51 protein-coding genes and 1 riboswitch (2 of these 52 cut by a window edge) are annotated in these 57,671 nt (G+C 40.3%); of the genes, 18 read left to right on the top strand and 33 right to left on the bottom strand.

The window, feature by feature from the left end; genetic code table 11:
* On the top strand, positions 1-1,330 hold the 3' portion of the coding sequence (ettA, locus tag I6E78_RS13320) for an energy-dependent translational throttle protein EttA (protein ID WP_011328882.1). 344 nt of this gene lie to the left of the window's left edge; the window shows 1,330 of its 1,674 coding nt (coding positions 345-1,674); its start codon lies off the left edge, out of view; its stop codon occupies positions 1,328-1,330.
* 85 nt (positions 1,331-1,415) lie between these two features.
* The gene (locus tag I6E78_RS13315) at positions 1,416-2,324 is read left to right on the top strand and encodes a histone deacetylase family protein (protein WP_197182682.1); all 909 of its coding nucleotides are present in this window, start codon (positions 1,416-1,418) and stop codon (positions 2,322-2,324) included.
* A gap of 154 nt (positions 2,325-2,478) precedes the next feature.
* Here the strand turns inward: I6E78_RS13315 and cyoE are convergent, their stop codons facing one another.
* The 17 genes from cyoE to I6E78_RS13230 form a co-directional block, all read right to left on the bottom strand.
* Positions 2,479-3,363 carry a heme o synthase gene (gene cyoE, locus I6E78_RS13310; protein WP_089368635.1) on the bottom strand — a complete coding sequence of 295 codons (885 nt, stop codon included), beginning with the start codon at positions 3,361-3,363 and terminating at the stop codon, positions 2,479-2,481.
* Between the two features lie 9 nt (positions 3,364-3,372).
* Positions 3,373-3,732, bottom strand: a complete 360-nt coding sequence (cyoD, locus tag I6E78_RS13305) for a cytochrome o ubiquinol oxidase subunit IV (protein WP_011328885.1) — start codon at positions 3,730-3,732, stop codon at positions 3,373-3,375.
* The gene (cyoC, locus tag I6E78_RS13300) at positions 3,732-4,379 is read right to left on the bottom strand and encodes a cytochrome o ubiquinol oxidase subunit III (protein WP_011328886.1); all 648 of its coding nucleotides are present in this window, start codon (positions 4,377-4,379) and stop codon (positions 3,732-3,734) included. The genes cyoD and cyoC overlap by 1 nt, the downstream gene beginning before the upstream one ends.
* Positions 4,376-6,379, bottom strand: coding sequence for a cytochrome o ubiquinol oxidase subunit I (cyoB, locus tag I6E78_RS13295; protein WP_197182681.1), 2,004 nt, complete (start codon positions 6,377-6,379; stop codon positions 4,376-4,378). Before cyoB ends, cyoC begins: the two co-directional genes overlap by 4 nt.
* 2 nt (positions 6,380-6,381) lie before the next feature.
* The gene (gene cyoA / locus I6E78_RS13290) at positions 6,382-7,296 is read right to left on the bottom strand and encodes a ubiquinol oxidase subunit II (protein ID WP_086993897.1); all 915 of its coding nucleotides are present in this window, start codon (positions 7,294-7,296) and stop codon (positions 6,382-6,384) included.
* Positions 7,297-7,611: 315 nt separating this feature from the next.
* Positions 7,612-8,031 (bottom strand): hypothetical protein, encoded by a 420-nt coding sequence (locus tag I6E78_RS13285; protein WP_041454755.1) that lies wholly within the window; start codon positions 8,029-8,031, stop codon positions 7,612-7,614.
* Between the two features lie 453 nt (positions 8,032-8,484).
* Positions 8,485-8,697 (bottom strand): (Na+)-NQR maturation NqrM, encoded by a 213-nt coding sequence (nqrM, locus tag I6E78_RS13280; RefSeq protein WP_011328891.1) that lies wholly within the window; start codon positions 8,695-8,697, stop codon positions 8,485-8,487.
* A gap of 94 nt (positions 8,698-8,791) precedes the next feature.
* Positions 8,792-9,823 carry an FAD:protein FMN transferase gene (locus tag I6E78_RS13275; RefSeq protein ID WP_193039045.1) on the bottom strand — a complete coding sequence of 344 codons (1,032 nt, stop codon included), beginning with the start codon at positions 9,821-9,823 and terminating at the stop codon, positions 8,792-8,794.
* A 159-nt stretch (positions 9,824-9,982) separates the two neighbouring features.
* Positions 9,983-11,215, bottom strand: a complete 1,233-nt coding sequence (gene nqrF / locus I6E78_RS13270; RefSeq protein WP_011328893.1) for an NADH:ubiquinone reductase (Na(+)-transporting) subunit F — start codon at positions 11,213-11,215, stop codon at positions 9,983-9,985.
* 18 nt (positions 11,216-11,233) lie between these two features.
* A complete protein-coding gene (gene nqrE / locus I6E78_RS13265) occupies positions 11,234-11,842 on the bottom strand; it encodes an NADH:ubiquinone reductase (Na(+)-transporting) subunit E (RefSeq protein ID WP_011328894.1) in 609 nt (202 codons plus the stop codon).
* Between the two features lie 10 nt (positions 11,843-11,852).
* Positions 11,853-12,485, bottom strand: a complete 633-nt coding sequence (locus I6E78_RS13260; protein ID WP_011328895.1) for an NADH:ubiquinone reductase (Na(+)-transporting) subunit D — start codon at positions 12,483-12,485, stop codon at positions 11,853-11,855.
* Entirely contained in the window at positions 12,485-13,258 is a 774-nt protein-coding gene (locus I6E78_RS13255; RefSeq protein WP_011328896.1) for a Na(+)-translocating NADH-quinone reductase subunit C, read from the bottom strand. Before I6E78_RS13255 ends, I6E78_RS13260 begins: the two co-directional genes overlap by 1 nt.
* Entirely contained in the window at positions 13,251-14,453 is a 1,203-nt protein-coding gene (locus tag I6E78_RS13250) for an NADH:ubiquinone reductase (Na(+)-transporting) subunit B (RefSeq protein WP_011328897.1), read from the bottom strand. Before I6E78_RS13250 ends, I6E78_RS13255 begins: the two co-directional genes overlap by 8 nt.
* A gap of 4 nt (positions 14,454-14,457) precedes the next feature.
* The gene (locus I6E78_RS13245) at positions 14,458-15,801 is read right to left on the bottom strand and encodes a Na(+)-translocating NADH-quinone reductase subunit A (RefSeq protein ID WP_011328898.1); all 1,344 of its coding nucleotides are present in this window, start codon (positions 15,799-15,801) and stop codon (positions 14,458-14,460) included.
* A 345-nt stretch (positions 15,802-16,146) separates the two neighbouring features.
* The gene (fabV, locus tag I6E78_RS13240) at positions 16,147-17,340 is read right to left on the bottom strand and encodes an enoyl-ACP reductase FabV (protein ID WP_197182680.1); all 1,194 of its coding nucleotides are present in this window, start codon (positions 17,338-17,340) and stop codon (positions 16,147-16,149) included.
* 116 nt (positions 17,341-17,456) lie between these two features.
* On the bottom strand, positions 17,457-17,762 hold the full coding sequence (locus tag I6E78_RS13235; RefSeq protein WP_197182679.1) for a BolA family protein: 306 nt from the start codon (positions 17,760-17,762) through the stop codon (positions 17,457-17,459).
* Between the two features lie 62 nt (positions 17,763-17,824).
* On the bottom strand, positions 17,825-18,415 hold the full coding sequence (locus I6E78_RS13230; RefSeq protein WP_011328901.1) for an alpha-ketoglutarate-dependent dioxygenase AlkB family protein: 591 nt from the start codon (positions 18,413-18,415) through the stop codon (positions 17,825-17,827).
* Positions 18,416-18,458: 43 nt separating this feature from the next.
* Between I6E78_RS13230 and I6E78_RS13225 the strand changes: the two genes are divergently transcribed.
* The 4 genes from I6E78_RS13225 to I6E78_RS13210 are packed head-to-tail and all read left to right on the top strand — an operon-like array spanning position 18,459 to position 22,221.
* Positions 18,459-19,607 carry a methyltransferase gene (locus tag I6E78_RS13225; protein ID WP_011328902.1) on the top strand — a complete coding sequence of 383 codons (1,149 nt, stop codon included), beginning with the start codon at positions 18,459-18,461 and terminating at the stop codon, positions 19,605-19,607.
* The gene (locus I6E78_RS13220; RefSeq protein WP_011328903.1) at positions 19,608-20,168 is read left to right on the top strand and encodes a YajG family lipoprotein; all 561 of its coding nucleotides are present in this window, start codon (positions 19,608-19,610) and stop codon (positions 20,166-20,168) included.
* A 2-nt stretch (positions 20,169-20,170) separates the two neighbouring features.
* Positions 20,171-20,791, top strand: a complete 621-nt coding sequence (locus tag I6E78_RS13215; protein ID WP_011328904.1) for a peptidylprolyl isomerase — start codon at positions 20,171-20,173, stop codon at positions 20,789-20,791.
* Positions 20,792-20,841: 50 nt separating this feature from the next.
* On the top strand, positions 20,842-22,221 hold the full coding sequence (locus I6E78_RS13210) for an AmpG family muropeptide MFS transporter (protein WP_011328905.1): 1,380 nt from the start codon (positions 20,842-20,844) through the stop codon (positions 22,219-22,221).
* Between the two features lie 75 nt (positions 22,222-22,296).
* On the opposite strand, the gene I6E78_RS13205 is transcribed toward I6E78_RS13210, so the two are convergent.
* Entirely contained in the window at positions 22,297-22,536 is a 240-nt protein-coding gene (locus tag I6E78_RS13205) for a helix-turn-helix domain-containing protein (RefSeq protein ID WP_011328906.1), read from the bottom strand.
* Positions 22,537-22,930: 394 nt separating this feature from the next.
* Here I6E78_RS13205 and I6E78_RS13200 point away from each other — a divergent pair, with 394 nt between their 5' ends.
* The gene (locus I6E78_RS13200; protein ID WP_011328907.1) at positions 22,931-23,119 is read left to right on the top strand and encodes a hypothetical protein; all 189 of its coding nucleotides are present in this window, start codon (positions 22,931-22,933) and stop codon (positions 23,117-23,119) included.
* Positions 23,120-23,434: 315 nt separating this feature from the next.
* On the opposite strand, the gene erpA is transcribed toward I6E78_RS13200, so the two are convergent.
* Positions 23,435-23,773 carry an iron-sulfur cluster insertion protein ErpA gene (erpA, locus tag I6E78_RS13195; RefSeq protein WP_011328908.1) on the bottom strand — a complete coding sequence of 113 codons (339 nt, stop codon included), beginning with the start codon at positions 23,771-23,773 and terminating at the stop codon, positions 23,435-23,437.
* A gap of 253 nt (positions 23,774-24,026) precedes the next feature.
* On the opposite strand from erpA, the gene I6E78_RS13190 reads away from it, so the two are divergent.
* From I6E78_RS13190 to hemL, 4 genes are all read left to right on the top strand, one after another.
* Positions 24,027-25,709 carry a chloride channel protein gene (locus I6E78_RS13190; RefSeq protein ID WP_089368639.1) on the top strand — a complete coding sequence of 561 codons (1,683 nt, stop codon included), beginning with the start codon at positions 24,027-24,029 and terminating at the stop codon, positions 25,707-25,709.
* Between the two features lie 16 nt (positions 25,710-25,725).
* Positions 25,726-26,160 (top strand): CopD family protein, encoded by a 435-nt coding sequence (locus I6E78_RS13185; protein ID WP_011328910.1) that lies wholly within the window; start codon positions 25,726-25,728, stop codon positions 26,158-26,160.
* A gap of 117 nt (positions 26,161-26,277) precedes the next feature.
* Positions 26,278-27,294: an aspartate carbamoyltransferase gene (locus I6E78_RS13180; RefSeq protein ID WP_197182678.1), complete on the top strand. Its 1,017-nt coding sequence runs from the start codon at positions 26,278-26,280 to the stop codon at positions 27,292-27,294.
* 36 nt (positions 27,295-27,330) lie between these two features.
* On the top strand, positions 27,331-28,611 hold the full coding sequence (hemL, locus tag I6E78_RS13175; protein ID WP_011328912.1) for a glutamate-1-semialdehyde 2,1-aminomutase: 1,281 nt from the start codon (positions 27,331-27,333) through the stop codon (positions 28,609-28,611).
* 74 nt (positions 28,612-28,685) lie between these two features.
* Here the strand turns inward: hemL and mrcB are convergent, their stop codons facing one another.
* The 4 genes from mrcB to I6E78_RS13155 form a co-directional block, all read right to left on the bottom strand.
* A complete protein-coding gene (gene mrcB / locus I6E78_RS13170; protein ID WP_197182677.1) occupies positions 28,686-31,028 on the bottom strand; it encodes a penicillin-binding protein 1B in 2,343 nt (780 codons plus the stop codon).
* A 176-nt stretch (positions 31,029-31,204) separates the two neighbouring features.
* The gene (locus I6E78_RS13165) at positions 31,205-32,434 is read right to left on the bottom strand and encodes an ammonium transporter (RefSeq protein ID WP_089368641.1); all 1,230 of its coding nucleotides are present in this window, start codon (positions 32,432-32,434) and stop codon (positions 31,205-31,207) included.
* Positions 32,435-32,443: 9 nt separating this feature from the next.
* The gene (locus I6E78_RS13160) at positions 32,444-32,782 is read right to left on the bottom strand and encodes a P-II family nitrogen regulator (RefSeq protein ID WP_011328915.1); all 339 of its coding nucleotides are present in this window, start codon (positions 32,780-32,782) and stop codon (positions 32,444-32,446) included.
* Between the two features lie 181 nt (positions 32,783-32,963).
* Complete coding sequence (locus I6E78_RS13155; RefSeq protein WP_193038607.1) at positions 32,964-34,229, bottom strand: GGDEF domain-containing response regulator; 1,266 nt, start codon at positions 34,227-34,229, stop codon at positions 32,964-32,966.
* A gap of 352 nt (positions 34,230-34,581) precedes the next feature.
* Between I6E78_RS13155 and I6E78_RS13150 the strand changes: the two genes are divergently transcribed.
* Entirely contained in the window at positions 34,582-36,102 is a 1,521-nt protein-coding gene (locus I6E78_RS13150; protein WP_197182676.1) for a S10 family peptidase, read from the top strand.
* 59 nt (positions 36,103-36,161) lie between these two features.
* Here the strand turns inward: I6E78_RS13150 and I6E78_RS13145 are convergent, their stop codons facing one another.
* On the bottom strand, positions 36,162-37,682 hold the full coding sequence (locus tag I6E78_RS13145) for a CYTH and CHAD domain-containing protein (RefSeq protein WP_197182675.1): 1,521 nt from the start codon (positions 37,680-37,682) through the stop codon (positions 36,162-36,164).
* Positions 37,683-37,898: 216 nt separating this feature from the next.
* Here I6E78_RS13145 and I6E78_RS13140 point away from each other — a divergent pair, with 216 nt between their 5' ends.
* Entirely contained in the window at positions 37,899-38,504 is a 606-nt protein-coding gene (locus I6E78_RS13140) for a TIGR04211 family SH3 domain-containing protein (protein WP_011328919.1), read from the top strand.
* A gap of 67 nt (positions 38,505-38,571) precedes the next feature.
* Here the strand turns inward: I6E78_RS13140 and I6E78_RS13135 are convergent, their stop codons facing one another.
* Positions 38,572-39,054: a winged helix-turn-helix transcriptional regulator gene (locus tag I6E78_RS13135; RefSeq protein ID WP_011328920.1), complete on the bottom strand. Its 483-nt coding sequence runs from the start codon at positions 39,052-39,054 to the stop codon at positions 38,572-38,574.
* 169 nt (positions 39,055-39,223) lie between these two features.
* Here I6E78_RS13135 and putA point away from each other — a divergent pair, with 169 nt between their 5' ends.
* Together putA and I6E78_RS13125 are read left to right on the top strand one after the other, a co-directional pair.
* Positions 39,224-43,027, top strand: coding sequence for a bifunctional proline dehydrogenase/L-glutamate gamma-semialdehyde dehydrogenase PutA (putA, locus tag I6E78_RS13130; protein ID WP_179808038.1), 3,804 nt, complete (start codon positions 39,224-39,226; stop codon positions 43,025-43,027).
* Between the two features lie 120 nt (positions 43,028-43,147).
* Complete coding sequence (locus I6E78_RS13125) at positions 43,148-44,341, top strand: HD-GYP domain-containing protein (protein WP_197182674.1); 1,194 nt, start codon at positions 43,148-43,150, stop codon at positions 44,339-44,341.
* 7 nt (positions 44,342-44,348) lie between these two features.
* Here the strand turns inward: I6E78_RS13125 and I6E78_RS13120 are convergent, their stop codons facing one another.
* The 6 genes from I6E78_RS13120 to I6E78_RS13095 form a co-directional block, all read right to left on the bottom strand.
* A complete protein-coding gene (locus tag I6E78_RS13120) occupies positions 44,349-45,464 on the bottom strand; it encodes a general secretion pathway protein GspB (RefSeq protein WP_197182673.1) in 1,116 nt (371 codons plus the stop codon).
* 11 nt (positions 45,465-45,475) lie between these two features.
* Positions 45,476-46,393, bottom strand: coding sequence for an ExeA family protein (locus I6E78_RS13115; RefSeq protein ID WP_089368647.1), 918 nt, complete (start codon positions 46,391-46,393; stop codon positions 45,476-45,478).
* A gap of 147 nt (positions 46,394-46,540) precedes the next feature.
* Positions 46,541-47,056, bottom strand: a complete 516-nt coding sequence (locus I6E78_RS13110) for an Lcl C-terminal domain-containing protein (protein ID WP_011328925.1) — start codon at positions 47,054-47,056, stop codon at positions 46,541-46,543.
* A gap of 9 nt (positions 47,057-47,065) precedes the next feature.
* Entirely contained in the window at positions 47,066-48,727 is a 1,662-nt protein-coding gene (locus tag I6E78_RS13105; protein WP_197182672.1) for an Lcl C-terminal domain-containing protein, read from the bottom strand.
* A 67-nt stretch (positions 48,728-48,794) separates the two neighbouring features.
* The gene (locus I6E78_RS13100; protein WP_011328927.1) at positions 48,795-49,127 is read right to left on the bottom strand and encodes a hypothetical protein; all 333 of its coding nucleotides are present in this window, start codon (positions 49,125-49,127) and stop codon (positions 48,795-48,797) included.
* Between the two features lie 21 nt (positions 49,128-49,148).
* The gene (locus I6E78_RS13095; protein WP_193038612.1) at positions 49,149-49,856 is read right to left on the bottom strand and encodes a DUF2982 domain-containing protein; all 708 of its coding nucleotides are present in this window, start codon (positions 49,854-49,856) and stop codon (positions 49,149-49,151) included.
* Positions 49,857-50,100: 244 nt separating this feature from the next.
* On the opposite strand from I6E78_RS13095, the gene I6E78_RS13090 reads away from it, so the two are divergent.
* The 3 genes from I6E78_RS13090 (at position 50,101) to msrA (ending at position 54,879) form a co-directional block, all read left to right on the top strand.
* Positions 50,101-51,153: an efflux RND transporter periplasmic adaptor subunit gene (locus I6E78_RS13090; protein ID WP_011328929.1), complete on the top strand. Its 1,053-nt coding sequence runs from the start codon at positions 50,101-50,103 to the stop codon at positions 51,151-51,153.
* A 3-nt stretch (positions 51,154-51,156) separates the two neighbouring features.
* Positions 51,157-54,255 carry an efflux RND transporter permease subunit gene (locus I6E78_RS13085; RefSeq protein ID WP_182684343.1) on the top strand — a complete coding sequence of 1,033 codons (3,099 nt, stop codon included), beginning with the start codon at positions 51,157-51,159 and terminating at the stop codon, positions 54,253-54,255.
* Positions 54,256-54,342: 87 nt separating this feature from the next.
* Positions 54,343-54,879, top strand: coding sequence for a peptide-methionine (S)-S-oxide reductase MsrA (gene msrA / locus I6E78_RS13080; RefSeq protein ID WP_197182671.1), 537 nt, complete (start codon positions 54,343-54,345; stop codon positions 54,877-54,879).
* A gap of 70 nt (positions 54,880-54,949) precedes the next feature.
* Here msrA and I6E78_RS13075 read toward each other — a convergent pair whose 3' ends face one another.
* Positions 54,950-56,788 carry a TonB-dependent receptor domain-containing protein gene (locus tag I6E78_RS13075; protein ID WP_193038613.1) on the bottom strand — a complete coding sequence of 613 codons (1,839 nt, stop codon included), beginning with the start codon at positions 56,786-56,788 and terminating at the stop codon, positions 54,950-54,952.
* Between the two features lie 37 nt (positions 56,789-56,825).
* Positions 56,826-56,990, bottom strand: a riboswitch (cobalamin riboswitch).
* A 250-nt stretch (positions 56,991-57,240) separates the two neighbouring features.
* A protein-coding gene (locus I6E78_RS13070; protein WP_011328934.1) for a YajQ family cyclic di-GMP-binding protein crosses the window boundary here: on the bottom strand, positions 57,241-57,671 show its 3' portion. The gene runs 52 nt beyond the window's last position; 431 of the gene's 483 nt are visible here — the last part of the coding sequence; its start codon lies beyond the right edge, outside the window — the gene reads right to left on this strand; its stop codon occupies positions 57,241-57,243.

Below are 57,671 nucleotides of genomic sequence, written 5' to 3'. Positions count from 1 at the left end.
CATGGAAGACGCTGACTTTGACGCACTTGCAAAAGAGCAAGGCGAGCTTGAAGCGGTTATTCAAGCGCACGATGGTCACAACATAGACAATGTTTTAGAGCGCGCTGCCGATGCACTACGTTTACCAGAGTGGGATGCTAAAATTGAGCACCTTTCGGGTGGTGAGCGCCGCCGTGTTGCTATATGCCGACTGTTACTTGAAAAACCAGACATGCTTATTCTCGATGAGCCAACTAACCACTTAGACGCTGAGTCGGTTGCCTGGTTAGAGCGCTTCTTACACGATTACGAAGGCACAGTTGTGGCGGTAACGCATGACCGTTACTTCCTAGATAATGTAGCAGGTTGGATTTTAGAGCTTGACCGTGGTGAAGGTATTCCATGGGAAGGTAACTACTCTTCGTGGTTAGAGCAAAAAGATGCGCGCCTACAACAAGAGCAAAAATCTGAAAAAGCACGTCAAAAGTCAATTGCGCAAGAGCTTGAATGGGTTCGTTCAAACCCTAAAGGCCGCCAAGCTAAGTCAAAAGCACGTATGGCGCAGTTTACCGAAATGCAGCAGTCTGATTATCAAAAACGTAACGAAACCAACGAAATGTTTATTCCGCCTGGCCCACGTTTAGGGGATCAAGTGCTTGAAATAACTAACTTACGTAAAAGCTTTGGCGACCGTGTATTAATCGACGATTTAAGCTTTAGCATGCCAAAAGGTGCCATTGTGGGCATTATTGGTGCTAACGGCGCGGGTAAATCAACACTGTTTAAAATGATCAGCGGCGAGCAACAGCAAGACAGCGGCAACATCACCATAGGTGAAAGCGTACACATTGCAACGGTTGATCAGTTCCGTGACGGTATGGACGAAAGCAAAACTGTTTTCCAAGAAATATCTGACGGGCAAGACGTACTTAAAATTGGTAATTTTGAGTTCCCAAGCCGTGCTTACGTTAGCCGTTTTAACTTTAAAGGTAACGATCAGCAAAAATTTGTTAAAGACCTATCGGGTGGTGAACGTAACCGTTTACACCTTGCTAAGTTATTAAAAGCTGGCGGTAACGTGTTACTACTCGATGAGCCAACTAACGACTTGGACGTTGAAACACTACGTGCACTAGAAAACGCTATTTTAGAGTTTCCTGGTTGTGTAATGTGTATATCGCATGACCGTTGGTTCCTTGATCGTATTGCTACACATATTTTAGATTACCGCGACGAAGGCCAAATTAACTTCTTTGATGGTAACTACACTGAGTACGAAGAGTGGCTTAAAAAGACGTTAGGTGCTGAGGCAACTCAACCTAAGCGTATTAAGTACAAAAAGATTGGTTAATAGCTAATTTAAGCTCTAGGCAATAATTAAGCCCTGCATTTATGTAGGGCTTTTGTTTTATAACTATAACTACAAATAGAATTTTATGACCCTAAATCCTCACTTGCCGTTAGTTTATCATCCTAATTACTCGTTTAGCTTTGATCCTAAACATCGCTTTGTAATGAGTAAATTTGCACATTTATACCAGCACGTTAAGCAGTTAGGATTAGTTGGCGATAACTTAGTACAGCCGTTATTAGGTACGCCAGAGGCACTAGAATTAGTACACTGCGAAAACTATATTCACGACCTATATCATAATCAATTAGACGAAAAAGCCATGCGCCGTATTGGTCTACCTTGGTCAAAAGAGCTAATGGCGCGTACCTTTACAGCCCCACAAGGTACACTACAAACCGCTCGCTTAGCCCTTAAACACGGTATGGCATGCCATTTAGCAGGCGGTACACACCACGCGCATACTGATTTTGGCTCAGGCTATTGCATGGTTAACGACTTGGCTTTTACTACGCAAACACTAATTGAGTCGGCTGAGGTTACTAATGTACTTATTTTTGATTTAGACGTACATCAAGGCGATGGCACCGCAGCCATGCTGCAACATCAGCCTTATGCGTATACCTGCTCGATTCATTGCGAAAAAAACTTTCCGTTTCGTAAATCCCCTAGCGATTTAGATATTGGTTTAACTAACAATATGCAAGACGCTGAGTATTTAGGCATAGTTGACGACACCCTACAATTTTTGCTCAAAGAGCTAAACCCCGATTTAGTGTTGTACGATGCGGGAGTTGATGTGTGGCAACAAGACGGTTTAGGCAAACTCGATATTAGCTGGCAAGGTATAGAGCAGCGCGACCATCTCGTACTTAAACGCTGCCTTGAGCACAACACTCCGGTAGCTACGGTTATTGGCGGCGGTTACGACAGAGATCACCAGCGTTTAGCTCAGCGTCATGGCATTGTAGTTGAGCAAGCAGCACGTTTTTAATAGTTTTAGAGTTTTGGTATAAATACATATTGCAGCGGGCGTTAAAACGAAAAAAGGCTCCTCGAATATCTCAGAGCCTTTGTTAACTTTGGAATTAACTCGGTACTATTAACTCGGTACTATTAACTAGGTGTATTAATTAGGTATGATTAAATTAACTAAGTACGAGTAACTGCGGCGCTATGCTTTGATAATCTACCGCCATAGCAATACTAAGTGCGGTAATATTAATAATTGAAAACGCGAATACTTGACGCGCCCAGCCGCTTATATCTATATTACGACGATAGCCCCGCAGCGCCATTAACAGCCACCAAAAACTAGTAATACAGGCAACCGCCATAAAAGCAGCACCGGTATAACCACTAATAGGTAGCAGCATTACAACCAAGGCATATATGGCAATATAAAGCACAATATGGCGTTTTGCTTTATCAATACCTTGCGCTACAGGTAATACAGGAATACCCGCTGCTTGGTAATCTTTAAAGCGAAAAATAGCAATGGCGTATGAGTGCGGCATTTGCCACAGGCTAAACATTACCAGTAAAATTAATGCCCCCATATCAAACTCCCCTGATACTGCGCAGTAACCAACAACCGGTGGCACAGCCCCCGATAAACTGCCAATAAAAGTGCCATAAACTGAGTTACGCTTCATGTAAAGGCTATAAACCCCTACATAAATAAAGTAACCAAAGGCGGCAAAAAATACTGCTGCAGGAGTGGTATAAGCTATTAATAAACCAAAGCCTATAATCCCCAATACCACCCCATGACATAAAGCAGCCATTGCAGACATTTCGCCCGTTACTGTTACCCGGGTGCGAGTACGCGCCATGGCAATATCTATATCTCGGTCAATCACATTATTAATAGCACAACCTGATGCAACCACTAGCGATAAGCCAATTAAGGTAGCAACCATTAGCCATGGGTTTATATCACCGCGGGAGGCTAGTAAAAACCCGCCCGCTACGCTGATTAAGTTACCCATAATAATACCTGGCTTAGTTACTGATAAATAACGACGAAACATCTTTAGCTCCTAATACATCATCATTGCGTTAGATTCGTAAATAATCCAAACAGATAGCCCAACCACCATAACAATAATTAGGGCACTGAATAAAAACGAGAAGGTACTTGCACGGCCATCTTCGGTAATAAAATTAAGGTGTAAAAAGTATTTTAAATGTACCCAAATTTGTACTACGGCTAGAGTAATAATGCTGTAAAGCGTGGTTGCTTTTGAAAAGTCGCCACTCATTACCATATAAAATGGTATAGCGGTTAAAATTACCGACAATACAAAACCAATTAAATAACTTTTAACACTGCCGTGAGATTCATCGTGGTGATGCTCATTTTGCATTTGCTTTAAAGCATGTGTTTCGCTGTGGCTCATTACATTGCTCCCATTAAATAAACTAGGGTGAATACACAAATCCACACAATATCTAAAAAGTGCCAAAACAAGCTTAAGCAGCTTAAACGCGTTACGGTTGCTTTACCTAAGCCACGTTTAGCAACTTCAATCATCATTACACTCATCCAAATTAAACCTGCGGTTACGTGTAAACCATGCAAGCCAACTAATGCAAAAAACGAGGTTAAAAAAGCACTTTTTTGTGGACCATTGCCATGCACAATTAGGTGATTAAATTCGTAAACTTCCATACTAATAAACACCACACCTAAACAAAAAGTAACCGCTAACCATATTAAGGTCAGCGCCTTTTTTTGCCCTTGCGCGGCTATCATCGCAAAACCAAAGGTAATACTACTAATAAGCAGTGCGGCAGTTTCTACTGCTACAAAGTCGAGTTCAAAAATATCTTTACCCGATACGCCGCCTGCCGTGTTCATAAACAACACCGCGTAGGTAGCAAAAAACGAGGCAAACAATAGGCAATCGGTCATTAAGTAAAGCCAAAAACCAAAAGTAGTATTACTAGAGGTATCATGATGCGCGTGAGCATCATGATCCTGTTTGGTATTTACAATTGCAGAGTTTAAAGTTACTGACTCTTGACTAACAGACAAGGTACTCATGCGTTTAGCTCCTTATCAGTGGCTAAAATAGTGGCACTTAAGTTATGTGCTTGTTCAATACGTGCTACTTCGTCGGGCTGCACATAGTAGTCAACATCGCTTGCATAACAACGTTTGATAAATATAGCTATGCCTCCTACTAAACCTGCCGCAGCTAACCACCAAATATGCCAGATCATGGCAAAACAAAATGCGGTTAAACTAGCAGCCATAAGTACCCCTGCCGAAGTGTTTTTAGGCATATGAATTGGGCTATAGCTTATTTTACCTTGATAAGCTTGGCCTTTTTCTTTCATGTCGGTCCAGGCATCAATATCGTCAACATGCGGTATTTGGGCAAAGTTATAAGCCTGTGGTGGTGACGATGTTGACCATTCAAGCGTGTGACCGTTCCATGGATCGCCGGTAGCATCGTCAAGTGCTTCGCGGTCTCTAAAGCTCACATACAATTGAATTACTTGGCAAATAATACCAAACATAATAATGACTGCGCCTACTGCAGCTATGTATAACCAAATATTCCAATCTGGGTTATTGGTGTGATTTAAACGACGGGTCATACCTAAAAAGCCTAATACGTACAGCGGCATAAACGCGACAAAAAAGCCAATAATCCAACACCAAAATGCGCCTTTACCCCAGCCTTCATTTAGCTTAAATCCCATTGCTTTAGGGAACCAAAATGCAAAGCCCGCAAGGTAGCCAAATACCGCGCCACCAATAATAGTATTATGAAAATGCGCGATTAAAAACAAACTGTTATGCAGTACGTAGTCAGCACCGGGTATTGCTAATAGCACTCCGGTCATGCCACCTACGGTAAAGGTAACCATAAAGCCAAGCGTCCATAATACGGGTACGGTTATACGTAAACGGCCACGGTAAATAGTAAATAACCAGTTAAACAACTTAACCCCGGTTGGTACGGCAATAACCATAGTCATTACCCCAAAAAACGCATTAACGTTGGCGCTCGAACCCATGGTAAAAAAGTGATGTAACCACACAATAAAGCCTAAAATAGAGATAGCACCACTGGCGTAAATCATCGACTTATAACCAAATAGACGTTTGCTGGTAAAGGTAGAAATTATTTCAGAGAACACACCAAATGCTGGCAGCACTAAAATATAAACCTCTGGATGACCCCACGCCCAAAATAGGTTGATGTACATCATGGCGTTTCCGCCCAGATCATTGGTAAAGAAGTGAAAATCGAGATAACGGTCAAGCGTTAGCATGGCCAATACGGCTGTTAAAATAGGGAATGATGCGGCAATTAAAATATTAGCCCATGTACAGGTCCAAGTAAAAACCGGCATTTTCATTAAGCTCATACCTGGTGCACGCATTTTAAACACGGTAACTAAAAAGTTCACTGCGGTTAATAGTGTGCCAAGCCCTGATATTTGCAGCGCCCATATATAATAGTCGACCCCCACCCCGGCACTAAAAGTTAGCTCCGAGAGCGGTGGATAAGCCACCCAACCTGTTTTTGCAAACTCACCAAAAATAAGTGACATATTAATTAAAATAGCGCCACTGGCAGTAAGCCAAAAGCTTAAGTTATTTAAAAATGGAAAAGCGACATCACGTGCGCCAATTTGCAATGGCACTATAATATTCATTAAACCTATCATAAATGGCATGGCCATAAAGATGATCATAATAACGCCGTGTGCGGTAAATATTTGGTCGTAATGTTCTGGTGGCAAATATCCAGGAGCGCCACTGGTAGCAAGTGCTAACTGAGCACGCATCATAATGGCATCAGAAAACCCACGAAATAGCATAATTAACGCTAATAAAATGTACATTACGCCTAAGCGTTTATGATCAACCGAGGTGATCCAGTCGCGCCACAGCACGCCCCATTTTTTATATTTTGTAATAAGCCCGGCAATAATAAGCCCAGCTAATGCAATAACGGCCATGGTTACCATAATAATGGGTTCATGAAACGGAATTGCATCCATTGAAAGTTTACCTAAAAACAACATGGCTATTCCTCGCCTTGGCTGTGAGATGAGTGCGTTGAATGCTCGCCCATTGCAGGGTGCTTTTTATTCATATCGCCGTGTGCGCCCATATATTTCATCACTATGGTATGAAATAAGCCTGCTTCAACGTCGCCGTAATAGGCCACCTGGTTGTTTTCGCTCGCTTTAGCCAGCTCAACATAATTTGCATGAGTAAGGTTATTACCTTGTGCTTTAATATCGCTTACCCATTTGTCAAAACCGGCTTGGGTAGGAGTAGCAATGGCATTAAACTTCATACCGGTAAAACCTGCACCACTGTAATTGGCCGAAAAACCTTTAAAAGTACCCGGTTCATTGGCGATTAAATGCAGTTTGGTTTCCATGCCAGCCATTGAGTATATTTGACTCCCCAATTGCGGAATAAAAAATGAATTCATGGTGCTCTCTGAAGTGATTTTATATTCAACAGGCACGTTTGCCGGAAACACTAATTCGTTAACCGTAGCAATGCCTTGCTCAGGGTAAATAAATAACCACTTCCAGTTTAGCGATACCACTTCTACAGTGAGGTGCTTGCCTTTGCCTTCAATTGGTTTATAAGGGTCTAGCGCTTGCGTAGACTGCCAAGTAATAACACCTAAAATAACAACAATAACAATAGGAACAGCCCACACAACAGCTTCAATCTTATTAGAATGAGCCCATTTGGGAGCGTAAATTTCATGAGTTTGTGTGTCTCTATATTTCCAAGCGAAATATAAAGTCATCACAATAACGGGGATCACTACCAGTAACATAAGCACAGTAGCTATGATGATTAAGTTTTTCTCATCAATGCCTATCTGCCCTTTTGGATCGAGTATCCCGCCTTTACAGCCTGACAACGCCAGTACTGTACTAGCTAAAGCAATATTACAGAGGTTACGAATTATCAAGGGACTATCCTACAAACCTAAAAGTTCTAAGGTGCTGCTTTAAAATAGCGCTAAGCAACGGTTTATCGGTAAACCCAAGTTAACTAATATCAAATTATAAAAAATAAGGGGGCTATTCAAAATCTAAAGCTCATGCCAATAAAGACCTAGCAACAAACCCAGCTTTCTAAACGCATTTATATAACGTAATAAAAGTTAACTTGGGTGAGTGGTGGTTGGCTGAAATGTGTTTAAAAAACACTGAGCTACTTTGTTTACAACAGGCTAATTATTTACAGCAAGACAAAATAATTAAACCAATAACAAGGGGTAACCTTACAGACAACCTGTAAAGCTAGGTGGAGCACGACAACCATGTGCGGCTTGCACTGGTTGGCTAACTTTAGCCTCGCTAAAAGCAAAGGCTGCTTTACGGAGGATTATTCCAGCACGACGTGCTGAAAATGTATGAAACAATAACCAACAAAGGCCAATAAGTAACTGGCTAGAAATAATCGGATAAGCTAAAAATTCAGCAATTGTTAGTAATAACGGCTCTACAAAAGTGTTATCGCTTAACAAAGCTTCAAGGCTAAATGCATCCTCTGCAGCTCCGCTTAGCAGCATTAGGGTATTAAATACGACTAATGTTATAGCCACGCACACGCCTTTTCCAGCCTTATTCAAGCGCCCACACAATGCACTCTCGCCAAAGGCAAGCTGAACATTAGTATGATTACAAGATAGTGCGTTCAAAGACATTAACCTACTTAAATGACTAATAACAAAAATAACTCAATACGCAAATAATGAAAAATAACAAATCACACCTGCTGCAAGCCTAAAATCAGCTGCTAAATACAATTAGATCCGACTAGCACAAACTTGCTAAGTGGAAATTGATTTGCATCAATCAAACTTTCAAAACTTACTGAAAGTTCGAACATGAGTATAACAAAGCGAGTGGGCTGCACAAGAAAAAATAATAAATATTTAGCATTTTTACTTCATTAATTTTTATACCTAATCAAATTTTGCTTATTTATATTGATAAAACAACGTCCAGTTCAATAACAATTTAATTAGCCTTAAGTTAGTTTTCGTTTTATATGCGTTATTACTCTGCTATTAATAACGCATATAAAAAAGCCCCCAATAATTAAATATTGGGGGGCTTTTTTTACACGTATGTTTTAAATAAAAAATACGTTACATAATTTGATTTTCTTTCCAAACTTGCTCTTTTGCCATGCGCTGTTTACGTTTATCACATGGATCATCGCAATCGCAGGCTTTATCAATACCTACGGCACCTAGGCCACCACAACTACCAGCCATAGATTTTTTTTGTACAATCATGCCCACAGCCATCGCTGCCACAATCAAAATAAGTAAAGTAAAAGTAAGAAGAAAAAGTGACATTGCTTAGCCCCTATTGTTCAGCAATAAATTAGGCTCAAACATATTTGAGCAACTGTTATTATATACCTTAGTGATTAAAATATAAACCTAAGCGTTATAAATATGGCTTAAATGCAGGGCTTGAATATGTTACTAAACCCTCATCTGACTTTCCTATTAAATACACTGGTAAATCATGTTTTTGTGCATAAGCTTGGGCTTTTTTCATACCCATTACGGTTAATGCCGTTGCAAGCCCGTCTGCTGTCATAGCACTTGGGTGCAATACTGTTACCGATACTAAATCGTGACGGCTAGGCATACCTGTTACTGGATCGATTAAATGGCTGTATGTTTCACCTTCCATTTCATAAAAAATACGGTAATCGCCCGATGTAGCAATACCATTGGTACCGGGCGCTAAAACTCGATGCACTTCACGCTCACCTGGCTGTGCATCAGGTTGTTCAATGGCTATTTTCCAGTCTTGATTATTGGGTTTAACACCGCTTATACGCAGCTCGCCACCAATTTCTACCATATAGTTACTAATGTTATGGCTTTCTAAAAGTTGCGCTACTTTATCTATGCCATAACCTTTAGCGGTTGCCGAAAACGTCAGCTCTAAGCCATCAACGGTTTTAGCCAAACCTTGCTCGGTTAAGGTAAGTTTATCAACGCCAATATTTGCCAACATTTTTGCTAGGGCTGCATCACTTGGGCGCTTAGTTGGTTTTTTATTAGGGCCAAAACCCCATAAATCAATGAGCGGCCCCATAGTAACATCGAGAGTTTTAGTTGATTCGCCTAATCGAATTGACTCAGTAACAACCGCTCTAAAGTCTGCACTTATTGGCATTACTTCATTGGCTGGTAAACGGTTAAAAGTGTTTATTTCAGAGTCAGGTATGTACGTTGACATAGACTGATTTATATCGTGTAAAACAGCATCAACTTCCTCTTTAAGCACTACTACGTCGCGCTGAGGCTGCTCATCGTAAAATTTAATATGGTAAGTAGTACCCATTGTTTTACCTTCTAGGTAAAAGCTCTCTGGCTGTGGTTTTTCATTACATCCACTAAGTAAAAAAATCAGCGATATTAAAAACAAGGCCATTATGCCTTGGGGAATACTTACACGATTCATCACAACCCTACTTCCATTAATTTAAGAATAAAACTTTATGAATAAAAAAGCCTCGTAGCATAATATGCTACGAGGCTGATATTTTAACCAAAACTAAGTTGTTTTGATATAGATCTTGTTGACCTTTAAGGATTGAAATAGGTTCAACCCATTTAGCTATTAGCCACCGAAATCATCTAGTAAGATATTCTCGTCTTCAACACCTAAATCTTTAAGCATAGTAATAACTGCCGCGTTCATCATTGGAGGACCACACATGTAGTACTCACAATCTTCAGGGGCTTCGTGATCTTTAAGATAGTTCTCAAATAACACGTTATGGATAAAGCCTGTGTAGCCTTCCCAGTTATCTTCTGCTTGCGGATCTGAAAGCGCGGTGTGCCAAACGAAGTTATCGTTTTCAGCAGCTAGGCCGTCAAAATCTTCAACATAGAACATTTCGCGTCTAGAACGTGCACCATACCAAAAGCTCATCTTACGCTTAGAGTTCAAACGTTTAAGTTGATCAAAGATATGAGAACGCATTGGCGCCATACCAGCACCACCACCAACGAAGATCATTTCTGCGTCAGTATTTTTAGCGAAGAACTCACCAAATGGACCAGAAATAGTTACTTTATCGCCTTTAGTTAGTGACCAAATGTACGAAGACATTTTACCACATGGCAGGCTTAGGTTTCTTGGCGGTGGAGCAGCAATACGCACGTTAAGCATAATGATGCCTTCTTCTTCTGGGTAGTTAGCCATTGAGTAAGCACGAATTGTTTCTTCGTCTACTTTTGACTCCAGGTCGAAGAAACCAAAATGGTTCCAATCACCACGATACTCTTCTGGAACATCGAAATCAGCATATTTAACATGATGAGCTGGCGCTTCAATTTGGATGTAACCACCCGCACGGAACGGCACTGACTCGCCATCTGGAATTTGTAGTACAAGTTCTTTAATGAACGTTGCTTTGTTATCGTTAGAGATAACTTCACAATCCCATTTTTTAACACCGAAAATTGACTCTTCAAGCTCAATTTCCATGTCATTTTTAACATTTACCTGACACGCTAAACGACAGCCTTCACGGGCTTCACCTTTAGAAATGTGATCAAGTTCAGTTGGCAGAATATCGCCGCCACCTTCTTTAATGTGTACACGACACTGACCACAAGAGCCACCGCCACCACATGCAGAAGATACGAAAATACCTGACTCAGATAGCGCGCCTAATAGCTTGCTACCTGCTGATGTTTTAATGGCTTTGTCTGGGTCGCCATTAATCCCAATGATGATATCGCCACTTGCAACTAACTGAGATTTAGCACCAATGATCACTAAAACTAGTAGTACAACGATAGCGATGAAAACACCAACTCCTAAGAAAATATCAGTATAACCCATGATTTATCCTCGCTACCTTTACAGTGAAATACCAGAGAATGACATAAAGCCAAGAGCCATTAAGCCAACAGTAATAAAGGTAATACCTAAACCACGTAAGCCATCTGGAACGTCTGAATATTTCATTTTCTCACGGATACCTGCAAGTAATGTAATTGCAAGTGCCCAACCAACACCAGCGCCAATACCATAAACCACAGACTCGCCGAAGTTATAGTTACGCTCAACCATGAAAGATACCGCACCAAAAATTGCACAGTTAACTGTGATTAGTGGTAAGAAGATACCTAACGCGTTGTAAAGTGCTGGGAAGAACTTATCTAATGCCATTTCCAAAATTTGCACAAGTGCTGCAATAACACCAATGAAAGTTAAGAAACGTAAAAAGCTAAGATCTGCATCTGGGTAACCAAGCCACGTAAGTGAACCCGGTGCTAACACTGCATGGTAAACTAAGTTGTTAACTGGTACCGAAATACCTAATACAACAATAACCGCTACACCTAGGCCAATTGATGTGGTTACTTTTTTAGATACTGCTAAAAAAGTACACATGCCTAAGAAGAATGATAACGCTAAGTTTTCAATAAAAACGGCTTTTACAAATAAACTAATATAATGTTCCACTGTGTGCCCCTTACGCTTTAGCTTCTACTTGGTCTTTCTTATAAGTACGTAGTACCCATATGAATAAACCAATGATGAAGAATGCACTCGGTGGTAATATCAATAGACCCATAGGTTGATACCAACCACCATTTTGTACTAATGGGATAATATCAACACCGAATAGTGAACCCTTACCAAATAGTTCACGAATGAAACCAACGGTAAGTAGTACTACTGAATAACCTAAACCGTTACCAATACCGTCAAGAAACGACATAAGTGGCGGTGACTTCATTGCGTATGCTTCAGCACGACCCATTACAATACAGTTAGTAATAATTAGACCGATAAATACCGAAAGCTCTTTTGCCGTAGCGTAAGAAAATGCTTGTAGTACTTGGTCAACAACAATTACCAAAGATGCAATAATCGTCATTTGTACAATAATACGTACTGACGATGGAATCTGGTTACGAATAGTCGAGATAAAGAAGCTAGAAAACGCGGTTACCAAGGTCAAAGCAATTGACATGATTAATGCGTTTTTTAAGCTAGATGTTACCGCTAGCGCAGAACAAATACCAAGTACTTGTAGTGCGATTGGGTTGTTAGCTAAAACCGGGCCAAATAGGACCGCTTTCATTTCTTTAGTATCAGCCATTATTTCAATGCTCCTTTACGTACTTCCGCAAGGAATGGACCAAAGCCATTATCACCAGTCCAAAAGTCAACTGTATTATCAACACCGTTAGACGTTAAAGTTGCACCCGATAGACCATCAATTTGATGCTCATTGCTAGCGCCACTTTTTACAACATCGATAGGTAATTCTTTACCTTCCCATTTTGCAGTCCACTGTGGATTTTGGATTTCGCCACCTAAACCAGGTGTTTCACCATGCTTATAAAAGATAATGTTTTTGATTGTTTCGCCATCATTTTCAAGCGAAAGGAAACCATACATTAAGCCCCATAAACCGTAACCTTGAATAGGAACAATAATAGTGTCAACTGACCCATTATCTGCTCTAGAGATGTATACAGGTGCCTCTGTCGTTACGCGCTGAATGCCCGCAATGTCAGTAATGCCTTTTTCAGCAAGCGCAAAGCTTAGCTTAGGGTCAAATTTGCTTTTTTCAAAGTCAAATGCATTAACCTTAGCCTGAACTTCTTCACTTGAGTCGCTTGCAAAAGACTCACCCGTTTTCATATTAACTAAGCGTACTTCGATTTTGTTGTTGAATGTTTCAGAAACATTTTCAACTTTTCCGATTCCCGCTGCAACTAAGATATTACTTTGAATATCTTTTGCTTTATTAGCTTGCTGTAAAGGACGAAGCTGTACAGCAGCAAACGATACGATAATTGCACACACTAAACATAGCGCAACAACTACTGCTAACGTTTTACCGATTGATTCGTTATTACTAGACATTACGTGCCAACCTCCGTTTGATATTAGCTTGCACTACAAAGTGATCGAACAGTGGAGCAAATAAGTTAGCAAATAAGATTGCTAGCATCATACCTTCTGGGAAAGCAGGGTTCACAACACGGATCATAACAACCATAAAACCAATAAGCGCGCCATAAGCTAACTTACCTTTATCGGTAAATGCTGCAGACACAGGGTCGGTAGCCATAAAGAACATACCAAACGCAAAACCACCTAGTACAAAGTGCCAATGCCAAGGCATAGCAAATACGGGGTTAGTCTCAGAGCCAACTGTATTTAGCAGTAATGCAGTGATTACCATACCGAAAAATACACCTAGCACTATGCGCCAAGAAGCGATACGCACGTAAATAAGGAACAAGCCACCCACTAATAATGCAAGTGTTGATGTTTCGCCTACAGAACCTTGAATGAAACCGTAAAACGCATTCCACCATAGCTCCATGTTTGAAAAATCAAGTGTGCCAACAAACGCTTGACCAAGCATAGTCGCACCAGAGAACGAATCTACTGCTGTCCATACTGTGTCACCTGAAATTTGTGCCGGGTATGCGAAGAATAAAAACGCACGACCAGCTAACGCAGGGTTTAAGAAGTTACGACCTGTACCACCAAAGATTTCTTTAGCAATTACAACACCAAATGTAATACCAAGCGCAACTTGCCATAAAGGAATAGTTGCTGGCAAAATAAGTGCAAATAACACTGATGTTACGAAGAAACCTTCGTTAATTTCGTGTTTACGCACTGAAGCAAATATAACTTCCCAAAAACCACCTACAGCAAAAGTAACTGCATAAATTGGTAGGAAGAAACACGCTCCATAGAACATTTTAGCGCCCCAGCCTGCATCAGCGGTTAATTGACCGCCTAACAGTTGAAACAAATCAACTTGCCATATATTAGCTAGTTCAAAACCTTGTGCTAAAGCACCAGCGGCCTGATGACCAATATTGAACATACCAAAAAACATAGCAGGGAACGTTGCCATCCACACTAAAATCATCATGCGTTTTAGGTCGATGTTGTCACGAACGTGTGTCGCGCCTTTATTTACGTAGCCTGGTGTATAAAAAATAGTTGCTGCTGCTTCATACAGAGCATAAAACTTTTCATATTTACCACCGGCTTCAAAATTCGGCTCGATATCTTCAAGATATTTTTTTAAACCCATCTCTCTAGCCTTCCTTCTCGATCGTAGTTAAGCAATCGCGTAGGGCTGCGCCATACTCGTATTTGCCCGGACAAACGAAGGTACATAACGCTAAATCTTCTTCATCTAGTTCAAGCGCGCCTAATGACATTGCACTGTCTACATCGCGTGACAATAGGTCGCGTAATAATAGAGTTGGCAAAATATCTAACGGCATTACACGCTCATAGCTACCAATTGGTACCATGGCACGTTTTGAACCACCTGTTGACGTTGTCATTTTAAATAAACGACTCGGTGCAAGGTGAGAAATAAAGGTACGCGTTACGGAAAATTTATCACTACCTGGTGCAATCCAACCAAACAATTCTTTTTCGCGACCTTCAAGTAAAACAGATACTTGAACGTGGTAACGACCTAAGAATGCATGAACACCGTTTGAAATAGAACCTGACAATACTGAACCAGAAATAACACGGTTATCACCGTCTTCTAATTCGCCAGCAACTAAATCATCCAATGAAGCACCTAATTGTGTTTTCACTAAACGAGGGTTTTTAACGCGAGGACCTGCAAGAGAAATTACACGATCAGTGTAAATTTCACCGGTAAGGAATAAGTGACCAAAGGCGATAACGTCTTGGTAACCAATATGCCAAACCTGCTTGCTAATAGATACTGCATCAAGATGATGGATATGTGTGCCAACAAGGCCAGCCGGATGCACACCACCAAACTCATGTACTTCTACTTGAGCTATAGATGAGCTAGGAACTTGGCTACCTGCTTGTTTACAAACAAATACTTTACCGTCGGTTAAACGCGACACAACAGCTAAACCTGCTTCGAATGCTTGCACATTTTCAGCAATAATTACCGCAGGATCTGCAGCAAGTGGATTAGTGTCGATTGCGGTCACAAAAATAGAGCTAGGATTTGCATCCACTGCCGCTACTTTACTGAATGGGCGAGCACGAAGTGCTGTCCATTGACCAGACTGTATAAGTACTTCTTTGGCTTTTTCACGATCTAAGCTCGAAAGCTCGGCATCAGAAAAAGTACCAAAGGTGATTTGCTCACTGCCGTTAACTTCAATAACAACAGATTGCAGTACACGTTTAGCACCACGATTAATTTCTTTTACTGTGCCAGAAGCTGGAGCAGTAAATAATACACCTGGGTTCTTTTTATCTTCAAAAAGTACCTGGCCTTTTTTCACTTGGTCATCCACACGAACATGCATGGTTGGACGCATACCGATAAATTCTTCACCTAGCACAGCTACACGTTTGACGGTAGAACCATCATGAATAACTTGCTGAGGAGCGCCCTCTATGGGTAAGTCCAGACCTTTTTTTATATTGATCATACGCACTTGCACTACATTAACGGAAAGAAACTGAAAAATCGTATCAACCACGTCGCCATATTAACTATAACAAGTTGTGTAAAACTAACTTGCTATAAATACTAAACAAGCAACGCAGTAAAACTCCTCACATATTGCTATGATTTTAACATCATTGTGCAACACTATGCGAGTGTATTTATAAAAATTATACCAGAGAAAGACTTATTTACGCTTGATGTAGCTATTTAATAAAATTCAAGCTAGACCAAAGTTGTACGTTTACTAAGAAACATTATTTTTATAAAAAAATCAGTAATAAAAAAGTCGCACTAGGCGACTTTTCAAACTGTTTTGTACAATTGATTAGTCAATCATATTCGCAATAGGCTGAACAGGGTCAACCTCTTGCTCATAATCTACGCCTTGTATACCAAAACCAAACAAGCGTAAAAACTCATTATGATAACCAACATAATCGGTTAGTTCATCAATGCTACTAGTATCTACTTTATCCCAAATAGCTTGAATACGTGCTTGTACGTCATCTTCTAGCTCTTTATAGTTTTGGAATAAATGACCGCCTTCGTCAAAACGTGGCGTGTCGCCGTATAAGTTTTCGCTAAATAACGCCTGTATTTGCTCAATAGTACCTTCGTAGGTGCCATCGGCCTTCATCACTTTAAATAAAGCAGAAATATACAAAGGCATAATAGGAATAGCCGAGCTAGCTTGTGTTACTACCGCATTAAGTGACGATACATACGCTTCGCCATTTAAATCACTAGTCGAAGCTTTAATAGCAGCCGTTGCACGATCCAAATCTTCTTTTGCTTTACCAATCGTTGCATGCCCGTATATTGGCCATGTTAGCTCTTTACCTATGTAGGTATAAGCAGTGGTTTTGAAGTTATCGGCTAGCACATCGGCTTGTTTTAGTGCATCAATCCACATTTCCCAATCTTCACCGCCCATTACTTTAATAGTATTGTCGATATCATCTTGGTTTGCCGCTTCAACGGTTATTTCATCAATTTCACGCTTTGAGGTATTCAGATTTTTAGTCGTAACTGCATTACCAATTGGCTTAAGCGTAGATGAGAACACTTCACCGGTATTAGGATCGGTACGACGCGGAGACGCTAAGCTGTAAATAATTAAATCTACTTTGCCTAAATCGGCTTTAATAGTATCAATTGCTTTTTGCTTAATTTCGTTTGAGAACGCATCGCCATTAATATTTTTTGACCAAAGGCCTGCTTCGTCTGCAGCATTTTGAAATGCAGCTGTATTGTACCAACCTGCAGAACCCGTTTTGCGCTCAGTGCCTTCTTTTTCAAAGAAAATACCTAATGTTTTAGCACCGCCACCAAACGCCGCAGTAATACGCGATGCAAGGCCATAGCCTGTAGAGGCACCAATAACTAATACATTTTTAGGCGCATTTTTTAATGCACCTTGTTGCTTTACATAATTAATTTGTTCTTGAACATGTTTGCTACAGCCCACTGGGTGGGCATTGGTGCAGATAAATCCACGAATTTTAGGCTTAATGACCATTGATCATCCTATATCTTTACAATAAAAATTAGCGCTAGTTTAAAGGCTAATACTAAAAACACTGATCTGATCAGTTAATCTTGAGTGTAAACATCAATCAAATCGCTATTAATTGTTTAAGCTGACTTAGAGCCACCCATACAATTGGGTGAATCAGGCGCTTCACCATTATGTTCAGCAAACTCATCTGGCGTATAAGTATGAATAGCCAGTCCATGAATATGATTGGCTAATTCATCTTTTAAAATTTCATTAATTTCGCGATGGCGCTGTAATAAGCGCTTACCAGCAAACTCTTCGCTAACCACTATCACTTTAAAATGCGAGTCGCTGCCAGCACTGTGCATATGGCTTTCGTTAATTACATTTAAATGCTTACAGGCAATTGCATCGCTGATTTTTTGTTGAATTTGTTGCTGCATGACATAAACCATTATTGTTACTTATTTATAAGCCCACTATAGCAACTTGCTAAGCCTAATGGCTAACGCTTTATCAAGCGAAAGGTTAAACTTATTCGCGGATGAGCCAAGGTAGTTTGCTTAGCAATAGCGTGTTGATAGTCGCGCTGACTATTGCCACTCATAATTAAACAGCTGCCGCTATGTAGCTTTAAATTAGTAACTTTATTGCTAGCTTTGTGTTTTAGTTTTAATACTCGCTCAGCCCCAAGCGATATACAAACAATAGTAGGTTGATGGCCAAGCTCTGCTTCATCGTCGCTATGCCACCCCATAGTATCGTTACCATCGCGGTAATAATTTACTAATAGTGAATTTAATGGCTGGTTTAAATGCCGCTCTAAACGTTTGCGCATTGCCAGTAAAACATCAGGCCAAGGCTCTACTATTAACTTACTGTGAGAATAACCATACTCAATATTGTTTTCACTGATAAAACACTGCAGCCGAGGAATTGGCCCCGTTTTATTGTAAACCGTAACATTAGGCTGCTGCCAACACAGGTTTTGCTGTAAATAGTAGAACAAATCGAGGCTTTTTTGTGCACTAAGCGCCCTACTTTGATAAGAAAAGCCATTTGGTAACAGTTGGGGGTTGGCGTTTGGCCGTTGCATGTTAGAATTTACCTATCATTTGATTACTGATCACTAAACTATTATGACCATGCAAGCACAGCTCGGCGATAAAACCTTTACTCTTGAACGCTTTCCTTTGGATCAAAAAAACCGCAGCTTACAAGCTTGGGATTCAGCCGACGAATATTTAATCGACTATGTTAGCGAACATCATCCTGATTGTCGCTCTTTGCTGATTTTAAATGATAGTTTTGGCGCGCTTTCTTGTTATTTTAGCCACAAGCAATTAACTGTTTGTTCAGTAAACGACTCTTATATTAGCCACCAAGCAGCAGCTTATAACTTAGCAGAGAATAAAATACCTGCTATTACCTTTAGCCAGCTCGATAGTTTATCGGCTTTACCTGAACAAGTTGATTTGGTACTTATTAAAGTACCACGCACATTAGGCTTTTTACAGTATCAACTGTCTGAGCTTAGCGAAGTGCTTGCACCCGGAACGCCTGTTATTGCCGCGGCAAAAACAAAAGATGTGCATAATTCAACAATTAAAGCGTTTGAGCAGTTTATTGGCGAAACAAAAACAAGTTTAGCGGTTAAAAAGTCACGCTTAATTATAAGCCACGCACAAGGTGGGTATAAAGCCGCTGATTTTCCGGTAAATTGGCCACTTGAAGGCACTGACTTTACTATTAGTAACCATGCAAATGTGTTTTCGCGTGATTCATTAGATATTGGCGCACGGTTCTTTTTTAACTACTTACCAGAAACCAATAAAGCTAAAAGCATTATTGATTTAGGCTGTGGTAATGGCGTAGTGGGTTTAATGGCATTATCGCGTTGCCCAAATGCAAATATTACTTTTGTTGATGAGTCGTATATGGCCGTTGAATCGGCACGCTTGAATGTAGAGCTCAATATGGAAGCTAAATATGAGCAATGTTCATTTGTTGAAAATGACTGTTTATCGGGATTTGAGCGCGACAGTGTTGATATGGTGCTATGTAACCCGCCATTTCATCAAGCTCAAGCGGTTACCGACCACATTGCATGGCAAATGTTTAAAGAAGCAAAAGATACTTTAAAAGAAGGTGGCGAATTGCGTATTATTGGTAACCGTCATTTAGATTACCACGACAAACTAAACCGTATGTTTGGTAACTGCAAGCTACTAGGTTCTAACAAAAAGTTTGTTGTACTTAGTGCCACAAAAAATACCGGAATGTTATAAATGCAAATTATAAAATACCTTTTACCTTGGTTGGTGTTTTTGGCACTGCCTGCATGTAGTAATCAGCCAAATCAGATAATACTTAATCCTGTTTATAAAAATGGGCAAATAAGTTCAATCAACAGCAGCTTAAGTACCAGTGTAATTGATTTAAGAGGCGATACTGCCACCTTAAAACTTATAGAGTCTGACAAAACCAAAACTTTTGCCAGCCATGGTATTACAGCCTCAGTAAAAAGTGCGCTCGACAGCGCCCTAAGTCGTAACGGTGCCAGCATTTCTAACTTAGCCACGGTGCGCTTTGAAGTAGATATTCATGCTTTGCAAGCAGTTGTTACCGAAAAACTAATGAGCCACACCAGCGCAGCTTCTATAGAGTTTGGCGTGCGGGTTATTCGCGCTACCAGTAACTTTAGCAAAGTATACCGAGGCAATGCTAATTTAGCAGGGCCACTGGGGCACGACCGAGCAAAAATAGAAGGTCAGCTTAATAAGTTGACTGAGCAAATTATTACCCGCATTGTATCTGACCCTGAATTAATAGAATTTTTAGAAGGTTAACAATGAAACGACTTTTTTTAATCTGCTTAAGCCTATTCTTTAGTACCACTACGCTTGCTGCTCAAGAAGGCCGTTTTGTACAAAAAGATAATATTTTTCCGCGTGTTGAAATAGTCACTTCACTGGGTAGCATAGTGATTGAACTTGACCGCTCTAAAGCCCCCATTACTGCAAATAACTTTTTAACCTACGTAATGGATAAAAGCTATCAAGGAAGTGTGTTTCATCGTATTGAGCGTGATGTAGAAAACGACCGCGACTTTGTTATTCAAGGTGGCGGCTACGATAAAGACTACGATGGACTACACGAAAACGATCCTATTTTTAACGAAAGCGGTAATGGCTTAAAAAACGATATGTATAGCATAGCTATGGCGTATCAAGACCGCCAACCTCATTCAGGAACGCGCCAATTCTTTTTTAATATGGACGATAACGACCATTTAAACCCTGGCAGAGAATGGGGGTTTGCGGTATTTGGCAATGTAATGGACGGCTACGACACGCTAGATAAAATTATGGCGGTAAAAACCGGATTTAACGAAAAAATTGGCTACGACTTTGTACCCAAAGAGCCTGTAGTTATTTTAAATATTAAATTACTTGAACAAGTTCCCCTGTAACAATTAAAAGAGCAGCCTAGCTGCTCTGTGTTAAAGCCAATGAAGGCCCTATGAGCAAAACACTCTCTATTCGCGAATATTTTTCTTATTTTAAAGACAAACGCCTTATCAATATTTTTATATTTGGTATGAGTAGTGGTTTTCCATGGGTGCTGATTGGCTCTGTAATGTCGGCATGGCTAAAAGACGAAGGCTTAAGCCGCAGTATGATTGGCTTATTTGGCATTGTGTTTGGCGCTTACAGCATTAACTTTTTATGGTCGCCGTTAATTGATCGTACCAAACTACCCTTTTTATACAAATGGTTAGGCCAACGCCGAAGCTGGATACTGTTTTGCCAAAGCTTTATTTTACTTGGCACACTGCTATTAGCAGGGCTTGATTTAAAAGCCAATTTAGCGCTCGTCGCCGCACTTTGTTTATTAATAGCCATAGCCTCTGCCACTCAAGATATTGCTATTGACGCTTTTAGAATAGACGCCCTGGGCGAAAATGAATCTCACAAAGCGACCGCCGCCGCTGCCATGGCAACCTCGGGTTGGTGGTCGGGTTATGCGCTACTTGGGGCCATTCCGTTTTATATGGCCGATATACCTTCGATAGATTGGCCGCAAGTATACTACTTTTTATCCGCCATAATGCTGCTACTAATGAGCTGTGTATTTTGGGCAAAAGAACCCGAATCAAACCGCGAAGCAGTGCACGCTGAGCTTGAGCGGGTATACCTTGAAAAACTTGCCGCCAGCAAGCAAACACCATTAACTAAAACACTCGCTTGGCTTGCAGTTACTGTGGTTGATCCGTTTAAAACCTTTTTTGCTAAAAATGGCGTTAAAACCGCGTTGGCACTGCTTGCATTTATTTTCTTATTTAAAATTGGCGAAGCGTTTTTAGCTCGCATGTCGATTGTATTTTATAAAGAGGTTGGCTTTAGTAATACCCAAATAGCCAATTACTCTAAGCTAGGCACCGGATTAATTACCATCGTATTTGCCTTTTTAGGCAGTATTTTTAATCATAAATACGGCATTGTTAAAGGCTTATTTATTAGTGGTGTGGCAATGGCGGCATCTAATTTAATGTTTTCTTGGATTGCACTTGCCGGCCCACAAGAGCATTTATACGCCATGGCTATTGTGGTTGATGGTTTTACTCAGGCATGGTCGCTAGTAGCTATGGTGGCATTTATATCTATGCTATGCGATAGAGCATTTAGTGCAACACATTATGCGTTGCTTGCGTCGCTGGGTAATTTAGGGCGTACTTTACTGTCGAGTTACAGTGGGGTAGTAATAGATGATTGGCTGGCGGGTAACTGGTCGCTATTTTTTATTCTTACTGCATTAATGGTGTTGCCATCGTTGATATTTTTATACTTAATTCGTCATAAACTGTATCAGCTAGAGCGTAATTATCACCAAAACACTTAAACTCAATACTTAAAATAAATTATTTACTTGGCATATTTAAAGGTGCATTAAAATATGCCAAGTAACTTGCGGCTATTAATCAACTTTAAGTAAGTTTAATGCCTCATGCGGATCAACTTCGAGTGCATTACAGTAGCGCACAAATTCAATTACATCTAAGCGGCGCTCTTGGTTTTCAATTTTGCCAATAAACGAATGTGGTGTGCCTAATAACTGCGCTAAACTACGCATTGTATGCCCTTTGTCATGACGTTTACTTTTAAGCCATTTGGTCAGTTTTGCATTTTCTTCTGATGAAACTGTTTTACCCATCATGTACATCTCCTACTTAATGCGGTGTAAATACTAATTGATGCAATTTATTAATAGCGCTCAGTGAGTACACTGCACAACAGCCTAATTGGGCATTGATTGCAGCTCAGCTTTACTAATTACAAATTACTCATTGTGAGCTAAAAAACGCTATAAATAATACTTACTTATTGTGGTGGTGAATGAAATTTTGCCCGTCTCATTCTTATATATTGTATACTATTAACTCATTGGTAAAATGGCTAATTACATTCGGCACAGGTTAAATAATGAATATATATTTACCAAGCCTGAATAGATAGCTTAAACCATTAATAAATATTTGTAACAATTTTGTTCCATTTTAGTGTTACATGTTTATGCTTAATCAATAACGAGCACCCTAAAAGGCTAAATAATGTTCAGGCTACTTTTTTTACTTCCTATTATACTGTGCTTAGGCTGGTGTTTTTTTCTTCGCCACCATGGTGTGCCTATTAAAAAAGGCAAAAGAGGCTTTGTATATATACTCGCGTTTTCTACTTTTGTACTTGGCTTTTTTATATTAATGATGCAAATAACCGAATTCACTCCTAGCGAATTTTAGGCATTAAAAAAGCCGCAAAAGCGGCTTTAATATTTTATTGTTTACCCAGGGTTTGTTGACCTTTGCGGGTTAATATTTGTTCCAACTAGGGGCAATTTAATCGCGGCGCTAGGTTTGTAACCTAGTGGGCTAAGTGAAAACCGAGCAACAAAGAGTTAATTGCCCCTAGGCAGAACCCTTCGGGCAGCGCCTGTTTGGCATTGATGCTACGTTATCGCCTATTTATGGGGAATAACCACACCACATAGGCTCTGCCTTGCCTAAACACCAAACAGACTGCTGCAAATTTAACCTTGAAAGATCAACAGACCCTTGTTAAATAGTAAAGCTTGAACCACAACCACAGGTTGTAGTTGCATGAGGATTAGTTACAAAAAAGCGTGCGCCTTCTAATCCTTCAGTGTAATCAACTTCGCCGTCTACTAAATATTGTAAACTCATCGGATCAACCACCAGCATCACGCCATTTTTGACGATTTCTAAATCACCTGGATTGGCCTTTTCATCAAAGGTAAAACCGTACTGAAAACCAGAACAACCACCACCCGTTACATATACGCGTAATTTAAGTTCTGGATTTTCTTCTTCATCGATTAACTGTTTAACACGATCGGCTGCCGCGTCAGTGAACTTAATTGGTAATTCTTCAGACATTTTAAAACCCTCAATATCGTAATGCCGTGATTATCTAATACCCGAGTGTTTTAATCAAGTATAGTAAAATAAAGGTTGCAGGCACTCGCTGCTGTTAGTAGCAAACTAAACCTAAATATTGAGTCCAGCGTCGCTTATTTGCGTATTTTAACGTTAACTTTTCTATAAATGTAATTATTTTACAAAATCACAACGACTTAGCGTTTGGCTTTTGCTAAAATGACCGCTGAAAAATGCTGCGGGGAAATAAAGCATGTGGCTTGAGCAACTCAGGCGTCGATTAGCCAAACCTAAAACATCCGTACAATTATGCTTATTAGGCGTAAGTGCCGGATTAATAGCTGCATTTTTTATTATTTTATTTCGCTTAACGATTCTTTTTTTTCAAAGTATATTTTTAGAAACTCCCGACGACTTTACCACCCTCCCCACTTTAGAACGCGTATTAATGCCCCTTATTGCGGCACTCTTAATTGCGCTTTTTGCGGCCTTTACTGGCTTTAAACATTATCGCTTGGGTATTCCGTTTGTAATTCACCGTATTAAACGTCATTACGGGCAAATGCCAATATATAACACCCTAAACCAATTTGTTGGTGGTGCACTGGCTCTGATCAGCGGCTTTTCGGTGGGGCGCGAAGGGCCTTCGGTGCATTTAGGTGCTACGGGGGCAAGTATCTTAGCAACTAAATTGCACTTACCTCATAACGCCATGCGTACCCTTAGTGGCTGTGGCATTGCAGCTGGTATTGCCGCCTCGTTTAACACGCCGTTAGCAGCGGTTATTTTTGTAATGGAAGTAGTACTTCGAGAATATAAAGTACATATATTTGTGCCAATTATGCTTGCAGCTGTTACTGGCGCTTTAGCAACCCAATTTGTATTTGGCGAAGGCTCAGAGTTAGCACTTATAAGCATTGCTCCGTTAAGTGGCTGGCATTACCCGTACTTAATACTGTGTGGCATGGCGCTGGGCGCAATAGCCTATAGTTTTAATCAAAACTTAATGTTAATTATTAAAACGTTTAAACCACTTAGCATGTTTCCTCGCTTACTTATTGCTGGCTGTATTGCCAGCTTAATTGCGTATACCGTCCCCCAAGCTATGGGGTCGGGTATGAGTGCAATTACTATTGCGGTTGAATCCCCTGAAGACATGCAATTATTAACTACTATTTTAATTGCTAAGTTACTCGCCACATTATTTGCGATAGGTTTGGGTATTCCCGGTGGTTTAATTGGACCGGTTATAGGGCTGGGGGTTTTAATTGGTACTTTAATGGCCTTTTTTGCCCAGTTTATTAGCCCAGGTACAGATATAGCAGGCACTTATGGTGTACTTGGCATGGCAGGATTATTAGCAGCAACGCTGCATGCACCGCTTGCGGCTTTAACCACAGTGATGGAGCTCACTTCGTCTCCAGAAATAATAGTGCCTGCAATGATAGTTATTACCACCGCTTATGTTACCGCGCTGCAAGTGTTTGGTAATCGCTCGATATTTTTACAACAGCTGGATTTTCAAGAGTTACCTTACCAGGTATCTCCCGCTACTGAGGCACTACAAAAAGTAGGGGTAATGGATGAAATGGATGAAGACTTTAAGTTGCTTTACTCCGACGATAAACAGCAAATAAAAAACACCCTTGATGCGATGGACAGCCAAACCCCATTAATTGTATTCGATGAAGAAAATGGTTACCGATTGGCTGAATATGACTTGAGCTTAATGTCGGATCAAGCAACTAACCTTAGCTATATTAGTTTGGCCGGTATTAGCAGCCAAGCCACTTTAGCTGATGCCTTTGAGCTATTAAATGATAAGCGCAGTGGCGCATTGTATGTATATAACTTATTAGATAATCAACAAATTATGGGATTATTACGTTGGGATCAAATCCATCATATTTTAACCATTCGTAACAGCTTACTTTAATTAAAATGAGGGTAATATGAGCGCATTATTAATTTACAAAACCTTGCATATATTTTTTATGATTGCCTGGTTTGCCGGTATTTTTTACTTACCACGGTTATTTGTGTACCACGCTATGAGCGAAGAAAGGGCATGCAACTCTATGCTTAAAGTAATGGAACGTAGGCTGCTTTTTTTTGTCACTCCGTTTGCCGTGTTAACCGCGGTATTTGGTGTACTCACTATAGTTGAATATGGCCGCGATTGGTTTAAGTACAGCATGTGGTTGCATTATAAACTAGTGCTAGTAATTATTTTATATCTATACCATGGTTACTGTTTTAAGCTTTTAGCTGATTTTAAACATGACCGTAACACTAAAAGCGACCGTTTTTATCGTATTTTTAATGAGTTACCCGTTATAGCACTATTAATAATAGTGGCACTGGCGGTAATAAAACCCAGTTTATAATAAAATGTTTCTAGGTAATTTACTCTGCCAACTAGCTAAGTAACTTTGCTATAATATGCGCGATTGCGTGCTCCTTTAAGGATTATCGCGCCTTTTTGAATAAGTAGGAATAACCCCATGTTAAGTTTCCAAGGTGAAAATATACTCTCAGTTAATCAACTCGACAGAGACTGTATTGAACGTATATTTGCAGTAGCTAAAAAAATGGAACCCTACGCTAAAAAACAAAAGCGTACTAACGTGCTAGAAGGTGCCATTTTAGCCAACTTATTTTTTGAACCTAGCACACGCACACGCGTAAGCTTTGGCACCGCTTTTAACTTACTCGGCGGACTCGTTCGCGAAACAACCGGCATGCAAAGCTCAGCGCTCGCTAAAGGCGAGTCGCTTTACGACACCGCCCGTGTTATTTCGGCGTATGCCGATGCTGTCGCTATGCGCCACCCCGATGCAGGTTCGGTAAGTGAATTTGCAACAGGCTGCTCAATCCCTGTTATTAACGGTGGCGATGGCCCTAACGAGCACCCCACTCAAGCACTGCTCGATTTATTAACCATTGAGCGTGAGCTTAACCGTTTTGAGCAAAACATAGATGGTATGCACATTGCACTAGTAGGCGATTTAAAATATGGTCGCACTGTGCACTCTTTATCAAAACTATTATGCCACTATAAAAACGTGAAATTCTCGATGGTTGCACCCGATGATCTACAAATGCCTAGCTATATATTAGATGCAGTAGATAATGCAGGTCATAAAATTGAATTGGTAAACAAAATGGAAGGTAACTTAGCTGCCGACATAGTTTATCAAACGCGTATTCAAGAAGAGCGCTTTCCTTCGCAAGAAGAAGCCAACAAATACCGCGGTGGGTTTAGAATTAGTCAATCAATTTACACTGCACATTGCAAACCTAATTCAGTGTTAATGCACCCGCTACCACGCGATAGTCGCCTAGAAGCCAACGAGCTAGATAACGACTTAAACGCAAATGACAATTTAGCTATATTTCGCCAAGTACAAAATGGCGTATTAATTCGTATGGCACTGTTTGCTTTAACCCTCGGCGTAGAAAACAAAGTCGAGCAGTATGAAGTAGACGTACCTTGGTTTAGCCGCAAACGCGATAGCTAAACCCACTTTTTTTGTGACAAAACAATAGGATTTTTCATGACAATTAGCCAAGACTTATTTGCACGCGCTCAAGCTTCTATTCCTGGTGGCGTAAATTCACCAGTACGTGCTTTTAATGGTGTAGGCGGCACACCGCTATTTATCACTAAAGCTGAGGGTGCGTTTACATTTGACGCCGATGGTAATCGCTATATCGATTATGTTGGCTCTTGGGGCCCTATGATCATGGGCCATAACCACCCTGCAATTAAACAAGCAGTACACGACGCGGTAGAAAACGGCCTAAGTTATGGCGCGCCTACCGAAGCCGAAATTTTAATGGCTGAAAAAGTAAAAGAGCTAGTACCATCAATCGAAAAAGTACGTATGGTTAGCTCAGGCACAGAAGCCACCATGAGCGCTATTCGCTTAGCGCGTGGTTTTACTGGCCGCGATAAAATACTTAAGTTTGAAGGCTGTTACCACGGCCATGCCGACTCATTATTAGTTAAAGCAGGCTCTGGCGCATTGACTATGGGCGTGCCTAATTCACCGGGCATTCCTGAAGATTTTGCAAAACATACGCTTACTGTATCGTTTAATAATTTAGATGAAGTGAAAGCTATTTTTGCTAAATATGCCGACGAAATTGCATGCATTATTGTTGAGCCTGTTGCTGGTAACATGAACTGTATTCCACCGGTTCCGGGATTTTTAGAAGGTTTGCGCGACGTTTGTGACGAATACAAATCGGTACTTATTTTTGACGAAGTAATGACCGGGTTTCGAGTTGCACTTGGCGGCGCACAAGCCTACTACAATATAAAACCAGACTTAACCTGTTTAGGTAAAGTAATTGGCGGCGGCATGCCAGTTGGCGCTTTTGGCGGCAAAACCGAAATTATGGATTATATTGCACCGGTTGGCCCAGTTTATCAGGCGGGTACATTGTCGGGTAACCCAATTGCCATGGCTGCAGGTTTAAAATCGCTAGAGTTATTAAGCGAGCCAGGCTTACATGCAAAACTAGAAGCAACCAGTAAAGCAATTTGTGAAGGCTTTGAAGCCGGTGCTAAAAAAGCAGGCATTGCATTAACCACTAATTACGCCGGTGGCATGTATGGTTTTTTCTTTACTGATGCTGAAAAAGTAACAACTTACAAACAAGCTACTGAGTGTGATTTAGAGCGTTTTAAACGTTTTTTCCACCTGATGCTTGAAGAAGGTGTTTACTTAGCCCCCTCTGCTTTTGAAGCAGGCTTTGTATGTGCAGCGCACAACGAGCAAGAAATAAAAGATACCATTGCAGCCGCAGAGCGCGCGTTTGCTAAGCTGTAAAACATCAGTTTTATTCAGCCAATAAAAAAAGCCCTAACGGGCTTTTTTTATGTCTTGTAGTTATTCAAAACAGCTTAACGAATACACTGCGGCCTTGGTTCAAATTCACTGGCTCTTAGTGGTAGCTGAATAACTTTGCCGCACCCTGGTGGCGCTTGTTTACCCGTTAGCTCGTTAATAAACGCCCAGCGAATTGAAGGTGGACGAGTATCGGCTATCGCTTCGGGATTTAGCGGTTTTAAATAACGAATATAGGTCTCTAAAGCCCCTACACTACCGGTTAAGCCGGTACTTTTGTTATCATCTCGGCCTAGCCAAGCAACGGTCACTGTGTTTTGATCAAACCCCGCAAACCAGCTATCGCGTAAATCGTTACTAGTGCCCGTTTTACCCGCAAGTTGAATCGACGGAAAGTGTAAGTTTAACCGTTTTGCGGTGCCATCTTTAGTCACTCGTTTCATTGCGTATTTTGTCATGTACATGGCATCTTTAGCAAAACGCGGCTCAGATTTCACCTCATGCTTATACAATACTTTGCCTATTGAGTCGGTTAACGCAGAAATAGCGGTTAACTTTCTATATTCGCCATCGGCAGCAATGGTTGTGTACAATTGTGCTACCTCAAAACTAGACATTTCAAGTGCCCCCAATAACAACGATGGGTATTCGTTAATTCTTCCCTGCGCGCCTAACCCTCTTAGTGTATTTGCAACTTTATCTACCCCTACATCAAGGCCAAGATTTACCGCAGGTATATTTATACTGCGACTAAAAGCTTTGTATAACGGGATCGCTCCGCGAAATTGACGATCGTAGTTTTCAGGTTGCCATACTTTACCTTGCTCATTGGTAACTTGCACCGGTGAGTCGTCAAGTAAAGTGGCTAGGTTATAATGTGGTAACTGCAGCGCGCTTAAATACACCGCAGGCTTAACTAATGAGCCAATATTACGTTTGGTATCAAGTACTCGGTTAAAGCCTGAATAACGCACATCGCGCCCAGAAACTAATGCCGATACGCCACCTTTTTCTACGTTAACTGAGATCATCGCCGCTTCAAGCGCGCGAGTATTAGGGCGTTTTTCTAAATAAGGCAAACTTGCCTGAATCGACTCTTCCATTGCCGTTTGTTTTTGTAAGTCAAAATAGGTAAACACACGAACACCGGCATCTAACACATTTTGATCGGGCAATAACTGCTTGAGTTCACGATTTACTAGTTCTAAATAACCTGGGTACGATTTTTGTAAACTGGCTTTCATTGGCGCTATATTCAAAGGACGTTTTAATGCAGCGCGGTATTCATTAGTACTCAAAAGTTTGTCTTCAACCATTAAGCGCAGCACTAAGTCACGACGTTCCATTGTGCGCTCTTCGTAACGACGTGGGTTGTAATAAGACGGCCCTTTTACAATAGCCACCAGCAGCGCTATTTGATCGTACTCTAGCTCATCTACTGGTTTAGAAAAGTAAAATTCAGCAGCCAAGCCCATACCATGTACACCTTGGTTATAAGACTGCCCTAAATATACTTCATTTAAATACGCTTCAAGTATTTGATCTTTTGAATAACGGTAATCTAAAATAAGCGCAATAAACGCTTCGTTTATTTTTCGTGTAAGTGAGCGCTCTCGGGTTAAGTAAATATTTTTAGCCAGTTGTTGCGTTAGCGTACTGCCGCCCTGAACTGTTCGCCCAGCACGAATATTACTATACAACGCACGTAAAATAGAAAATACCGATACGCCGTGGTGCTGATAAAAATTACGATCTTCAACCACTAAAAGCGTGTCTTTTAGCATTGCCGGAAATTTATCCAGCGGTACAAATTCACGGTCTTGTTTAGAGTCGTTACCTATACGCGCTATTTGCACCGGCTCCAGCCTAGCGTTGTTTAAACGCCGACCAAACTTGTCTTTAATACTAGCCACTTTTTGCCCTGCAAAACGCAGTTCAATTATATGCGCCTGTTCTAGCGCGTCATAAAATTCAAAATCGCGACGATATATTTTAATGCTGTTGGCAGTTTTAACATATTGCCCTGTACGACTTAACCTATTAACGGCTGAGTAGTTTAGCCGCTCTAACTCCCAAATAACCTCTTGGCTTGATAAGAACTGCCCGGGGTAAAACGCCATCGAGCGTGCATAAACTTGCGCAGGAAGCTGCCATTTATTACCTTCAAATTGACGAGTTATTTTTGCATCGAGGTAAATAAAATAAAGCGCCATAGCAATAAATGTCGCTAAACTAAGTTTCCAAAAAATAGACCATAGTTTATTGAGTAAAGATCGCTGAGCAACTGATGATTTGTTTTTTGTACTTTTTTTAGCGCCGTTACGCGGTGTACTTTTAGAGGGTTTAGCGCTGCGCTTTGTGGGGGTTTTACCTGTCGGTGTTTTTTTGTTATCAGCCATTTAAATGTAATTTATTCCAAGGTTTATTTTACGGACGTGAGCTTAGCATAGTCACCTACTAGTTCACCATTATAAGGTAAATTAACAACCCATCTTAGCAGCACTAAAGTTAACCTCCCCTGAAATAAAAAAGCGCTACCTAAGTAGCGCTTTGGACAACACACAATAACTTAAATTTAATTACTACGAACCGATACAAATTCTGGGTAGGCGTCAATGCCACAATCGTGTTGATCCATACCGTTTAGCTCTTCTTCTTCGGTAACCCTAATGCCCATAGTATGCTTTAAGATTGCCCACACCAGCAGCGAAGAAATAAACACAAAACCAATAATACACAACAAGCCTATTAACTGAGTTACCAAGTTTGCCTCGGCGTTTGTCACTGGTACTAGCATAATACCAAGTACTCCACATACGCCATGCACAGAAATAGCGCCAACTGGGTCGTCTATTTTTGCCTTATCAAGTATAACAATACTAAATACCACTAATGAGCCGCCTAATAACCCTAATAAACACGCCATCAATGGTGAAGGTGAAAGCGGATCGGCGGTAATCACAACCAGCCCAGCTAACGCGCCATTTAATACCATAGTTAAATCGGCTTTACCCCATAATGCTTTACAAACAAATAGTGCTGAAACAGCCCCCATTGCAGCAGCAGCATTGGTGTTTAATAAAATCTTTCCTACAGCAGTCGCGTTTTCTGCATCTGATATAAGTAGCTGCGAGCCGCCGTTAAAACCAAACCAGCCCATCCATAAAATAAACGTACCTAACGTTGCCAAAGGCAAGTTTGACCCCGGAATTGGGTATATTTCGCCATTTTTACCATATTTTCCTTTACGTGCACCCAGTAATAATACGCCAGCTAATGCCGCTGATGCGCCGGTTGCATGCACTATTGCTGAGCCAGCAAAGTCAACAAAACCCATTGACGATAAAAATCCAGAGCCCCAAGTCCAGTAACCCTCAATAGGATATATAAGCCCAGTTAACACCAAGGTAAACACCAAAAATGCCCACAACTTCATGCGCTCAGCCACCGCACCCGAGACAATAGACATAGCCGTGGCAACAAAAACAACTTGAAAGAAAAAATCAGATTCTAGAGAGTGATCAGCATCAGCGGCTTGTGTACCAATTAAGCCACCAAATGAAGGAATGATGCCTCCCTCGGTATTCCCTACATACATAATATTGTAACCAACGAGTAAAAACATGGTGCATGCAATTGAATACAAGGCGATATTTTTAGTTAATATTTCTGTGGTGTTTTTTGAGCGTACTAAACCCGCTTCTAGCATGGCAAACCCTGCGGCCATCCACATTACTAATATGCCACAAATTAAAAAATAAAAGGTGTCGAGCGAAAACTTTAGTTCTATCAGTGTACTTTCCATAAATCCCCCTTAAAGTGCATCTTCATCAAGTTCGCCCGTACGAATACGAACAATTTGATCTAGGTCGTACACAAAAATCTTACCGTCACCTATTTTGCCGGTGCCTGCAACTTGCGTAATTGAGTCAACTACGCGTTGGCAGTTTTCAGTACGAGTGGCAATTTCGAGTTTAATTTTAGGAATAAAATCAACTTGGTATTCAGCCCCACGATACAATTCGGTATGACCACGCTGTCGACCAAAGCCTTTTACATCAACAACTGTCATCCCTTCTATGCCTAAATCAGCGAGTGCTGTACGCACTTCATCTAATTTAAATGGCTTGATGATTGCACTAATCATTTTCATTTTAGTCCCCTTAGGACACGTTATTGTTTTTCTTAGTTAATACAATCCAAGCTTTATGCCATTTTTATATGGCAATAAAAAACAATAACTTATAAAAATATTTTATATTTAAAACAAAAAAACGCACCAATTAGGTGCGTTTTTTTATATATAATACTTGATTGGTGCGTGTGTATTTAACTCAACGTATAGCTGTAACCTCTGCTAGCTGCAAAGTACTATTTAAAACCACACAATTGCGCCCTTGCTCCTTAGCTTGATACAAAGCTCTATCGGCAACACGCATAGCAGCGGTTAAACTGGTATTTTGAAATTCGGCTAGGCCTATACTTGCTGTTATTGATAAGGTTTTACCACTGATAGTAAAGTCGTAACTTGCGAACTTTTGTATAAATAAATTTAAACACTTCTCGGCTTGTTCAACTTCTACTTGCGTTAATATAATTGCAAACTCTTCACCGCCAATACGTGCCACTGTACTGTTAGAAAATGAAGTACGGATTAAATTACTCACTTGTTTAAGTGCCTGATCGCCGCCGTCATGCCCAAATTCATCGTTTATTGCTTTAAAAAAATCTATATCGAGTAACACTAAGCTATTTTTCTGATTTTTATTTTTGAGTAGTTTTTCAGCATACTGATAAAAGTAACGACGATTATAAAGCCCGGTAAGATGATCTCGAAAAGCACTTTCTTTAATGTCTGCAATTAACGATAACTGCTCCATGGTTTGCAATACACGACAATGAAACTCTTCATTCATAAAAGGTTTAGTTAAAAAATCATTAGCACCATATTTAATAAATCGCGCCGATAAACCATGCTTACTCGCGCCTGATAACCCAATAATTGCTAAGTCATCACGGCCTCTAAAGTTTCTCACCGCTTTAACTAATTCAAAACCATCCATTGTTGGCATTGCATAGTCTGTCATGAGTAATTTAATTTCAGCATCGTTTTTGAGCATATCTAATGCTTGGCGTCCATCGTGCGCCTCACTGACTGCAAATAATTGTTTTTCTAGCATTTGCTTCATTAAAGTACGACTTAAAACCGAGTCGTCGGCTATTAATGCTTTACAGCCTTGGTTACGCAACAGCTGTGCAACTAATTTTATAGCGTAATTATATGAGTCACGGTTATCTTTTATCACATAATCAATTACGCCTAATTCTAACATTTGCAGGCGCTTGTACTCATCCATCTTAGAAGTAAGCACCACAGTAGGAATACCTTTTAATAAGGTATATTTGGCCACCTCACCATTTGGTGCGTCGGGGAGCGTTAAATCAACTAAGGCTAGTGTATAGCTGTGCTTACTTACAAACTCCTTACACTCAGATAAAGACCAAGCAAAATCAATGGCAACATCAAGATACTGTGCAGATATATGGCGAAGGACTTGTTGTACTACTTTACTATCTTCAACTATCAACAGTCTTTGCATAGGGCTTCTCTTTACTTCTAATTTGATTACTTGTTTTATAACCATATGTTCATCATAAATTTAAAGCCTTTAATGAGATTTTAAATTTATTAAAAAGCAAATTACACACCCTGTCGGTTTGCCACTATTTTTTTAAAGTAAATCTCACTTATTTAAGCTGCTATTTATAAATAGATGCGAATATACATTACTTTCATTACGATCGAAATAAAGAGCGATACAAAGCGTTAAAAGCTAAGTTTTTACACATTCTATTTACTCAACCACTATTATCGGCAACTAGTCTCAATACTTTTGTTTTTTTACTGAATATTTCTTTTAATAGAACATTAACAATAAAAAAGGGTCATTCATGAAGTTTAGCCAAAGTATTTTTTTACCTATTGCCGCCATTGCCTTAACACTTAGTAGTGCCTCCTTTGCCGATAATAACCAGCGTCGTATTGATATCGACAGCAAAGTGGTTACTGAGCACAAAGCAAAAATTAATAATCAGCGCTTTTCATATACGGTTGCAACCGGTACGCAACCTGTTTGGGATGACAAAGGCGATGCTATAGCAACCTTGCAATATACTTACTACACCCGCGATAAGGTAGATGACAGAGCAAAGCGCCCTTTGCTTATTTCGTTTAATGGCGGCCCTGGCTCGGCATCGGTTTGGATGCACCTTGCTTATACTGGCCCTCGCGTATTAAAAATTGATGATGAAGGCTACCCTATTCAACCATATGGGGTTAAAGACAACCCTTACTCAGTGCTCGACATTGCCGATATTGTATATGTAAATCCGGTAAACACCGGCTACTCTCGCGTAGTTGAAGATAAAGACGGTAAATTACTCTCTAAAGCTGAGCAAAAAGAGCAGTTTTTTGGCGTAAAAGCCGATATTAAGTACCTCGCTGAGTGGCTCAATACCTTTGTAAACAGAAACGAGCGCTGGCGCTCTCCTAAGTTTTTAATTGGCGAAAGCTACGGTACAACACGTGTATCGGGCCTTGCTCATGAACTGCAAAATAGCCAATGGATGTACATTAACGGCGTAGTATTGGTTTCACCAACCGATATTGGCATTAAGCGCGACGGCCCAATTAAAGCAGCTAACCGCCTGCCTTACTTTGCCGCTACAGCTTGGTATCACAAAGCATTAAATGCCAACTTACAAGCTAAAGACCTAGACGAGTTACTGCCTGAAGTTGAGCAGTTTACAATTAACGAACTGATCCCCGCACTGGCTAAAGGCGGCTTTATTGCAGATGATGAAAAACGCCGCATAATTAAAAAAATGGCGCAATATGCTGGGCTTTCTGAAACCTTTGTAGAGCAAAATAACTTAGATGTTCCAACGCAGTTTTTTTGGAAAGAGCTATTACGTGACCGCGGCCAAATGGTAGGACGCTTAGACTCGCGTTATTTAGGTATTGATAAACGCGATGCGGGCGAGTCGCCTGATTACTGGGCAGAACTCACGTCGTGGTTACACTCTTTCACACCCGCTATTAATCATTACTTACGTGAAGAGCTAAATTATAAAACAGATATTAAATATAACCTGTTTGGTAATGTGCACCCATGGGATAGAAGCGGTAATAACACCGGCGAAAACTTGCGTTTAGCTATGGCGCAAAACCCGTATTTAAAGGTAATGATTCAATCGGGTTATTATGACGGTGCAACTAACTACTTTGATGCTAAATATACGTTATGGCAGTTAGATCCAAGTGGCAAAATGCAAGACCGCTTAAGCTTTAAAGGCTACAGAAGCGGACATATGATGTACTTACGCCATGCGGATTTAGAGAGCTCTAATACCGACTTACGTGAATTTATAAAAGCGGCATTACCTAAAGAAGGCCAAGCTGCTAAATACTAATCAGCAAACATAAAAAAGGCTCGTAATGAGCCTTTTTTATTTAATCATATTCTGTAAATCTAAAGCCAATAAGGCTTTATATCGAACGAAGCCAATCTACTTTGCTCCATTGCACTTACCAAATATTCTGTCTTTTGTGCTAGCCATGTTTGAATTTTAGCTAGCTTTTCATCTTCTTGACCACCGCAAAGCTGCTTTAAATAGTCAAGGGTACTAAGCTCGTACATACCATGAGAAATATCAAGCCAAGGAAGTCTAAACTCTAAGCGCTCTTCTTTATCAAATAACGCACCTAAACAATTACCACTTAGTAAACTGTTCTCTAATTGTGTGCGTATATTAAGGTAATCATTCGCGGTTAAAGTTTGTTCTTTAGGTAACAGCTTATGCAAATTTCGCCAATCTTTATCAAACAAACGGTTAGCAATGCTGGCTACCGATTGGTCAGCGTTTTGTAATTGCTTTTGATCCCAAAACTTGCGCCATTGTTTGTCTATTAACCAGGTTGTTAACGACAGTATTAAACGATTATAGCGTGCACTATGAAACAGCGCATAAATGTCGTCAATGCTAGGCTGTAGCTCTTTTAGGTCATTAATAACTTGTGTTAATGCCGGTGCGTTGTTTATTTTTTTATAAAAAGCGTGGCGTTTAGAAGTATAGGTTTTTAATTGAATTGCATTTTCAACCCACGCTAACTCGCTGAGTAACCACTTTAATTCGTTGCGTAAATGCTCAGTACTTTCTTTGCTAACAATGTCGTCAAACAACCAAAAGTTATGACGAATTAAGCTTATACCGTCGGTTACTCGCTTTAATGTTTTTAAACTTGGCTTATCGAAATAACATTGTTCGTGCTTTTGCACAAAACGAATACCAAAACCCATAGCCTCTATTAATGCTTGCTCTTGGGTTACTTGCCCTTTGAGTTTAACAAACCCAATAGACTTACTTGGTTGCAGTGGCGTGTCGTCAGCAAGGCGATACCCTCTTGCGGCCTTTGAATACAAACCTAAGCGAATACAGTTTTGGCTTACTAATTTATCGGCTAGCGCAAATAATTCATTACGGCTGCCCTCAACAAGTTCAATTTCAAGCTCGCTGATCACCTCAACTTTACCCGCTGCGGCAATTTCACCTTTATCAAGCACTACTTCAATTTTTGCACCGTTTTGAGTCTCAATTAACCAAGTACGGCGAATAAAGTTAGTACTAAAAATCGGATGTATATTTTCTGCAATAACATTGGCTTGCATGCCATGAGGCCAAATAGATGGGTCAAATGCCATTATATCTGGACGATTAGACTCTATTGGTAAGTTAAATTCAGGGCGTTGATGTAAGCCCCCAACAACCTCACCGGCGAGTTTAATTGTTTGCTCACATTTATTATCAGCACAACGCGTTCTATAGCCAATATCAAGGGCTCTAAGCTCACGGCTTGGCGTATCATAATAAGCATTTTGTAAACTTCGAGATGGCTTATTAGTAACTGTTTTTGCAAATTGTGTAATTAATGAGGGGATCAGTGGAATGACGGCATCTGATACCAAAAATTTTAGTTCTATCTCAGTATCCATTAGTTATGCGGATTACCCTTAAAATTAATAAGTGGTCAAAATAAACAAAGCCGCCCCATATTGCAAATATTTTAGTCAAAATGGGCCGCTAATAAAATAACACCGGTTACAATATCAACCTTGCTATTGCGCAATTTAATCCATATTATCGCTATACTTATGTGAAATATAAAATCACGTTCTAAACGGACACGGTTAGATTAACAAGGTAAATAAATGCTAAAACACTGTTTATTATGGCTGTTTTTAACAGCCTCAACATTTGCGAGCCAAGCAGAAGAAGCTCAAACAGCAGCCCCCACCAATGCAAAAACAGCTTATATAATTGACAATCTTTATACGTTTATGCGCTCTGGTGCGAGCAAAAACTATCGTTTACTCGGCTCTATTGATGCAGGCACACAACTGACCTTATTATCGAGTGAAGAAAACGGTTTTTTAAAAGTTAAGGATGATAAAGATCGTGAAGGTTGGGTTGAAGCTAAATACATTACACAAACAGCTGGCTTACATAAGCAGTACCAAACGTTAAGTGATGAAATGAGCTCAATACAAAATGAACTGCGCCAAGCACAAGTTGAATTACCGCAGTTGCAAGAGCAAAACGTGCAGTTAACAAACCAAAACAAACAATTGTTTACACAAATAACTCAATTAAAAACCACACTTGAGCAAGAGCGCACTTTAAAGCAAGCTACTAGCTCTAAAGAAAAACGCCAATTACTTACTTATGGCGGTGCTATTGCATTTTTAGGATTGTTTTTAGGTATTATATTAACGATTGTGTTGTCTCGCCGTAAGCGCTACCAAGGCTGGGCATAACACGACAACTTAATTAGTCGCATAAAAAAAGCATCATTAGATGCTTTTTTTATGCCTGCAGTTTATATTACAAATCTAGGCGCAGACCCGGATCTTGTTTTATTTTTTCAATTACCATGTAGGTGTGATGCGTTCCCACTCCAGGTATATCAACTAAGTCGCCAAGCACTTGCCTGTACTCGTCCATGTTTGATACCCTGATTTTCAGCAAGTAGTCGTAGCCACCAGCAACCATGTCGCACTCCACTACTTGCCTAATTTTTAAAATGTGTTCTCTAAACACTTTAAATACCGCGGTATTTGAAGTCACCAGCGACACTTGTACATGTGCAACTAAGCTTTGATTAAGCTTGGCTTCGCTAAGCTTTGCAACATAGCCTTCAATATAGCCTTCTTGCTCTAAACGCTTTACACGATCAAGACAAGGGCTGGGGCTTAAATTAACCTGCTTTGCGAGGTTAACATTTGAAATTCTGCCGTTCTGTTGCAGAACGTCTAAAATAGCTAAATCGATACGATCAAGCAGGCGTAATCTATTTGGACTCGTCATAACAGAACTTTATACGGATAAGTAGAAAATATGCCCTGTAAATTAGCGTAAAACGCCAAATTTAACCAGCATATTCTGCTGAATTTTAATTAGAATGCACGCCTTACACCAACGAATATTTAGTGGTAATTAATTTTACCTTAAGTTTTAACACTCCTGAGGGTTGCTTATGTTATTCAATAGCGATTTGACAACGACTTGTCCAATTCGACAAAAAATCCGTGACTTCTACCGCATCGACGAAAATGCGGTTATCGATCATATTTTACCACTTGCTGAAGTAGGTGTTAAAGCACGAAGTCGTGCCTGGGAAAGAGCTCGCCAAATTGTTTTAAATATTCGTAAAGACCAAGATGGTCAAAGCGGTGTTGATGCACTATTAAATGAGTTTTCACTCTCTAGTGAAGAAGGCGTAGTATTAATGTGCTTAGCCGAAGCCCTGCTTCGCGTACCAGACAAAGCAACTCAAGACACATTAATTCGTGACAAATTAGCAAAGGGCGACTGGAGCTCTCATTTAGGCAGCAGCGATTCGTTATTTGTTAACGCATCGTCTTGGGGTCTATTAGTAACCGGTAAAATGGTTAACTACACAGATAAAACCAAAGAACAGCAATTTGGTATGCTTAAAAAAACCATAGGTCGTTTAGGCGAGCCGGTTATTCGTAAATCAGTAAACTTTGCGATGAAAATTATGGGTAAGCAATTCGTTATGGGTCGTACCATTGACGAAGCGATAGTACGTGCTGCCGATAAAGAACAAAAAGGCTATGTATATTCATACGACATGCTAGGCGAAGGCGCGCGCACCATGAAAGATGCGCAGCGTTACTTTGACAGCTACATGAACGCGATTCATGCTATTGGTAAAGCGGCAAATGGCCGTGGCCCAATAAAAAGCCCAGGCATTTCAGTTAAGCTTTCTGCTATTCATCCTCGTTATGAGTTTACGCATAAAGAACGCGTAATGGCCGAGATTGTGCCTAAGCTTAAAGAGCTTGCGCTAGCAGCTAAACAATATGATATTGGCTTTACTGTTGACGCTGAGGAAGCAGACCGTTTAGATATTTCTTTAGATGTAATTGAAGCGGTATTTAGTGATGACGACCTAGCAGGTTGGAACGGCTTTGGTTTAGCGGTTCAAGCGTATCAAAAACGCGCTATATTTGTAATTGAATGGCTAACTGAACTTGCAACCCGTGTGGGTCGTAAAATGATGGTGCGTTTAGTTAAAGGCGCTTATTGGGACACTGAAATAAAAACCACACAACAAGATGGTTTAGAGCATTTTCCGGTATTTACTCGCAAAGCAACCACCGACGTGTCTTATAAAGCGTGTGCCATGAAAATGCTCGAAGCACGTGATGTACTTTACCCACAGTTTGCTACCCATAATGCCTACTCAGCAGCAACTATATTAGAAGTAGCTAAAGGTGATAACACCGGTTTTGAATTCCAACGTTTACACGGTATGGGCGAATCTTTATTTGACCAAATCGTTACCGAGGAAAAAATTCAGTGCCGCGTATACGCACCAGTGGGCCAACACGAAGACCTGCTGGCTTACTTAGTACGCCGTTTATTAGAAAATGGTGCTAACTCATCGTTTGTTAATGCCATTGTAGATACCACTAAGCCGGTTGAGTCACTATTACCTGACCCGGTAGAAACACTGCAAGGTTTACGTAATAAATACAATACGCAAATTAAAATGCCAATTGACTTATATGGCGCCGAGCGTGCCAATTCAAAAGGCATGGATTTAACCGATATAAACGTGATCACTCCGTTTAAAGAAAACCTTGATCTGTGGTTTAACGAGCACTTAATTGAGCCAAGCCAAGTACCTGAGGGCTCTGTGGCAGTTAAAAACCCGGCAAACCACAAAGAAGTAATTGGCCATATAAAACTGCAATCTAGCGATGAAATGCAAATTTTGCTAGCCAACGCAGAAAGCGCTTTTGAATCATGGTCACAAACATCGGTAAAAGAACGTGCTAATTTATTACGCCGTGTTGCCGATATTTTAGAGCGTCATCATGACGAACTAGTGGCTATTTGTATTAAAGAAGCCGGTAAAATAGCTAAAGATGGTATTGATGAAGTACGCGAAGCGGTTGATTTTTGTCGTTACTACGCAGCCCGCGCTGAAGAGCTATCGCAAGATGAGCGCTTTGAAGCTCGTGGTGTTATTTTATGTATTAGCCCATGGAACTTCCCGCTAGCTATTTTCTTAGGCCAAGTAGCCGCTGCCATTGTGACCGGTAATACCGTTATTGCAAAACCAGCTGAGCAAACCAGCCTAATTGCGCTGCGTGCCATTGAACTTATGCTGTCGGTAGGTTTACCAGAGCATGTTGTGCAAGCGGTAATAGCCCGCGGTAGTGACGTAGGTAAAACAATTGTTCCGGATGAACGCGTTCAAGCAATTATGTTTACTGGCTCGACTGAAACAGGCACGCTTATTTCACAAACACTCGCGGCGCGTAGCGATATTCAAGTACCGTTAATTGCTGAAACAGGCGGCCAAAACTGTATGATCGTTGACTCAACAGCACTCCCTGAGCAAGTGGTTGACGATGTCATTAGTTCTGGTTTTCAAAGTGCTGGGCAACGCTGTTCAGCGTTACGTGTATTATTTATTCAAGAAGACGTTGCCGATGGCATAATCGAAATGCTTAAAGGTGCACTGGCTGAATTACATATAGGCGACCCATCGTTACTATCTACTGACGTAGGCCCGGTAATTGATGAAAAAGCGCTGAAAAGCTTAAACGATCACGTTGAGTACTTAAAAGGTAATGCGACATTACATTACGAGTGTAAAATTCCAGATAACACAGTAAATGGTGCGTACTTCTTTGCTCCTCGCTTATACGAAATAAAAGACTTATCGGTACTTAAGCGTGAAGTATTTGGCCCATGTGTACACGTTATACGCTTTAAATCGAGCGAACTAGACAGTGTTATGGATCAAATAAACAACACAGGTTACGGCTTAACTATGGGCGTGCATTCGCGCATTGAAGAGCGCTGTGAATACCTAGCTAAAATGTCGCGTGCAGGTAACGTATACGTTAACCGTAATATGATTGGCGCTATTGTTGGTGTGCAACCATTTGGTGGCCGTGGTTTATCTGGTACTGGCCCTAAAGCCGGCGGCCCTAACTACTTACAACGTTTAGTAAAAGAAAAAGCATCACCAGAAAACGTGCAAATGACCAATCTAACGCCAGACGAGCTGGATTTACACCACTACAGCGGTGCAAACGAGCAAGTAGAAAAGCTAATGATTAACTCTATGCGCGATGAAAAAATTTGGCGCTCAACACCACTAAACGACCGTGTCTCTGCGGTGCGTCAATTGCTTGCTAAAATAGCCACAGTTGAAATTATTGACGACTTAGCAGACGATTTAGCACTAACACTTGCCGATGCACGTGCACAACTTAATCGCTTAGAAAAGCACATGCGTAAATTTACTACATTACCAGGGCCAACGGGTGAGTCTAATACATTGCACCTTGAAGCACGTGGTTGTGTTGTATGTTACGCCGATAAGAGCACATCGTTTAACTTTTGGGCATTATCGATCATTACTGCAATTGCTGCGGGTAATACGGTAATTACTGTTGCTTCTGAAATATTTTATGAAGAAGCGGTTGCCTTTAGAGATAAATTTATTGCCACCGGTGTTGCCGAAGGCGTGTTCCAAGTAGCTAAACCAAATCAGTTACAAGCTATATTGGCACATCCGCACTTAGCCGGCGCTGTGGTTGCAGCACGCTCTTCTCGCTTTGGTTATTTCAGCCAGCAGCTAGCGCAGCGTAAAGGTGCTATTTTGCCAGTGATCAGCTCTGAATATTACGATACGCTTATTAAACGTTTAGTAACTGAAAAAACCATCAGTATAGATACAACGGCATCGGGTGGTAATACATCGCTGATGACGCTTGTTGAAGATGATGAGTAACTAGTTTAGCACTAATTACTTATTCGTATGAAAAGGCACCTTAGGGTGCCTTTTTTACTATGTTAATTGTAATATTTTTGTTACTTTAACCAGTAGAATACTTATATGAAGTGAATTAAATTGAAAGTCATTCCAATTTCGCAGTTATTACCTGGCATGTTTGTACAAAGCGTAACAAAGCAAACCGGACGTATTAAAATAAAAAGCCAAGGCTGGGTTAAAACCCAGGCAGGCATCGATAAGTTAAAAAATGTCGGTATTTTAGAAATTGAAATAGATCCAGATAAAACCCTCATCGAATCAGTGCCTGAGAAAGAGCCTGCCAATACACCTTCCCCTGTTGCAAAGCGCGATCCTTGGCAAAAAACGCACAGTGCTGAACAAGAAATGGGCAAAGCTAAAAAGCTCTACGATGAAGCTAAATCTCTACAAATTAAAGCATTTAAAGATATAAAAGCAGGCCGAGATATAGACATAGCGCCTTTTAGAGATCTTGCTAGTGGTTTTATGGATTCGGTATTTAGAAATCAAGATGCACTTGCTTGTCTTACTCAAATGCGCCAAAAAGATGCCTACCTGTTAGAGCACTCTATTAATGTTTCTATTTTAATTAGTATTTTTGCCAAGCATTTGAATATAGATAAAGATATTATTGAACAGCTAACTACTGGCGCGCTACTGCATGATATTGGCAAAATAAAAATTCCTGATGCAGTACTCAATAAGCCGGGACGTTTTACTGATGAAGAATTTACAATAATGAAAAATCATGCGCGCTTTAGTAAAGAAATTTTACAAGCTGCAGGGCTCAAAGGTATAGCTGTTGATATTGCCGGTATGCACCATGAACGCTTAGATGGTAAAGGCTATCCGTTTGGTAAAAAAGGCGATGAAATAAGCCAGTATGTGCGTATGGCGTCAATTGTTGACGTGTATGATGCACTCACAGCTGAGCGCGTTTATAAAGCGGGTATGGAGCCGATAAAAGCCTTTAAAATATTAAAAGAAGGTTGCCCTGATAGTTTTGATAGTGAGTTATTAACTAAATTTATTCAGTGTATCGGTATTCACCCGGTAGGCACACTGGTTAAGCTCTCGAGTCAAAAAGTGGGACTGGTGACACAGAGCAACCCTGCCAGCCCACTAAAGCCCGTTGTTAAAACTTTCTATAGTGCAAAGCATGGGCGCTACACCCAAGTGCAAGACATAGATTTAGCACATAAAAAAAGCCAAGATACACTTGAGTCGGCAGTTAAAACTGACGAATACAAAATTGACTTACAACGCTTTTATAAAAATTCAATTTTACCCTAATTAGCCGCTATTGCGGCCAATCTTGTAGCGCCTTTAAGCTAAATTCGTAGCCGTCAAAATCAAGTACGCTTTGCTCTGGTGTTATTTCTCGCACTGTTAATGCACCTATACTATCGCCCTCAAAAAGCTCGCGACCATTGAGCTTGATCCAACGCTTATCGAGTGCAGAGGAATATATATGCGCCTGATATTTAAGTGGCGGTAACATGGCTTGCAATCCATCTGGCAACAGCTCTATTGGTTGCACTCGTGATGAGCTGCGCGTTGCTTGCGTTACTTCGTAGTTTTGTGTTTTTTCTGTATCTTGAATAGCTTGATCAAAAGCTGTTTCTAGTAATGTTGGGTTCTTTGCAAGCGTAGGTCTTTTAGTTTTTTGTGCTGTAGAGCCTTGCGAATCGAGCGGTTTACCAAGCACTTTATACTTACTTAAATCAAGCGATGCCGATGAAGGCATATTTGTTTGAGGTTGCTGCCCAGCAGCTTGTGTTGCCTGGTTACTAGTTTGATTGAAGCTGGACTGATTATAATGTGGTTGTGAATATCCCTGCTGATTAATTGCGCCTTGCCCATACGTACCCTGAGTAAAACTATTTTGCGGATTTAGGTTTTGCTGAAGTGTGGCTTGATTTTCCATTATTGGAATATATTGCCCTTGTGGCGTAAGTAACATTTGTACAATACCACTGGGGGTTTGTACATACACTAACTGACCTTGAATTGAAGTTGCTGTATTTACTGCGTCTGGCGGGGCCGTTTTTGACGCTGATGATTGCGCCGCTAATACAGCTATGTTTTGCTCTGCACTTTGTAATTTTGCTGTATTATCTATATCCGATTTGGTTGTTATTGTTGGTTCTTTATCGGCATTAGTATTTTTTAATATTGCTGTAGTGCTAACTTGCTCATTATTACTATTAAATGAGCTGTTTTGTAGCCATTTTCCACTAACAAAACCACCAGCAACACTAAAGCTAACCGCTAAGCTGCCACCAATCACAAACGCCAAGCGGCGGTATCGCACTAGAGACTGTTGTTGTTTAGCCTGCTGTGCCTGTAAGTCATACTGCTCGGCGCTTATATCGGCTTGTTGCGATTGCTTTAACGCATCTAATAAATAAGACATTAATCACCTAACTATAAAATAAATGAAAGCCCTAAGCCTGCTGCAAATAAAGCAACAAAAGCAGAGCAATATAGCCAATATGGCACGGTTTTAGGTGGCGTATTATTAGCCGCAATAAAATCGGGTGGTAATGATTCCTGAGCAGATTTTTTTATAATCTCGCTATCTATTGTTAATTGCTGTTTTGCAAATGCCCCTACTAACGCCCGCTCACACACTAAGTTCATTAATCGTGGCACGCCACCGGTAAGTTGATGAACGCTTTGCATTGCTTCCAACGAAAAAATACCTTTATCACAGCCTGCAATATGTAAACGATGCTTAATGTATGCCACCGTTTGTCCTTGTGTTAAAGGCAGTAAGTGATAGCGAGCTGTTATACGCTGTGCAAGCTGCCTTAACTCATTTCGTTTTAATAATACTTGCAGCTCAGGTTGCCCCACCAGCACTATTTGTAATAGCTTTTTATGATCGGTTTCTATGTTGGTTAGTAGGCGCAGTTGTTCTAGTACATCGGGAGCAAGTAACTGCGCTTCGTCAATAATAAGTATGGTATGCCCACCCGCTTTATTATTTGCTTCTAAGTGCTTTTTTATAACATCGGTAAGGCTTTTTAAACTCGCATTTTGTGCATCATAATTAATTTTAAGCTCATCACAAATACTCGCCAAGAGCTCAAGCTCTGATAATGCCGGATTATGGATCATCGCAACTTGAGTATTCTCTGGCAGTTTTTCTAGCATACTGCGAGTAATGGTTGTTTTACCGGTACCCACTTCGCCGGTTAATAATACAAAGCCGCCGTCTTCACCTAGTCCATAGGTAAGGTGCGCTAACGCTTCTTTATGTCGCTCACTTAAAAACAAATAATGGGGATTAGGCGAGATTGAAAAGGGTTTTTCATGCAAACCAAAATAGCTTAAATACACCTGAGTATTCCTTGGTAAATAAATCCCCTCCATAATGGCAAAAAAAGAGCCTTAGTGACAACACTCAGGCTCTTTTATTATTGAAATAACGTAAATTAATGTAAAAAGCACTGCTTTCAACTTAGCTGTGCATTTACTTATATTGGATTATTTTTCGTAACGCATTAAGCGCAAATAAACACTACTGGTTTTAGCGTGCAAACTATTTAATCCACTGTCAAACTGATAAACCCAAGCAGAATTAATCGTATTTACACCTGAGGTATTGGTCCAATAGTTTTGTAGCTTTGTGCCCAAAAACACCGATTCGTTAATACTTGGCTCTGTACATCTGTGTTCAATAATACTTGCTAACTCTTTAATATTTGGTACTTGCCAGTCATTATAACTTGCCGTTGTATCGTTAACTGCGCCTCGCAATGCAGCTTGCCAGGTTAATGATGGTGTAGAGCCTTCGCATGTTGCTGTAGCATTGTTATACACTTGTCCGTAACTACAACGCTGCCACATTAAACCTGTTTTGCTATCTGACACTGTGCCATCGGGATTTATTGTAAATCGCTCTGTTGGTGTTGTTTGCGTAACAGAGTCATAACAAACCCCAGCTATTACGTTAAAGCTTAAACTCATTGCCGCAAATGTAGTTATTAATTTAAATTTCATATACTTCCCCTAACGGCTTCTAACTAAACGAACATAAGCAATATTACCTTTTGGATAAGCAAGGTCATTACCATCGCTCATATCTATAATATAAGCTTGCGATAAACTGGTGCCATCAACCGCTGTTTGAGAGGTCCAATAACGCAAGTGACCCAGTAAACTAACCGCAGGCGTATTAGGGAAAATACTCTTATCTATTAATACATTTTGCCCTTGCTTGCCATAATCTACTAAGCTTAGTAGCTCGGTGTAAGTGGGTACTCGCCAATTTGTGCCACCACAAAAATCTAGCGCATTTACTTCTTGTATATAGCTTTGCAATCCGCAATCAGTATTGCTTGGGCAACTGGAGTTAGCTGCGCCTCTTGCTCCGCCTACTTGAGGAATAGCAGATTCAGTAAGGTACCATGTATAAAGATTTTGCCCATCGCGTAATGTAGTGTTAGGTACCACACCTGACACAGGGCTTTTAACCTCCCACACTAAACCGGTTACGTTGTCGCGAATACAACTAAAATTTGGTGCGTCATCAGCCACTTCATCGGCAAACTCATTTAGTTTGGTGTAATCAAACGCTAAATTACCTTGCCCTACTTTGGCTAAACGATTCGCAAAGCTGTCTCGACCAAGTTCAGCATCTTGATTTGGAAAATCTTTACTAACACAGTTTATACGTTGAGTATTGTTGTAACACTCCCCTACACCTGTATCGTTTATTAACCCAAGCGCTTTAGGTGCAACATCTACAAATACACTATCGTTTGCGGTGCGCCCTTTTGAATCAGTAACCATTACTTCAAAGCTTAAAGTGGCGTTAGTGTCTATGTCTGAGGCATAAAAAGTAGTAATACATTGATTGCTATTAGCGAATGTTTCCGCTTTGCCGGTTAGTTGTTGCCAGTCACATTTATAAGTACTGGTTGCGGCAGCGCTGTTACTTGCATCTAAGGTTACTTTATCAAACTCGCTAACTTGCTGATCAGCCCCGGCATTGGCAATAACAACTTGCGCTGTTTTATTTAAAGTCATGTCATATTCAGAGGTTGACTCTCCCCCTTCATCATCGGTAACCGTTAATGACCACTTTAAATTTGTATGGTTTTCAAGCAGTGGATGGCTAAAGCTTAAGGTAGAATTAGTAAAACTATTAATATTGAGGGCTGGTCCTGATATTAATTGCCACAAGTAGCTATTAATTTGACCATTTGTATCTGGATCTGTTGAGTCTGCTGCGCTTAGCGTTACGGTATCGTTATAAACCGATGGCAATACTTGCGGTGCTGTTTGAGTAATTACAGCTTGGGGTAATTGATTGTTTGAAGTAATAAAAATACTAATATCGTCATGTACTAAACCACCACCGGTTGTTTGATAGCTTACTCTGAGCACCAGTTCACTGTCTGCTTTTACATCTGGCGCGGTAATAGTTTGCACTGCACCATCGAGCGGAAATCCATCAACAATGGGGCCGCTTACGCGCTGCCAAGTAAACGTACCCTCGGTAGGTGAGCCTTTTGCAGTAATAGTAAAATCGGTTTTTTCAATAATTTGCAAATCGTTACCTGCAAATACTGAAGCTTGAGTGTTATCACCATCATCAGAGCTCCCCCCACCTCCGCATGCAGCCAATAGCCCACACGACAATAACGGGATTAACGCAATTGCTCTCATACTAAGCACCTTTTTATATCAAAAAATAATTAATAATTATTTAAAGCAATAAAAGTGCCACTAAGTACTATAAATAACTATCTTGATGAATACGTACAAATAACTTAGTACCTATTTTACTGTAATCAACCTTGTATTCCCGCCCATCAAGGGCTTGAATAAATAACAATCGTTTTTCTTCGCCAAACACATCGGCGCTACCAACATAAACAACTTCTAAGTAACGCTCTTTTGCGTCACGGCGGTTTTTTGGCAGCTCTTCTTTAAATGGTTCTAAGCCATTTTGGGTCACTTTAATTCGAGGGTGGATCTCAGAATTAACAATGACTAAATCAAGTTTTTTGTCTTTATGTATTATGGTATTACGACCACTTTTTAAAAAAGCTCTTTCTTGGCTCATTATTATTCCTACTGCCGCGTTTTAATTACTTACTTGCGACGCTATAAATTTAAGGGGTTCGCGCTGCCATGCATTTAAGTTAGCACTAAATTCCCAAATATTTCTATCTAATACACTCGCTGGTAATAATAGCTCATAGCCTGTTAGTAACTGCAAATGCTTAGCCCTGTTGGCAAACATTGCTATTAACCCATTATAGCTAATTCCATTTTTAGATCTATATTGTGTATCCTCTACCAGCCATTCTGATGGGCAATCGCCATTTTTGCAATTCTTTTGAATTAGTTGCATAAATAAATGACGCTGCTCTATCAATAATTTCCCTGCGATTCTTGGGGCTAAACCCGTTAAAAACTCATCCATATCGTTTACCTTAATTCCCACCACGTTAAGCTCTAAGTACTCAAGCCCTACTGCTATTTTGGGTATTCCGCTTGATTTAAAATTACTATGAGCTAAATGCCAAACACCATATTTGTGCTGATAAGTTAACTGCTCAGTGGTTAACACTAAGCTATAAAATGGCTCTTGGGTTTTAAAAAAACCAATTGTTATTGCTGCAATACACAAACTAACTAAAAAAATTTCTAGAATGCTAATTTCACCAGGGCGTAATAAATTAAACAGCATAATGAATAACAAACCAATCGCACCAACAATTAATACTTCTATGCCATGCTTAGCTCCCTGCGCACGATACTTAATTTGCATAGCGTTAAACTCATCCATATTGATAATAAACACTGTAAAAAATGAACATAATAATGCCCCACAATGCTATTTTTCTGAGCATTAAACATTTTTTGCACGACGTATTTAACTTCATAAAATACCTTTTAAAGCTCAAGCATGAGTTTATTTAATTAATTATTATAACTTTTACGCTTAATTCACAAATTAATGGGACATAATACCGCCTTTTCTCGGTGTTATTTCGTACAATAGTTATAATTTATTTTTTGGTATTAAAGCAATGTACTCAAGACAATCAGGTAGAGCTCTTTTTCCATTTATTATTACGCTACTCGTAATATTTAGCGTTTATTTATATTTACCCGCTAGCCAAGGTGAACAAGCAGATTTTTCACAAATGGCCACGCAAGTGTCTGCTCACACTGTTACCTCGCAAGAAAATGCAGTAATGATTGAAGCTATTGGTAGCGCTCGCGCTAACCAAGCTGTATATATTACCAGCGCACAAAGTGATTACGTGACTAATATTTTCTTTGAAGATGGCGACCTAGTTAGCAAAGGCCAAAAGCTAGTACAACTGCAAAGCCAACAAGAACAAATTGCTGTAAAAGAGCTAAATATTAATTTACGCGAAGAAAAACGCCAACTCGATAGACTTACCGAACTTTCACGTTCTCAGTCAACAGCAAAATCGTTACTTGAAGAGCAATTATCACGAGTTGATGCCACCCAAGCACAATTAGAAAGCGCTAAAACCAAGCTAGCTGAAATGACCATTACCGCGCCATTTTCTGGCATGTTGGGCAAGCGTGAAATATCGATTGGTGCCTATGTAAATAACAGTTCAATTATTACCACCCTCGATGACATAAGTATCATTAAAGTAGACTTTAAAGTACCTGAAAAATATTTAGCGCAATTAGCTACCGGCATGAAAGTGCTCACTCAAAATGATGCTTATCCAGATCAAACCTTTATCGGTAAAGTAACGCATATTAGTTCGCGTATTGACTCGGTAACGCGTAGCGTAGAAGTAACCGCCAGCTTTGCAAATAATTCAGGTTTGCTTCGCCCTGGTATGCTACTTAAAACAGCGTTAGAGCTAAGTAGTAACCAAGCATTAATGGTTCCAGAAAAAGCAATTATTCCGCTACAAGACAAACATTACGTATTTCAAATTTTGGACGGTGTTGCTAATCGTGTTGAAGTGCATATTGCGGGCAGAAATAACGGCTGGGTTGCTGTTGATGAAGGCTTAGCCGATGGTGAGCAAATTATAACTGAAGGGCTAATAAAAATTCGCTCTGGCAGTAAAGTTAGCGTGAAGGGATAACCCGTGAAAATTACCGATATTAGCGTTAAACGCCCTGTTTTTGCGATTGTAATAAACCTACTTTTACTCACCTTTGGGCTCGTTGCTTTTAGCATGCTGCCACTGCGTGAGTACCCTGATATTGAAACACCTATTGTTAATATTAGTACCGAATATACAGGTGCTTCTGCAGAGATTATAGAAACCAAAATAACCCAAGTCATCGAAAACCGTATCTCGGGTATTGAAGGCATTAAAAGTATTAACTCATCGAGCCGTAATGGCCGCTCCAATATTACGATTGAGTTTGATATTAAGCGCGATATAGATGCTGCATCTAACGATGTGCGTGAACGTGTTGCCCGCGCCGCAGATAGCCTACCTGAACAAGTTCGCCCGCCTGAGGTGTCTAAGTCTAACAGCGATGAAAGCCCTATTGTATGGTTTGTGCTAAACAGCGAAACCATGAACTCAATGCAATTATCTGATTACGCACAGCGTTTTATTGTTGATCGCCTAGCCGTAGTTGATGGTGTGTCTAACGTACGCATTGGTGGTGAGCGAAAATACGCCATGAAAATTTGGCTAAACCGCCAAGCAATGGCTGCTCGCGGTATTACTGCGAGCGATATAGAACAAACACTACGCACCGAAAACGTAGAGTTACCCGCTGGCGAAATTGAATCGGTTGACCGTGACTTTACTGTACGTACAGCCCGCAGTTATAAAGATCAGCGCGACTTTCAAAACCTAGTAATAAAACGCGGTGATGACGGTTACCTAGTACGCTTAAGTGAAGTGGCTGATGTACAACTAGAAGCCGCCGATGACGAGAGTTTATTTCGTGGTAATGGCCGCAATATGATTGGTTTAGGCATTGTAAAGCAAGCTAAAGCCAACACCTTAACTGTGGTTGATAACGCCCGCGCCGAACTTGAAAAAATAAAACGTAACCTACCCGAAGGAACCACTATAGAGGATAGTTACGACTCATCTATTTTTATAAAAGAATCGATTAATGAGGTATACAGCACCCTTGCTATTTCTATGGGCTTAGTTGTATTAATTATTTTTATATTTTTAGGTAATATTCGTGCCACCTTAATCCCTGCAGTTACTGTGCCGGTGGCGTTAGTGGGTAGTTTTATGTTTTTACTCGCTATGGGTTATTCCATTAACTTACTTACTTTACTTGCACTGGTACTAGCAATCGGCTTAGTGGTTGATGATGCCATTGTTATGTTAGAAAACATTCATCGCCGCATAGAGCTTGGCGAGCCTCCTTTATTGGCCGCTTATAGAGGCGCGCGCGAAGTGGGCTTTGCAATTATTGCCACCACTTTAGTGCTTATTTCGGTATTTGTACCCTTAGTATTTATGGATGGCCGTATTGGTGCTTTATTTACTGAATTTGCTATGGCGGTAAGTGCCGCAGTGTTTTTCTCAAGTATTACAGCACTTACTCTTTCACCTGCGTTATGTTCTAAAGTATTAAAAGCCTCTGAAAAAGAAAGTAAATTTAGCCAGTCGATGAACCGCTTTTTTGCTAAGGTAGAGCTTAGTTATCGTAACTCACTTGCCTCTAACATGACCCGCAAATGGGGCTTAATGATCAGCTTATTATTAGCTGGCTTTGTTAGTTATTCATTATTTACTCAAATACCCTCTGAGCTAACACCTAAAGAAGACCGTGGTACCTTTTTTGTTATGATGAGCGGCCCTGAAGGCGCCAGTTATGAGAACAATGCCGCTAACATGAGTAAAATTGAAGATCGCTTAATGCCTTACTCTGAATCTGGTGAGCTAAGCCGCGTACTTGTGCGCGTACCAGGCTGGGGCGGCAGTGGCGGTGTAGCAATTGTAGGTATGGCCGATTGGGACAAACGCCAACGTTCTACCTGGGAAATAATGGACGAAATAAGCACTAAACTGCAGGAAGTTACCGACGTGCGAGCCTTTGCTATTATGCGCCGAGGCATTGGCGGCGGTGGTTCATCACGCCCAATCGAGTTTGTACTACAAGGTAACGATTACGCACAACTAGCCGATTGGCGCGACCGTATTATAGAGCGCGCTGAGAAAAATCCAGGACTGGTTAGAATCGATCATGATTACAAAGAAACATTCCCACAGTTTTTAGTCAGCATAGATAAAAACAAAGCGGCCGATTTAGGTATTTCTGTATCTGATGTAGGGCGTACACTCGAAACTATGCTAGGTCAGCGTCGTGTTACTACTTTTATAGATCGCGGCGAAGAGTACGACGTTATTTTAAAAGGCACTAAAGAAGACTTTGCCAACCCTACTGATATATCAAACATTTATCTTAAATCACGCAGTGGCGAGCTAGTCCCGCTTGATAGTTTAATTAGCTTAAAAGAAGAAGCTACCGCATCGCGCTTAAACCGCTACAACCGTATGCGTGCAATTACCTTAAGCGCCAACTTAGCCGATGGTTATACACTTGAGCAAGCACTTAACTTTTTAAACAAAGTGGCCATGGAAGAAAACGACATAGATGGCGCGATTGACTACAAAGGCGAATCGCAGTTGTTTTATGAAGGTGCTTCGGCCATGACCTACGTGTTTATTTTAGCACTTACGGTTACCTTTTTAGTACTAGCGGCACAGTTTGAAAGCTTTATGCACCCTTTTGTAATAATGCTTACCGTACCCCTTGGCTTAATGGGTGCTATGTTTGGCTTGTGGGCCACAGGACTTACGCTCAATATTTACAGCCAAATAGGTATTGTGATGCTCATAGGGTTAAGTGCTAAAAACGGCATATTAATTGTTGAGTTTACTAACCAACTACGCGACAAAGGCGTAGAGTTTAGCGAAGCTATTTTACAAGCCGCTACGCAGCGCCTACGCCCTATTATTATGACCTCATTAACCACTGTAATGAGTGCGGTACCTCTGGTTTTAGCCTCGGGCCCGGGTGCAGAAAGCCGTATGGTAATTGGTGTTGTAGTGTTTACCGGTGTTGTTGTATCAACCCTACTGACTCTGTTTGTAGTACCTGCTGCTTACTATGCACTTGCGCGCAATACACAGTCACCTGAGTTTTTGCAGCAAAAACTTGATAAACAAGCCGCTAAAAAGCCATTCGAAGAGATCTAACCTCCTAATAGCGTCGTAACCTTGTTGTTACGACGCTTTAGACTTATGCTCTGCATAATCTAAACTTACAGCTATTTTGGAGTATTTATGAGTTCAACAACGCAAGTCGCTACCTTTGGTGGCGGCTGTTTTTGGTGTATAGACGCCGCATTTAGACGAGTGAACGGCGTATTAAATGTAAGCTCGGGTTACACTGGTGGCAACACAGACACTCCTACCTATAAGTCAGTATGCTCAGGCACTAGCGGCCATGCAGAAGTAGTGCAAATTGAATTTGACGACACTATTATTAGTTTTGAAGTATTACTAGCAATGTTTTTCACTTTGCACGATGCCACCCAGCTCAACCGCCAAGGTAACGATATAGGCACACAATACCGCAGTGTTGTGTATTATCACAACCAAACACAGCTAACACTTACTAACGCGGTGATCGCTCAATTACAAAACCAGGTAAGCGAGCCAATAGTGACTGAGGTTAGCCCTGCCACCACGTATTATCCAGCAGAGCATTACCATCAAGATTATTACAACGAAAACCCAAACCAAGGCTATTGCAGTATTTTAATTACCCCTAAATTGCATAAATTCGAAACCGAATTTAAAGAGTTTTTAGCTGAGTAAACCCATTTTGTAACGCACAAAAAAGCTCGCTAATTTAGCGAGCTTTTAAGTTTAAGCTACGTAGCACATATTAAAACTGGTATGCAGCACCAATAAATAAGCGTCGGTCAGCGGTGTTATAGTAATAAAATTCATCATTTATATAATCGCCATCTAAATCAATACCATAGGCATCAACTTCATCGTACTGCTTATCAAACAGGTTTTCGACCCGTAAAGAAAAGCTTAACTGCTCAGTTGCTTGATAGTTACCGACTAGGTTCCATAATGTATATGAAGATAAATCTGTTAATTTACCTTTCCTATCGCCACGATACTGCAAATCGATACCCGCATCAAAATCTCCCCACCCTTTATTTAAAGACCAGTTAAAGGTATTTTTTGATACATAAGCTAACTCTTGGCCCGTTTCTAAATCTTCTGCAGATAAGTAAGTGAAGTTAAATGCATGCTCAAAACCCATTAGTTGTTGCGAAAAGCTAAACTCAATGCCTTCATGGCGCGCTTCGTTTATATTTGTTGGCTGCCAAGGGCCTGCAGGTGTTGGTGCCCACGCTATTTTATTGTCAAAATCATTACGGAAAATAGACACTTCTAAAGCAATATCTTGATAACTTAACAACAAACCTAATTCTTTATTCTCAGACGTTTCTGGTTTTAGGTCTGGGTTACCTGAACCTGGAAAATAAATATCATTAAAGGTAGGCGATTTAAAGCCCGTGCTTTGACTTGCTCTAAACGTAGCAAACTTATTTAAATGATAACCTACCGCTGCTGTATACGTGGTTTTATCACCAAATTGTTGGTCATGATCTTGGCGAACTGCGATATTAGCTAAAACCGTATTATCATCGTAATACGCACCTAAAAAGCCAGCAAAAACCTCACGGCTATCTTTATCATAATTACCTGCGTTGGTTTCTATTTTATCTTTGTACCAGTTCAAGCCACCATTAATATTAAGCTCATCTGAGACAATATACTGCCCAGTATAATCAATTTGATTTCGCTTAGTTTCGTACATACTAACCACACCTTCACTGGTGTTATCTTGGCTATCGCTAGAAAATGCGAATGCTATATGGTGTATTTGATTTTCGTAGCTTTTATTCCACCCTAATGATACTTGGTAGTTTTCAAAATCATTACTTTCATCACTGCTGTCTGCTGCACTGTACTGATTATCATAACGAGCATAACCTTCATTATACTGAGTTTGTACGGTTAGCTTGCCTAAATAGTCATCGTTATAAGCGATATTGAAGCCAATATTTTTGTTCTCATAAGCGTCTTCATCTGGTGCATGGTTTTGCAGTACATCAAAACCATCGGTTTTTTCAATTCCAGCGTTAAATGATGCACTTAAATCATTTATATTTGTTCCACCCGCCATTTGGTAGCTTTGATAAGCATTGCTGCCAAAAGTAGCATCTAAGCGAATATTATCAGCTTTACGAGTAATAATATTAATCACCCCAGCTAAGGCATCTGAGCCATAAACAGCAGCGCGAGAACCTTTAACAACTTCAATACGCTCAATAGTATTAAGGGCAATATTACTAATACCTTTATAGCCAAGAGTAGCCGAGCCAACTCTAACACCATCAATTAAAATAAGGGTATGGCGTGAACTTGAACCGCGTAGCGAAACACCTGAATTTTGGCCAAAGCCACCATTTGAGTTAATTTGAAAACCAGCTTGAGAAGCCAACAAACTAGGTAAGTCTCGCACATTACTTTTTTCAATATCAGCACGGTCAATTACACTAACACTGGCCAGCACATTACTAATAGGTTGTTCGAATTTATTAGCTGTAACGGTAATTTTTTCGATTGGTTGCACTGTTGCAGATACTGAAAATGAAAGTGCAGCCGAAATTGCCACACCTAGAGCGGTTTTATTTAACATGATGTCCCCTACCTTTGCCCACCGCAAAGATGTTAATAAGTAAGATTACTTCAAGGCCGGTCTCCGGACTCAGTCAACACTATAATAGCTGCTAATACTTTACCGTTGCGGGGGCAGTGTTGGGGTTATTATCGTCTTGAAAACGCACCAACTTCCCGATTATCTTGCTGTTAATTTCAATACTTTGAAACGTATACAAAGGTATTAAGCAAGCACCTTGAAAATAGGTCGCTATTGTGAGTATTTTGTTTATAAATGTCAATAGACGTCTATATAGCCAAAGTTTGATTTTTAACGATATAAACCCTCAACAATCACTGTAAAAGAGTTAGATTACATATCAAGTTACTAATAGCAAAAAAGCCAAACTTCATTGCTGTAGCTTGGCTTTTTTAACACAAATTTTTTAAAAATTAGTCTCCTAATCTCTATAATATCTGTAATCTGTTTTATTAATCGCGGAAGTTTTTAAACTGAAATGGCTGGCCTAAATCGGCGCTACGTACTACTTGCATAGCTTCTTGAAGATCATCTCGCTTTTTACCTGTTACGCGTACTTCTTCACCTTGAATGGCGGCTTGTACTTTAACTTTTGAATCTTTAATGGCTTTAACTATTTTTTTAGCCATCTCTTTTTCAATACCTTGCTTTAAACCAACGTTACGAAAAACATTTTTACCCGCTCGGCTAATATCTTGCAATTCAAGGCTTGATACATCCATACCACGCTTAGAAATTTTACTCGCTAAAATATCAAATAATTGTATAACCTGAGAGTCAGCTTCGGCTTTAAGCTTAATTACTTTATCATTTAGCTCAATCGATGCATCAACTCCTCTAAAGTCAAAGCGAGTTTCTAGTTCACGGTTTGCATTATCAACTG

Source organism: Pseudoalteromonas sp. NZS127, assembly GCF_015864805.1.
Lineage (GTDB): Bacteria > Pseudomonadota > Gammaproteobacteria > Enterobacterales > Alteromonadaceae > Pseudoalteromonas > Pseudoalteromonas nigrifaciens.
This window is presented reverse-complemented; position numbering and strand designations above follow the sequence as displayed.

Coding starts and splice junctions, on each gene's coding strand:
- I6E78_RS13235 (WP_197182679.1), bottom strand. CDS start 17,762: ATGCAGCAACAAATTCAACAAAAAATCAGCGATGCAATTGCCTGTAAG.
- I6E78_RS13140 (WP_011328919.1), top strand. CDS start 37,899: ATGCTAAAACACTGTTTATTATGGCTGTTTTTAACAGCCTCAACATTT.
- I6E78_RS13315 (WP_197182682.1), top strand. CDS start 1,416: ATGACCCTAAATCCTCACTTGCCGTTAGTTTATCATCCTAATTACTCG.
- I6E78_RS13210 (WP_011328905.1), top strand. CDS start 20,842: ATGAGCAAAACACTCTCTATTCGCGAATATTTTTCTTATTTTAAAGAC.
- I6E78_RS13165 (WP_089368641.1), bottom strand. CDS start 32,434: ATGGAAAGTACACTGATAGAACTAAAGTTTTCGCTCGACACCTTTTAT.
- erpA (WP_011328908.1), bottom strand. CDS start 23,773: ATGTCTGAAGAATTACCAATTAAGTTCACTGACGCGGCAGCCGATCGT.
- I6E78_RS13145 (WP_197182675.1), bottom strand. CDS start 37,682: ATGGATACTGAGATAGAACTAAAATTTTTGGTATCAGATGCCGTCATT.
- I6E78_RS13275 (WP_193039045.1), bottom strand. CDS start 9,823: ATGAATCGTGTAAGTATTCCCCAAGGCATAATGGCCTTGTTTTTAATA.
- fabV (WP_197182680.1), bottom strand. CDS start 17,340: ATGGTCATTAAGCCTAAAATTCGTGGATTTATCTGCACCAATGCCCAC.
- I6E78_RS13160 (WP_011328915.1), bottom strand. CDS start 32,782: ATGAAAATGATTAGTGCAATCATCAAGCCATTTAAATTAGATGAAGTG.
- I6E78_RS13225 (WP_011328902.1), top strand. CDS start 18,459: ATGACCATGCAAGCACAGCTCGGCGATAAAACCTTTACTCTTGAACGC.
- msrA (WP_197182671.1), top strand. CDS start 54,343: ATGAGTTCAACAACGCAAGTCGCTACCTTTGGTGGCGGCTGTTTTTGG.
- nqrF (WP_011328893.1), bottom strand. CDS start 11,215: ATGGGTTATACTGATATTTTCTTAGGAGTTGGTGTTTTCATCGCTATC.
- I6E78_RS13260 (WP_011328895.1), bottom strand. CDS start 12,485: ATGGCTGATACTAAAGAAATGAAAGCGGTCCTATTTGGCCCGGTTTTA.
- cyoD (WP_011328885.1), bottom strand. CDS start 3,732: ATGAGCCACAGCGAAACACATGCTTTAAAGCAAATGCAAAATGAGCAT.
- I6E78_RS13100 (WP_011328927.1), bottom strand. CDS start 49,127: ATGAGCCAAGAAAGAGCTTTTTTAAAAAGTGGTCGTAATACCATAATA.
- cyoE (WP_089368635.1), bottom strand. CDS start 3,363: ATGTTTCGTCGTTATTTATCAGTAACTAAGCCAGGTATTATTATGGGT.
- I6E78_RS13255 (WP_011328896.1), bottom strand. CDS start 13,258: ATGTCTAGTAATAACGAATCAATCGGTAAAACGTTAGCAGTAGTTGTT.
- cyoC (WP_011328886.1), bottom strand. CDS start 4,379: ATGAGTACCTTGTCTGTTAGTCAAGAGTCAGTAACTTTAAACTCTGCA.
- I6E78_RS13110 (WP_011328925.1), bottom strand. CDS start 47,056: ATGAAATTTAAATTAATAACTACATTTGCGGCAATGAGTTTAAGCTTT.
- hemL (WP_011328912.1), top strand. CDS start 27,331: ATGACAATTAGCCAAGACTTATTTGCACGCGCTCAAGCTTCTATTCCT.
- I6E78_RS13155 (WP_193038607.1), bottom strand. CDS start 34,229: ATGCAAAGACTGTTGATAGTTGAAGATAGTAAAGTAGTACAACAAGTC.
- I6E78_RS13150 (WP_197182676.1), top strand. CDS start 34,582: ATGAAGTTTAGCCAAAGTATTTTTTTACCTATTGCCGCCATTGCCTTA.
- cyoB (WP_197182681.1), bottom strand. CDS start 6,379: ATGTTGTTTTTAGGTAAACTTTCAATGGATGCAATTCCGTTTCATGAA.
- I6E78_RS13180 (WP_197182678.1), top strand. CDS start 26,278: ATGTTAAGTTTCCAAGGTGAAAATATACTCTCAGTTAATCAACTCGAC.
- I6E78_RS13220 (WP_011328903.1), top strand. CDS start 19,608: ATGCAAATTATAAAATACCTTTTACCTTGGTTGGTGTTTTTGGCACTG.
- I6E78_RS13095 (WP_193038612.1), bottom strand. CDS start 49,856: ATGGATGAGTTTAACGCTATGCAAATTAAGTATCGTGCGCAGGGAGCT.
- I6E78_RS13185 (WP_011328910.1), top strand. CDS start 25,726: ATGAGCGCATTATTAATTTACAAAACCTTGCATATATTTTTTATGATT.
- nqrM (WP_011328891.1), bottom strand. CDS start 8,697: ATGTCACTTTTTCTTCTTACTTTTACTTTACTTATTTTGATTGTGGCA.
- mrcB (WP_197182677.1), bottom strand. CDS start 31,028: ATGGCTGATAACAAAAAAACACCGACAGGTAAAACCCCCACAAAGCGC.
- I6E78_RS13075 (WP_193038613.1), bottom strand. CDS start 56,788: ATGTTAAATAAAACCGCTCTAGGTGTGGCAATTTCGGCTGCACTTTCA.
- I6E78_RS13190 (WP_089368639.1), top strand. CDS start 24,027: ATGTGGCTTGAGCAACTCAGGCGTCGATTAGCCAAACCTAAAACATCC.
- putA (WP_179808038.1), top strand. CDS start 39,224: ATGTTATTCAATAGCGATTTGACAACGACTTGTCCAATTCGACAAAAA.
- I6E78_RS13205 (WP_011328906.1), bottom strand. CDS start 22,536: ATGATGGGTAAAACAGTTTCATCAGAAGAAAATGCAAAACTGACCAAA.
- I6E78_RS13090 (WP_011328929.1), top strand. CDS start 50,101: ATGTACTCAAGACAATCAGGTAGAGCTCTTTTTCCATTTATTATTACG.
- I6E78_RS13105 (WP_197182672.1), bottom strand. CDS start 48,727: ATGAGAGCAATTGCGTTAATCCCGTTATTGTCGTGTGGGCTATTGGCT.
- I6E78_RS13250 (WP_011328897.1), bottom strand. CDS start 14,453: ATGGGTTTAAAAAAATATCTTGAAGATATCGAGCCGAATTTTGAAGCC.
- I6E78_RS13245 (WP_011328898.1), bottom strand. CDS start 15,801: ATGATCAATATAAAAAAAGGTCTGGACTTACCCATAGAGGGCGCTCCT.
- I6E78_RS13215 (WP_011328904.1), top strand. CDS start 20,171: ATGAAACGACTTTTTTTAATCTGCTTAAGCCTATTCTTTAGTACCACT.
- I6E78_RS13120 (WP_197182673.1), bottom strand. CDS start 45,464: ATGTCTTATTTATTAGATGCGTTAAAGCAATCGCAACAAGCCGATATA.
- I6E78_RS13230 (WP_011328901.1), bottom strand. CDS start 18,415: ATGCAACGGCCAAACGCCAACCCCCAACTGTTACCAAATGGCTTTTCT.
- I6E78_RS13135 (WP_011328920.1), bottom strand. CDS start 39,054: ATGACGAGTCCAAATAGATTACGCCTGCTTGATCGTATCGATTTAGCT.
- I6E78_RS13200 (WP_011328907.1), top strand. CDS start 22,931: ATGTTCAGGCTACTTTTTTTACTTCCTATTATACTGTGCTTAGGCTGG.